This is a genomic window from Vibrio sp. T11.5 (assembly GCF_027587155.1).
GTDB classification, from domain to species: Bacteria; Pseudomonadota; Gammaproteobacteria; order Enterobacterales; family Vibrionaceae; genus Vibrio; species Vibrio neptunius.
In genome coordinates this window covers 173014-230684 of sequence record NZ_JAPPTP010000004.1, presented here as the reverse complement: position 1 = coordinate 230684, position 57671 = coordinate 173014, and the positions used below count along the sequence as shown (strand labels likewise).

46 protein-coding genes (2 of these 46 only partly in view) are annotated in these 57671 nt (G+C 46.0%); 16 read left to right on the top strand and 30 right to left on the bottom strand.

Annotation, left to right across the window (positions count from 1 at the left end):
• The 5 genes from OH455_RS06785 to OH455_RS06765 form a co-directional block, all read right to left on the bottom strand.
• Positions 1 to 298, bottom strand: partial view of a non-ribosomal peptide synthetase gene (locus tag OH455_RS06785; RefSeq protein ID WP_269980834.1) — the beginning only. The gene continues 3788 nt to the left of window position 1, outside the view; 298 of the gene's 4086 nt are visible here — the first part of the coding sequence; the start codon lies at positions 296 to 298; the stop codon falls past the left edge of the window.
• A gap of 90 nt (positions 299 to 388) precedes the next feature.
• The gene (locus OH455_RS06780) at positions 389 to 5917 is read right to left on the bottom strand and encodes a type I polyketide synthase (protein WP_269980833.1); all 5529 of its coding nucleotides are present in this window, start codon (positions 5915 to 5917) and stop codon (positions 389 to 391) included.
• 139 nt (positions 5918 to 6056) lie between these two features.
• Positions 6057 to 6332, bottom strand: a complete 276-nt coding sequence (locus OH455_RS06775; protein ID WP_019276642.1) for an acyl carrier protein — start codon at positions 6330 to 6332, stop codon at positions 6057 to 6059.
• Positions 6333 to 6350: 18 nt separating this feature from the next.
• Positions 6351 to 7835 carry a non-ribosomal peptide synthetase gene (locus OH455_RS06770; protein WP_269980832.1) on the bottom strand — a complete coding sequence of 495 codons (1485 nt, stop codon included), beginning with the start codon at positions 7833 to 7835 and terminating at the stop codon, positions 6351 to 6353.
• Positions 7836 to 7902: 67 nt separating this feature from the next.
• Positions 7903 to 10953: a non-ribosomal peptide synthetase gene (locus OH455_RS06765; protein ID WP_269980831.1), complete on the bottom strand. Its 3051-nt coding sequence runs from the start codon at positions 10951 to 10953 to the stop codon at positions 7903 to 7905.
• 452 nt (positions 10954 to 11405) lie between these two features.
• On the opposite strand from OH455_RS06765, the gene OH455_RS06760 reads away from it, so the two are divergent.
• The 4 genes from OH455_RS06760 (at position 11406) to OH455_RS06745 (ending at position 17417) form a co-directional block, all read left to right on the top strand.
• On the top strand, positions 11406 to 12419 hold the full coding sequence (locus OH455_RS06760) for a methyltransferase (protein ID WP_269980830.1): 1014 nt from the start codon (positions 11406 to 11408) through the stop codon (positions 12417 to 12419).
• A gap of 523 nt (positions 12420 to 12942) precedes the next feature.
• The gene (locus tag OH455_RS06755) at positions 12943 to 14733 is read left to right on the top strand and encodes a M28 family metallopeptidase (protein WP_045975758.1); all 1791 of its coding nucleotides are present in this window, start codon (positions 12943 to 12945) and stop codon (positions 14731 to 14733) included.
• Positions 14734 to 14904: 171 nt separating this feature from the next.
• The gene (locus tag OH455_RS06750) at positions 14905 to 16707 is read left to right on the top strand and encodes an alpha-amylase family protein (RefSeq protein WP_269980829.1); all 1803 of its coding nucleotides are present in this window, start codon (positions 14905 to 14907) and stop codon (positions 16705 to 16707) included.
• Between the two features lie 260 nt (positions 16708 to 16967).
• On the top strand, positions 16968 to 17417 hold the full coding sequence (locus tag OH455_RS06745; protein WP_269980828.1) for a hypothetical protein: 450 nt from the start codon (positions 16968 to 16970) through the stop codon (positions 17415 to 17417).
• Here the strand turns inward: OH455_RS06745 and OH455_RS06740 are convergent.
• Positions 17414 to 18028: a DsbA family protein gene (locus tag OH455_RS06740; protein ID WP_269980827.1), complete on the bottom strand. Its 615-nt coding sequence runs from the start codon at positions 18026 to 18028 to the stop codon at positions 17414 to 17416. The two genes, OH455_RS06745 and OH455_RS06740, sit on opposite strands and share 4 nt — an antisense overlap.
• Before the next feature lie 170 nt (positions 18029 to 18198).
• Here OH455_RS06740 and OH455_RS06735 point away from each other — a divergent pair, with 170 nt between their 5' ends.
• On the top strand, positions 18199 to 18381 hold the full coding sequence (locus tag OH455_RS06735; RefSeq protein WP_269980826.1) for a hypothetical protein: 183 nt from the start codon (positions 18199 to 18201) through the stop codon (positions 18379 to 18381).
• 47 nt (positions 18382 to 18428) lie between these two features.
• Here OH455_RS06735 and OH455_RS06730 read toward each other — a convergent pair whose 3' ends face one another.
• From OH455_RS06730 to OH455_RS06695, 9 genes are all read right to left on the bottom strand, one after another.
• A complete protein-coding gene (locus tag OH455_RS06730) occupies positions 18429 to 19055 on the bottom strand; it encodes a LysE family translocator (protein WP_269980825.1) in 627 nt (208 codons plus the stop codon).
• An 82-nt stretch (positions 19056 to 19137) separates the two neighbouring features.
• Positions 19138 to 19203 (bottom strand): hypothetical protein, encoded by a 66-nt coding sequence (locus OH455_RS23365; RefSeq protein WP_333482722.1) that lies wholly within the window; start codon positions 19201 to 19203, stop codon positions 19138 to 19140.
• 29 nt (positions 19204 to 19232) lie between these two features.
• A complete protein-coding gene (locus OH455_RS06725; protein ID WP_269980824.1) occupies positions 19233 to 20018 on the bottom strand; it encodes a LytR/AlgR family response regulator transcription factor in 786 nt (261 codons plus the stop codon).
• Positions 20008 to 21066: a sensor histidine kinase gene (locus tag OH455_RS06720; protein WP_269980823.1), complete on the bottom strand. Its 1059-nt coding sequence runs from the start codon at positions 21064 to 21066 to the stop codon at positions 20008 to 20010. Before OH455_RS06720 ends, OH455_RS06725 begins: the two co-directional genes overlap by 11 nt.
• The gene (locus OH455_RS06715; RefSeq protein ID WP_269980882.1) at positions 21066 to 22298 is read right to left on the bottom strand and encodes a hypothetical protein; all 1233 of its coding nucleotides are present in this window, start codon (positions 22296 to 22298) and stop codon (positions 21066 to 21068) included. The genes OH455_RS06720 and OH455_RS06715 overlap by 1 nt, the downstream gene beginning before the upstream one ends.
• Positions 22299 to 22332: 34 nt before the next feature.
• On the bottom strand, positions 22333 to 23082 hold the full coding sequence (locus OH455_RS06710; protein WP_269980822.1) for an outer membrane lipoprotein-sorting protein: 750 nt from the start codon (positions 23080 to 23082) through the stop codon (positions 22333 to 22335).
• Positions 23075 to 24334, bottom strand: coding sequence for an ABC transporter permease (locus OH455_RS06705; RefSeq protein WP_269980821.1), 1260 nt, complete (start codon positions 24332 to 24334; stop codon positions 23075 to 23077). The genes OH455_RS06710 and OH455_RS06705 overlap by 8 nt, the downstream gene beginning before the upstream one ends.
• Positions 24322 to 25005, bottom strand: coding sequence for an ABC transporter ATP-binding protein (locus OH455_RS06700; RefSeq protein ID WP_269980820.1), 684 nt, complete (start codon positions 25003 to 25005; stop codon positions 24322 to 24324). Before OH455_RS06700 ends, OH455_RS06705 begins: the two co-directional genes overlap by 13 nt.
• 9 nt (positions 25006 to 25014) lie before the next feature.
• Positions 25015 to 25647: a hypothetical protein gene (locus OH455_RS06695; protein WP_269980819.1), complete on the bottom strand. Its 633-nt coding sequence runs from the start codon at positions 25645 to 25647 to the stop codon at positions 25015 to 25017.
• 231 nt (positions 25648 to 25878) lie between these two features.
• Between OH455_RS06695 and OH455_RS06690 the strand changes: the two genes are divergently transcribed.
• Positions 25879 to 26127: a hypothetical protein gene (locus OH455_RS06690; protein ID WP_269980881.1), complete on the top strand. Its 249-nt coding sequence runs from the start codon at positions 25879 to 25881 to the stop codon at positions 26125 to 26127.
• 41 nt (positions 26128 to 26168) lie between these two features.
• Here OH455_RS06690 and OH455_RS06685 read toward each other — a convergent pair whose 3' ends face one another.
• Both OH455_RS06685 and OH455_RS06680 read right to left on the bottom strand, forming a co-directional pair.
• Positions 26169 to 27599 (bottom strand): NAD-dependent succinate-semialdehyde dehydrogenase, encoded by a 1431-nt coding sequence (locus OH455_RS06685; protein ID WP_269980818.1) that lies wholly within the window; start codon positions 27597 to 27599, stop codon positions 26169 to 26171.
• A gap of 51 nt (positions 27600 to 27650) precedes the next feature.
• The gene (locus OH455_RS06680; protein ID WP_269980817.1) at positions 27651 to 28337 is read right to left on the bottom strand and encodes a DJ-1/PfpI family protein; all 687 of its coding nucleotides are present in this window, start codon (positions 28335 to 28337) and stop codon (positions 27651 to 27653) included.
• 123 nt (positions 28338 to 28460) lie between these two features.
• Between OH455_RS06680 and OH455_RS06675 the strand changes: the two genes are divergently transcribed.
• Positions 28461 to 29408 carry a LysR family transcriptional regulator gene (locus OH455_RS06675; RefSeq protein WP_269980816.1) on the top strand — a complete coding sequence of 316 codons (948 nt, stop codon included), beginning with the start codon at positions 28461 to 28463 and terminating at the stop codon, positions 29406 to 29408.
• Positions 29409 to 29421: 13 nt separating this feature from the next.
• Here the strand turns inward: OH455_RS06675 and OH455_RS06670 are convergent, their stop codons facing one another.
• The 3 genes from OH455_RS06670 to OH455_RS06660 form a co-directional block, all read right to left on the bottom strand.
• Positions 29422 to 30297 (bottom strand): SDR family oxidoreductase, encoded by an 876-nt coding sequence (locus OH455_RS06670; RefSeq protein ID WP_269980815.1) that lies wholly within the window; start codon positions 30295 to 30297, stop codon positions 29422 to 29424.
• A 159-nt stretch (positions 30298 to 30456) separates the two neighbouring features.
• Positions 30457 to 30906: a GNAT family N-acetyltransferase gene (locus tag OH455_RS06665; protein WP_269980814.1), complete on the bottom strand. Its 450-nt coding sequence runs from the start codon at positions 30904 to 30906 to the stop codon at positions 30457 to 30459.
• A 129-nt stretch (positions 30907 to 31035) separates the two neighbouring features.
• Complete coding sequence (locus OH455_RS06660) at positions 31036 to 32211, bottom strand: aminotransferase-like domain-containing protein (RefSeq protein ID WP_269980813.1); 1176 nt, start codon at positions 32209 to 32211, stop codon at positions 31036 to 31038.
• Between the two features lie 127 nt (positions 32212 to 32338).
• On the opposite strand from OH455_RS06660, the gene OH455_RS06655 reads away from it, so the two are divergent.
• Positions 32339 to 33208, top strand: coding sequence for an AraC family transcriptional regulator (locus OH455_RS06655; protein WP_269980812.1), 870 nt, complete (start codon positions 32339 to 32341; stop codon positions 33206 to 33208).
• Positions 33209 to 33293: 85 nt separating this feature from the next.
• The gene (locus OH455_RS06650; protein WP_269980811.1) at positions 33294 to 34094 is read left to right on the top strand and encodes an arylamine N-acetyltransferase family protein; all 801 of its coding nucleotides are present in this window, start codon (positions 33294 to 33296) and stop codon (positions 34092 to 34094) included.
• Positions 34095 to 34206: 112 nt separating this feature from the next.
• Here the strand turns inward: OH455_RS06650 and queF are convergent, their stop codons facing one another.
• The 3 genes from queF to OH455_RS06635 form a co-directional block, all read right to left on the bottom strand.
• Complete coding sequence (queF, locus tag OH455_RS06645) at positions 34207 to 35025, bottom strand: NADPH-dependent 7-cyano-7-deazaguanine reductase QueF (RefSeq protein WP_269980810.1); 819 nt, start codon at positions 35023 to 35025, stop codon at positions 34207 to 34209.
• A 583-nt stretch (positions 35026 to 35608) separates the two neighbouring features.
• Entirely contained in the window at positions 35609 to 41533 is a 5925-nt protein-coding gene (pulA, locus tag OH455_RS06640; protein ID WP_269980809.1) for a pullulanase-type alpha-1,6-glucosidase, read from the bottom strand.
• 408 nt (positions 41534 to 41941) lie between these two features.
• Positions 41942 to 42421 carry a MarR family winged helix-turn-helix transcriptional regulator gene (locus tag OH455_RS06635; protein WP_045977211.1) on the bottom strand — a complete coding sequence of 160 codons (480 nt, stop codon included), beginning with the start codon at positions 42419 to 42421 and terminating at the stop codon, positions 41942 to 41944.
• A gap of 132 nt (positions 42422 to 42553) precedes the next feature.
• On the opposite strand from OH455_RS06635, the gene OH455_RS06630 reads away from it, so the two are divergent.
• Positions 42554 to 43468, top strand: coding sequence for an EamA family transporter (locus tag OH455_RS06630; protein ID WP_045977210.1), 915 nt, complete (start codon positions 42554 to 42556; stop codon positions 43466 to 43468).
• The gene (locus OH455_RS06625) at positions 43465 to 44058 is read left to right on the top strand and encodes an NADPH-dependent FMN reductase (RefSeq protein WP_269980808.1); all 594 of its coding nucleotides are present in this window, start codon (positions 43465 to 43467) and stop codon (positions 44056 to 44058) included. The genes OH455_RS06630 and OH455_RS06625 overlap by 4 nt, the downstream gene beginning before the upstream one ends.
• A 57-nt stretch (positions 44059 to 44115) precedes the next feature.
• Here the strand turns inward: OH455_RS06625 and OH455_RS06620 are convergent, their stop codons facing one another.
• The 3 genes from OH455_RS06620 to OH455_RS06610 form a co-directional block, all read right to left on the bottom strand.
• Positions 44116 to 44682, bottom strand: a complete 567-nt coding sequence (locus tag OH455_RS06620; RefSeq protein ID WP_269980807.1) for a hypothetical protein — start codon at positions 44680 to 44682, stop codon at positions 44116 to 44118.
• A 174-nt stretch (positions 44683 to 44856) separates the two neighbouring features.
• Entirely contained in the window at positions 44857 to 45546 is a 690-nt protein-coding gene (locus OH455_RS06615; protein WP_269980806.1) for a flavin reductase family protein, read from the bottom strand.
• 174 nt (positions 45547 to 45720) lie between these two features.
• A complete protein-coding gene (locus OH455_RS06610) occupies positions 45721 to 47184 on the bottom strand; it encodes a cryptochrome/deoxyribodipyrimidine photo-lyase family protein (protein WP_269980805.1) in 1464 nt (487 codons plus the stop codon).
• 79 nt (positions 47185 to 47263) lie between these two features.
• On the opposite strand from OH455_RS06610, the gene OH455_RS06605 reads away from it, so the two are divergent.
• Positions 47264 to 47569 carry a DUF6482 family protein gene (locus OH455_RS06605; RefSeq protein WP_206370386.1) on the top strand — a complete coding sequence of 102 codons (306 nt, stop codon included), beginning with the start codon at positions 47264 to 47266 and terminating at the stop codon, positions 47567 to 47569.
• 358 nt (positions 47570 to 47927) lie between these two features.
• A complete protein-coding gene (locus OH455_RS06600; protein ID WP_269980804.1) occupies positions 47928 to 48806 on the top strand; it encodes an AEC family transporter in 879 nt (292 codons plus the stop codon).
• On the opposite strand, the gene soxR is transcribed toward OH455_RS06600, so the two are convergent.
• Positions 48780 to 49244: a redox-sensitive transcriptional activator SoxR gene (gene soxR / locus OH455_RS06595; protein ID WP_045977204.1), complete on the bottom strand. Its 465-nt coding sequence runs from the start codon at positions 49242 to 49244 to the stop codon at positions 48780 to 48782. The genes OH455_RS06600 and soxR overlap by 27 nt on opposite strands.
• A 113-nt stretch (positions 49245 to 49357) precedes the next feature.
• On the opposite strand from soxR, the gene OH455_RS06590 reads away from it, so the two are divergent.
• Entirely contained in the window at positions 49358 to 50569 is a 1212-nt protein-coding gene (locus tag OH455_RS06590) for an MFS transporter (protein WP_269980803.1), read from the top strand.
• A 139-nt stretch (positions 50570 to 50708) separates the two neighbouring features.
• The gene (locus OH455_RS06585; RefSeq protein WP_269980802.1) at positions 50709 to 52301 is read left to right on the top strand and encodes a bacteriohemerythrin; all 1593 of its coding nucleotides are present in this window, start codon (positions 50709 to 50711) and stop codon (positions 52299 to 52301) included.
• A gap of 194 nt (positions 52302 to 52495) precedes the next feature.
• On the opposite strand, the gene OH455_RS06580 is transcribed toward OH455_RS06585, so the two are convergent.
• The gene (locus OH455_RS06580) at positions 52496 to 54406 is read right to left on the bottom strand and encodes a methyl-accepting chemotaxis protein (RefSeq protein ID WP_269980801.1); all 1911 of its coding nucleotides are present in this window, start codon (positions 54404 to 54406) and stop codon (positions 52496 to 52498) included.
• Positions 54407 to 54778: 372 nt separating this feature from the next.
• Here OH455_RS06580 and OH455_RS06575 point away from each other — a divergent pair, with 372 nt between their 5' ends.
• On the top strand, positions 54779 to 56398 hold the full coding sequence (locus tag OH455_RS06575) for a methyl-accepting chemotaxis protein (RefSeq protein WP_269980800.1): 1620 nt from the start codon (positions 54779 to 54781) through the stop codon (positions 56396 to 56398).
• 64 nt (positions 56399 to 56462) lie between these two features.
• Here the strand turns inward: OH455_RS06575 and OH455_RS06570 are convergent, their stop codons facing one another.
• Together OH455_RS06570 and lamB are read right to left on the bottom strand one after the other, a co-directional pair.
• Positions 56463 to 57302: a MalM family protein gene (locus OH455_RS06570; protein WP_269980799.1), complete on the bottom strand. Its 840-nt coding sequence runs from the start codon at positions 57300 to 57302 to the stop codon at positions 56463 to 56465.
• A 115-nt stretch (positions 57303 to 57417) separates the two neighbouring features.
• On the bottom strand, positions 57418 to 57671 hold the 3' end of the coding sequence (gene lamB / locus OH455_RS06565; protein WP_269980798.1) for a maltoporin LamB. Its footprint extends 976 nt past the window's final position; the window shows 254 of its 1230 coding nt (coding positions 977–1230); the start codon falls outside the window, past its right edge — the gene reads right to left on this strand; it ends in the stop codon at positions 57418 to 57420.

Genomic DNA, 57671 nt, shown 5'->3' with positions numbered 1-57671 from the left:
CGTGATTATTGACCATTTTCGTCAGAGCGCGTTCGACTCTGTCTTGTTCGAACTCGTGATCAATGTGACAGGTGATCGCCAATGGGTTGTTATAGGCTTTATTGTCTTCGAGGAATTGATCCAGTGTCCAAATGCTCTTTTGCGCATTGGTGAGAGGGAATATTTTGCGTTTTGGTTCCATTGTTGAACAACGGTTCTCTTCCATGAGCTGCGCTTTTTTCTGTTTTTTCTCTCTGGCGAGCCTTTTCAGCTCTTCAAGTCCCATAGAGTTCAAAATCTGATTCGTTTTAGTTGTCATAGCCGTGCCCTTTACTGTTTGGAAGATTTGGCTGTCGTGCGGCAGCCTGAAGGTGATAAACTTCCCGGGCTAATGCCCGGGAAATGGGCGCTATTCACTCTGAAGAACAGATTCAAACGCTTCGATGATCAGGCCGGACAGCCCTCTTACGGTTTGATCCTGATAGAAGAGATCCACTCGAATATCGACTTCAAACTTGGCTGATACTTTTGACACAATTTGCACCGCCAGCAGCGAGTTACCGCCAAGCTCGACAAAATTGTCATCAACACCAATACCTGAAATGCCTAGAATCGACTGCCAGACTGCAATGATCTCTTTTTCGATATCATTTTCAGGTGCCACATACTCGACTGAGAGTTCTGGACGGGCGTGCCCTTGGCTGACTTCCGCTTCCAGCTCTGCCAACTGCTCATCTTCCTGTTCAGGAATCGCTTCGTAGATAAGCTGGCCTAGATCACTGGTCACCACGACGAGTTGCTCAAACTCTAGGTGTGCAAGCTGTCGTTTCAGTGCGTCCAGACCTTCATAGAACAGAATATCCTTGTCAGAGACATCGACAGCAACCTGAGTTACAGCAGACGCTGGCGCAGAAGCGGCAACCTGATTCTCAGCTTTCATACGTACTAGCGTGTAGTTCTCCAAAATCATCAACGGCTTGCTATCAGCGGATAGGAAGACCACATCCAAGATGATGGTGCTGTCTTCCGCCTGGTACGGCTGTTTGAGTTTGATGTGCGCGTAGCAATCTCCGTCAAGCGGTGCTAGATAGCTTATCTTGCCGTAGCTGATTGGCAGGTAGTTGTCTGTCGTGATCAGGTTGATACAGCGAATGGAGACCGAGTCAATTAGCGCAGGGTGATACGGATACTGCTCAAAATCACTCTGGAACTGAGCATCGAGGTCTTTATGAATCAGCCATTCACCCTCACCTTGCCATGCACACTTAGGGCCATTCCAACGCTCACTGAGCGATAGGAAGGTTTCACCCGTTACGGCATTGACGTAATCCTTGCCGGTTAAGTCATCGGGCAATTTGTTAATGCAGCGAGACTGAATCGCTTCAAGTGAATCTACAGCAGCAAGGCTCTCTTCACTCTCGACACCACGACCGAGGTTGCCCAACGCATGTTCGTCCCACTCGATGTCACGGACGCCACGGCTACGAAGGCTGAAGCTGTAGCCCGCTCCTTCACTGCGTACATATAGACGCATTTCACGTGGCCATGCGTTGTGATAAATCGCTGGTTTGGTCAACAGCAAGTTCTTAACCTGAAGCGCTTCCTGAGGTTTGAAGTGATTCATCAGGGTATGTAGCATCGACAGTATGGTGGTACCAACCAAGGTCGGTTGATTCGACAAGCTATGCTCGTTGAGTACCCAGTCATTCTGCACATCCAGATTGACTCGATATTCTTCTTCCATACCTTTACGGCCGAGCAACGTAAGCAGCCCTGTTGGTTCTAGAAGCGCTTCGTTGGCTTTGTTTTTCTCATCCAACTCACGAGCCCATTGAACGGCCATGCCGACATCACCCCATTTGCCCCAGTTGATTGCAATGGTTCGACCGTTTCGATTCTGATTACGGTAGCTGGCAAACACATCCATAAAGGCATTGCCAGAACAGTAGTCAATTCGAGCTTCGTCACCGACAATCGAGCTGATGGATGAGAACAACACCATGAAATCAGGCTGGCTATCTATAGTCAGGTCATCGAGAATCAGGCTACCGAGGATTTTCGGTTCCAAAACACTGGCACAATCTTCATCCGACTTAAGCGGAATGATGCCGCCACCCGCAATACCAGCCGTATGGAAAATGCCATCAAAGCGGTCATAGCGTTCAAACACTTCCGACATAGCCACATAATCACAGACGTCCACATTGACTAGGTCAATGGTGTTACCTTGCTCTTCAAGACGCAGGATGCCCGCCAGTTTTTCACTCATTGGGTCATCGACTGGGTGATTCTGAATCCAGTCATGCCATTGCTCGCGTTCAGGCAGTCGACTGCGATAGGTCAGAACAAGCGTCGCATTGCTCATTTCCGAGATGTGGCCGGCCACCAGCATACCAAGGCCGCCCAATCCACCAGTGATGAGATAAACGCCATCATCTTTGAATTGCGCCGGTAAGCCTGGTTCTTGCTCTTTTAAGTTAACCGCCTGATAGTCTTCCTCCCAACGGCATCCACCTCGATACGCTACCAGTTGGCCGTCGGTGTTAATATTGCTCTCTGCAATAAGACAACGAGCTGCCTGCTCTACCGTCCAATGGCCCGAATCATTCGCTAAGTCCGTAGGCCAGTCGATATCGACCAAATGGCACTGAACATCTGGGTACTCGTGGTAGAACACACGAGCAGGTCCCACCAACAGTGCTTTCTCAGGCGCGTAAACGCGTTCCCCAGAGACACTGAAGATATTATTGGTCACCAATAAAAGGTGAAGGTTATCCAACAAGTTCTCATTCACCAGCGCCTGTTGCAGATACAACGGACTGTAGAAAGAGTCCAGCTGGTGTTCACGGCATAGTTCAAGGTCGACGTCACCTTGCTCAGGAGAGAGGTTCCACAGATCAACAATGCGGATTGGATTCATCTCTTGAGCTTTGACGGCTTTAAGTACTCGGATGTAATCTTCACGAGAGGTTGGGTCAATAACAAAGCTCTTCGTGCTGTCGCCAGTGACGACATTTTCCTGATAACAGACGCCTTTGAATACAGTCACCACTTGTTGGCCTGATGCCAGAAGCTGAGAATGCAACTGATCAGCGATACCATACTCGTCAGCTAAAACTACCCAACAATCATTTTCAGCTTGAGTTTGTTTGCTCGGCATGAAGTCAGCAGGAATGGTTCGCTTCCACGCAGGCATATAGAACCAGTCACCGACATCGGTTTTCTTGCGTTTCAAACCAGCTTCCACACTGCTACTTGATAGGCTTTCAGCATTACCTGTTTTCAGCTCAGGCAGTTTGAATTCATTTCGTTCGAACGGGTAGCCAGGCAGAGGCAGGCGACGTCGGCGCTCATCACCATAGTAAGCTGTCCAGTCAATCTCGATGCCATTCGCCCATAAAGCGCCAAGCATTGAGACAAAATACTCTCCGGAAATCTCGACTTCTTTCGCCGTAGGCAAAGAAGAGAAGATATCAGCATTCGACCCATCTTCTTCACGGAAGTGTTGCTTAGCCGCAGACTCCAAAGAACGGCCCGGCCCCACTTCTAAAGCCACAAAACCATCCTGATGATCGGCCATCAAGGTTTTGAATGCATGCGAGAACAACACAGGGTTTCTGACATGGCGCACCCAGTAGTCGCTATCTTGTGCTAACTCATCACTGATCCATTCGCCATTTACCGACGAGACGAACGGAATCTGTGGCGCATTCAGCTCAATGCCATCGATCACGTCTTTGAACGCTGGCAACATAGGATCCATCATGCTTGAGTGGAAGCCGTGTGACGTATCCAAGTGCTTGCAGAAGATGCCTTCTTCTTCCAGCTCATATTGGAATGCTTTTATCGCTTCAAGCTCACCCGCCACCACACAGAGCTCTGGGTAGTTGACTGCCGCGATGTCCAGTTCACTGTTTGATAAGCGCTCTGTGAGCTCAGCTTCTTCCATCAAAACGGCTAACATTGCACCCGCCGGCAGAGCCTGAACCAACTTGCCACGAATCGCGACAGCTTTGAGCGCATCTTCCAACGAGAACACGCCTGACAAACATGCTGCCACGTACTCACCGACACTGTGACCAATCATCACATCGGGCTGAATGCCCCATGACATCCAAAGCTGTGCAAGGCTGTACTCAACAACGAACAACGCAGGCTGAGTGAATTGAGTTTCGTTGATACGAGCCGCGGTTTGATCATCTTTTGGGAAGATAATCTCACGCAGATCCTGTTCAAGAATTGGCATCAGATACTCGCAGCACTGATCCATCGCTTGTTTAAACACCGGATACGTCTGGTAAAGGTCACGAGACATGTTCGGATATTGGTTACCCTGCCCCGGGAACATAAACACCATTGGTCGCTTTGATTTGCTTCCAGATACAATCTGAGAAGGCTTAGCCAGCGCTTCAATGATAGCGTGACGATCATTGCCAACCACCGAGGTGGAAAATTCGAACTGTTTGCGGCCTACCTGCATGGTATACGCCACGTCCGCAACGTCTGCATCTGGGTTATCTGTCAGGTAACTTGCTAGACGCTGTTTCATCTCATTCAATGCGTTACGACTGCGGGCTGAGAATGGGATCATGAGTGGCGAGTTATGCGCATCACCCGGTTGAGTCTCTGGCGCCGTTTCGAGGATCACACACGCATTGGTACCTCCGACACCAAAGGAGTTGACCAACGCATTATTTGGCTTGCCCTGCTGTTTAAACGCTGTCAGTTCGGTGTTCATCACGAACGGACTGGTTTCAAACTCAATGTTTGGATTCGGCTCAGCATAATGCAGCGAAGCTGGAAGCTGTCCGGATTCTAATGCCATTGAGGCTTTAATCAGGCTGGCAACACCCGAAGCGGCATCAGTATGTCCGATGTTAGTTTTAACCGAGCCTAGACGGCAGAACTGCTCTTTATCCGTGAAATGGCGGAAGGTTTGCGACAAAGACGAAAATTCAATCGGGTCGCCCAACGCTGTCGCCGTACCATGCGCTTCAACAAAGCGGATGTTTTCTACATCAATATCCGCCTTGGAAATCGCCTGCTTCGCGACTTCGACCTGTCCTTCAATGCCTGGCGCCGTGAATCCCGCTTTGAGGCTGCCATCATTGTTGATTGCCCCACCTTTGATCACTGCGTAGATGTGGTCGCCATCTTTGACTGCGTCTTTAACACGTTTGAGCAGCACAGCGCCGACACCGCGACTAAACACCGTACCATTGGCACGAGAATCGAACGCGTAACAGCGTCCATCCGCTGACTCCATACCGCCTTGCATGTATTTGTAGCCGCGGCGCTCCGGTGTATCGATGGATACACCACCAGCAACGACAAGGTCACTTTCACGGCTTAACAAGCTGTTAATTCCCATCACCACCGCCACCATTGCGGTTGAACAGGCCGTCTGCACATTCACACTTGGCCCTTTTAAGTCCAGCTTGTAGGAGACTCGCGTTGTGACATAGTCTTTATCGTTATTGGTCACAACAGACGCGCCGCTGGCAAACTGGCTGACACCCGGATGGGAATGGACTTTGTTTAAATGCCACGCTGTACCTGTGCCACCAAATACACCCACTTTGCCCGGATAACTCGAAGGCACGTACCCCGCATCTTCAAAAGCATGCCAGCTGCTTTCCAGAAACGCACGGTGTTGAGGATCCATGATTTCCGCGTCACGAGGAGTAATATCAAAGAAGTGCGCATCGAAATGTTGCGCGTTGCCGAGAATACCTCGGCGAGGAATGTAGTTGGGTGAGGCAATCAATTCTTCATCGACACCCGACTCGCGAAGTTCTTGTTCGCTAAATGTTGTGATGGTTTCCAGCCCTTCAGCGAGGTTCTTCCAGAACGTCGTGATGTCTTCTGCACCAGGGAATCGGCCTGACATGCCAATAATAGCTATATCTTTATCGCGCAGTGTTGCTTGGTCTTTCATATGCTACCTCACGGGTTGTATGTCGTATATATTTGTACTTATTTCGGCAAAAACGGCCCCTCTCCTTTGAAAAGAAAGGAGTGTTTCAATCAGCGAATAAAATGAATTTGTCTTCTAGGTAAAACTATTTAGCGAAGTTTTAATTCGATTTTTCTAATAACACCTGAGGGTATTTTTTAGATATATTCTTACTTAGCGAATCCACTGTAGGACATTGAAATAACTCGATAATATTAATCGGAATTCCAAGCTGTCTTTTTATTTCCCTGTGTACTTTGCTCATTAATAATGAGTTTCCTCCTGCATCAAAGAAGTTCTCATCTCGGGCAATTTTTTTAACGTCTAAAACCGATTGCCAGATTGAGAGAACACGGTTTTCAATTTCAGGTGTCATATTGGGTTTGTTATTCGACATAGTGCTAGAACCTTTTTGTTAGTGAGCGTTTAACGCTGACTTGCTGACTTTCCCATTAGGGAGCGTGGGTAAGCTATCAACGGAGTAATATCGGGAGGGTTGCATGTAATAAGGCAATACTTTTGCCAATTGTTCTTTGATCACTTGCACATCAACGTTGGACTGCTGAGAAGGCACATAGAAGGCTGTCAGATATGACGCCTTACCGTCATCACTGCTATCCACAATCACTGCAGCGTGAGAAATGCTGGGCATCGCTTGTAGCTGAGCTTCAATTTCAGCCAACTCGATTCGGTGACCTCGCAGTTTGATTTGTGAATCGGTTCGGCCGTGGAACAGTAACGCACCGTCTTCTCTGCTACTCACCAAATCGCCTGTGCGGTACATTTTTCCACTCAGGGGATGATCTACAAAGCGCTCTTGAGTAAGGTCGGCACGTTTTAGGTAACCTTTCGCCAGAATATCTCCGGCTAAATACAGTTCACCGCACAGCCCTTGCTTTACAGGCTGTAGGGCTTCATCAAGGACAAGCACTTCTGCGTGAGGAATCGGGCGACCAATGGGCACGACTTTTTCTACGCACTGTGGCTGACAGTACCAGTGACAGGCAAAAATGGTGGCCTCTGTCGGCCCGTAGAGGTTGTGGATATGACCCGGATACTGAGCAGACAGGTCATCCACCAAGCGTTGCGGCAGCGCTTCTCCACCAGAGAAGATATGCTCTAACGACGTACATTGTTGCAGTACATCCGCATCGACAATGATACGCAATGCAGTTGGCACAAACTGCGCGACAGTGACCTGATGCTGCTCAACGAAATCAGCCAGTAGTACGGGATCATACTTAGCATCTTCAGCAATCAGTGCGCAGCTTGCCCCAGTCATCAGAGGCCAGAACATTTCCCAGACTGAAATATCAAAGCTGAATGTGGTCTGGTTCAGTACCCGGCTGTTTGTCGTCAGTTGAAAAGCATCTTGCATCCAGTTGAGGTAATTCACCACCGTATGATGCGCGATCATCACGCCCTTAGGCTTACCGGTTGAGCCTGAAGTGTACATGATGTAACACAAGCTCTGTTCGTCTACCTGTGGTAAGTCTGGGGTTGTTGCGCTGGAAAAATCTATGCTATTCATATCCAACGTTGGAAGATCATTGCTCAGCCAATCCATGCCATTCAAATTGTCAGTGATCACTAGCTTGGCTTCCGAGTGCTCTGCCATATAAGCGAGGCGATCGTTTGGGTAATAAGGATCAAGCGGTAAGTAACAAGCCCCTGATTTCAATATTCCCAATATGGTCGCAACAAGGTTATTGCAGCGGTTCATGTAGATGCCCACAACATCGCCTGATGTAATGCCAGAGTGGATTAATGACTGAGCAATATTATTGGAACGCAGTTCCAGTTGGCGGTATGTAATGTTTTCGCTGTCACTTCGCAGTGCGATATTATCCGGTGTTTTGGCGCACTGATGAGCAAACTGACGGTGGATCAATTTTGACATTGTATTCATCTCTCCATATTTAATCGTTATTCATCTCCGACTCCCTGCGAGCCGGAGACACTCCGCATTACAGAGATAATGTGTCTGAAATCAGAGCCAAGTATTGTTCTGCCAGTAAGGTGACCTGCTGCTTGGTAAACGCCGTAGTTTCATAATCAAAATTGAGGGTCAACTGCTCGCCGTCGTCGACGGTTAAGGTCAAATCGCATCGAGCAGATTGCTCAGCGATGTGTTGAACTTTCATGCGGCAGCCTTGCACCTCTTTAGCTTCCGGCATTGCAGACAGATAATTGAACGTGACAGGGAAACGCAGTTTCTCAAGCCAGCCTTTGCTTCGCATTTCATCAGCAAGTTCTAGGTAGGACACGGACTGATTTTCTATCAGCGAGTAGATCGCTTTGCTGCTGGCTTCAATCAAGCTCACAACACTATCTACCTGATCAACCTGCTCATGGTAGGTGACCATGTTGACGAAACAGCCGAGCTGACCATCATGCTGGCAAAGAGCTCGATTGGAGACAGGCAAGCCAATCGTTAGGTTGTGATAACGAGTTTCGTGGTTTAACACGAGATTAAACAGCGTGAGTAACACGACATAAGCCGTTGTATTGTGTGCGTGGGCAAAGTCTTTTATCGCTTGGCTGAAAGGCTGGGAGAGTTCCACAGCGTAGCCTTGTGGTGACGGGCAATCCGCTCTTGGGTACAACGAACTGTCCGCACCTTTTGTCAGGTAACGATTCAATATCGACAACCAAAATTGCATCTGGCCCTCTTGATCCACCATCGCACCGCGATGCTGTTTCAAGCTCAAATGGTGTCGATGATGCTGCGCAAAACCATAATCTCCTGCTATGTAAGCGCGATAAGCCTGAACAAATTGCTCAAAGAATATGCCAATGGAATCATGGTCAAACACAGCGTGGTGGACACGTACAACGACCACATGTTCATCGTCATTTTTGCTCAATAATGCCAGGCGAATCGGTGGTTCTCTGTCAATATCGATGTCCGGCATATCTGCCATATCCAGCAAATCACAATGCGACATTTCACTGAGTTTGCCCGACACATGCTCAACCTTGCGGTGCGGAATCTCTACTTTTCCCGCACCATAACCACCTTCTTTAGCGGTAAAGTTATCGAGATCGAATTGAGTAGTCAGGATTGGATTACTGGCCAACACCCGATTGAGGCACCATTCCACGCTCTCCGAACTTGCCTTTCCTTCAAGGTAAATACAAAACGCAGGCTGGTAGGCTTTCGGGTTAGCGCTGGTTTGTTCTAACGTCAGGAAGTAAGCCTGTTGCGATGTGAGCGGTTCGAATTGCGTTTCTTGATTCTTCTCATTCGGAGCGGATGTCGCGTCATCCAAGTCATCCGCCAGGTAATAAGGCACGACCGCAGCCAATTTACGCGGCGTCGCATTGCTGAAGAAGAGCTTGAAATCTATCTCGCTGTAGAGGCGACGTCGAATCAGGGTTCTTGCACGCATCGCCTGCAAAGAGTTCCCGCCTAAATCAAAGAAGTCATCATCAACCCCGAGGCCACTAAAACCGAGCACTTCTTGCCAGATGTCAACCAGGTCCCGTTCAAGGTCGTTAGCGGGTGCGCTGCAATCATAATTCAGTTCTGGTCTTACTGGCGCTGGCTCGGGTAGACGAGCGCTATCGAGTTTTCCATTCGGTAGTTTCGGAAAGCTTTCAAGGTAAACGAATTGAGCGGGCATCATCGCACTCGGACAGCGCTCGCTAAGGAAAGCACGCAGATCCCAAGCACTTGGTTTTTTGTCCGTCAGCAAGTAAGCCACCAGCCCACCATTGACCATTTTCACCGCAGCGTCGGCTACTTCACCATGCTGACGAAGATTGGCTTCTATTTCGCCCAACTCAACTCGCACTCCGTGAATTTTCACCTGACGATCTTTGCGGCCAAGGCACACCATGTCTCCGTTTGCGTTGAACTGACCTAAATCTCCGGTGCGATGCGCGCTATGGCCGCGATGAGAAAAGAAACGCTCTGCGCTCAATTCAGGTCGGTGGCTGTATCCACGAGCCACACCCGGACCACAGATACAGATTTCGCCCACACTGTCGCCTGCCACTAATGCGCCCTTTTCATCGAGCAGAAACAACTCACTTCCCGCCAATGCTTTGCCTATGGTCACGGGCTGGTCTGGCTCTAACTCAGTAAACGCACAGTTTGCTACGGTTTCAGTCGGGCCATATAGGTTAAACATACGCACATTCTCGATGCTGTCGAACGTACGTTGCTTAATGTCTTCACCGACAGGTTCACCGGAAAGAAAAACGGTTTCAGGCAGTGACAGCTCACTATCGACTGAGCAGCGGTAATTCAGTAATTCATTCCATATTGTAGGAACACAGTAGATCGCCGTGTTGGTTCGGTTCTGGTACCAATCAAAGAGTCGTTGCGGGTTGTTCAAAGTACCTTCGGGAAGAATATGAAGGGTGTCACCACGTAGCAAAGGAGCAAACAATTGAGTCACCGCAGCCGCAAAGCTTAGAGAGGAGGTGAGCGGAAGAGTTGCCTGAGTTTCAGGCCATAAATCGTGATTAAACCAATCGAGATAATACGCCATGCTGCCATGTTCAACTTCCACCCCTTTTGGTACACCCGTCGAGCCTGATGTGTAAAGGGTATAAGCCAAGTCACAATGGCTTACCTTCGGCAGTGACTCACAGTGTAGAGAGCCAGCTAGATCAAGCGCTGCGACATTCAGTCTCTCTGTCTCGCACTCAGCCATGCTCGGTTTTTTGCTCAGTAGCCCATCGGTGACAATGAGGAATGCACCGGAATCATCCAAAATTTGTTGAATGCGTTTTGTCGGCTGAAACGAAGAGAGAGGTACATAACTGAACCCAGCTTTCATTACCCCCAGAATTACCACAGGCAGCATCAGGCTAGGTTCGAGGTACACCGCCACTTTACCTTTGTCGCCATCAGGATATTGATTGACTAAGTAGCTTGCTAGTTGGCTTGATTGCAACTCAAGCTCAGAATAGGTCAGCAATTTATCTTTGTAGGTAACCGCTATTGCCTCAGGGGAAATCGACGATTGCATTGAAATAGTTTCAAATACAGGATTGTTATTTTTCACAATATTTACCTCGCTGGTTAAGGTATTCCTGAAGTCGAGCGAGAATATTTTCTTGCTGACCGTTTGCTACAAATAAAAGTTAGACGTGAAAACTTAGGATTTAATTAAGGAAACAAATTGGTTTTAATCACCAAGGTTTCAGGGGTATTGCAAAGGAGGGTATAAACTATAAATAACAGCAACTTAAGATAACATTCCTCTTTTAAAGTTAATTTAATCAGCTATAAAATGACTTTAAATTGACCATAAACAAACATAGCGAACACTTTGCAATTAAATTTATCTATCTTTATTCATTATAAAAATAACCATCACAATATAATGAAAGCTTCTACTTTTAGATAACCAAATCAGAGGTAATATGCTGAACTCATGCAATCTTAATTAAATATTAAGTTTTCTCGACTAGCTTGCTAATTAAGCACTGAACAATAGTTTAATGAGGTTGTTTTATGAGTAATGTAGAATCCACTAAAAAGATATCTGAAATCATGATGCTGCCTCTGGCAGCCAAAGCACTCAATGTGGCGGCAGAACTGGGGGTTGCAGACTTGTTAAAAGAAGGCGCGATCGACATCGACGCACTCGCTTTGGCTTGCAATGCAGACAAGACGGTTCTGCTAAGTATGCTGAAGGTCGTTGAACTATTTGGATTCTTTCACATCGAGTGTGATCGAATGATCAGCAATAATACGCACTCCATGTTGCTCCTTTCCGACCACCCTCAATCTATGCGACATTTCTGCCGACTGTTTGGCGAAGAGTATTATCGCGGCTATGAGGGGCTACTACATACCTGTAAGACCGGAGACTCCGGATTCAAACACATCTCTGATCAGACGCTTTATCAGTATTTGGAATCGACTCCTTCTCGTTCCTCCGTGTATGATCTCGCTATGCGTGACTTTTCAAGACCGGTCGGTGCAGAGCTCGCCAGAGTCTTCCCTGATATGTTCAGCTTTGCTGGTAGCTTGATTGATATTGGCGGTGGAAGCGGCGTGATTACCGCAGAATTACTCCATCGCTACGAACATTTGTCTGGGTGTATCTTTGACCGAGAAGAGGTATGCGAGCAAAGTTGGCAGTACCTGCCTAGTGATATTCACGACAGAGTCGAGGTTTGCTGCGGTGATTTCTTTGATTCTATCCCCTCTGGCTACGATATTTATCTGTTGAAAAATGTCCTGCACAACTGGAATGCCCTGTCTTGTAAAAAAATACTCGACACTATTGCTCGGTCATTAGAAGACAATCGTCTGCTGGTGATTGAACCTCTGGTTGAAAACGGGGAGCGCTCTCCACGACTGCTGTTCAACGCGCTGTTCCAATCGGTTATCTGTGAGGACGGAACCCATCAACGCAGCTTAACCGATATGGAGGAGTTGCTCGCCAAATCAAACCTACGCGTCGCCCGCAGCGCAAAACTCGCCACGGGACAGACTGTAATGGAAGTGATGAAAGGCTAACCGGATATTCAGTGAAACGGGCTGCGATACTACTGGCATCAGTGTTGCAGTCCATGTAGATTAACTTTAAGTAGCACAGACCTTTCACCAACATTACGAAAGTCTACCAAAGAATTTACCAACTTTTCTTACCCCACCTGTATGCGCTGGGTATCCTCAGAGCGCATTACAGCGACAGTAAATTGCAAAGCAACCAGCCCCAACTGATTCCTATACACACTCTACTTCTATGCTCGCCTTATTATTCACAGTGCAAATTAGTAATCAACAAAATGCATATTAACTCATCACGTGTCACGAAATTGCTGAAAAGTTAATTATCAATAAAAAGACCACAAAGATCATATAACTAATTGAAAGTGTTGATTTTGAGATCTAGAACATTAGCTCTATCCATGAATTACATGTATCTCATTGTTATTATTTGATATGCATTCATTTTTATAAAAAATGTTAATTTTAACATTTTTATAACTTAATCTTTTGTGAAGAATGGAAAGGATTGTTTAACAAGGAGTCACACATGCAAGTAAGCATAACAACAAAAAAATCCATTCTCGCGACTGTTATCAGTACCACCATGCTATCAGGGTGTTTCTGGGACGATCCACGTGAGGTGGCAAAATACGTCAGTGAAAACATCGATAGAGATGAAGTCGTCAGCCACCTAGTAACGCTAGAAGGTTTGGCTTCTGCCACTACAGATGGCAATTCCATTACTCGTGCAGCTGGCACCAAGGGTTACGCCAACTCGGTTGAGTTCATTGTCGAAACAATGAAAGAACATGGTTACATCGTTACTACACAAGAGTTTGACTTCCGTGCTTGGGAAGAGCTAGCTGGTACGAAAGCCAACGTCGATGGCAAAGATCTTATCAGTGTACGTGAAGCCAGTGACGGCGTTGAAGCAGACTTTGCTGTCATGTCTTACTCAGGTAATTCCAACGGCCAGATTAGTGGCGAGCTCGCGTTCGTGACACCAGACTTCCGCTTTGATGCCCCCGATTACGACAGTACTGATGGCTGTGAAGCATCCGACTTCACAGGCAAAGACGTCACAGGCAAGATTGCCGTTATCCAACGAGGTGGTTGTGCGTTTGACGCCAAAGTTGTAAACGCACAGAATGCTGGGGCGAAAGCGGTTATCGTCTTCAACCAAGGCAACGATGAAGGCAGAAAGTCTGTCGTTAGCGGCACGCTAGGCAGTGACACGAAAGCGACCATCGCCGCTTTGGGCGCGCGCTTCGATCTTGGTCAAGAGTGGTACAACAAAGCACAATCTGAAACAGTATTGGCCAACCTTACGGTCAATGTGAAAGACGAAGATGTCGTAACGCAAAACATTCTTGCTGAAACCCCTCGCGGTAACGACGATCAAGTCGTCATGCTTGGTGCTCACCTTGACTCTGTTCCAGAAGGTCCAGGTATCAATGATAACGGCACAGGTACAGCAGGCCTACTTGAATATGCGGTGACCCTATCTGAGCTTGAAGTACCTGTGAAGAACAAAGTTCGCTTCGCATGGTGGGCGGCTGAAGAAGCAGGTCTAGTGGGATCTGAGTACTACACCAATGACTTGTTCCAACCAATCTACAATGATGCACAAGCTCAAATTCTTGAAGAACTAGGTTTGAAAGATCCAAGTGAGCTAACGCCTGAGCAAGTAGAACTGGTCGAAGCCCGTTACACTGAGCTCAATAAAGTGAAGTTGTACCTGAACTTCGACATGATCGGTTCACCTAACTACATCTATGGTGTGATGGACGGTGACTTGTCCGATACTAAAGACAGCCCAGATAATGCTTACACTGGCGATTTCAAACCTCCATACGGCACATCTGACATCGAATCTATCTTCCAAGAGTTCTTTACTGATAAAGAAGAAGCAACCATTCCTCAAGCTCTATCGAAACGCTCTGACTACGCAGGTTTTGCTGATTGGGGTGTTGCATTTGGTGGCCTGTTCACTGGTGCTGAGAAAGTGAAAACCGCTGAAGAAGTTGAGAAATTCGGCGGTGACATCGATGTGTCTTATGATAAGTGTTACCATCAGGCGTGTGATGACGTGAACAACGTTAACCAGAACGCGCTTTATACCAATACTCAGTCACTTGCTTACGTAACAACTTACTACGCAATGAGCAAACAGTTGTTCCCAGAGCAGCCAGCAGAGCCAGAAGTGAAAGCGCAACGTGCCTTCTCTACTGCTGAAGCGCCAAAAGAGAAACTACGCATTGGCGAAAGACTCAAAGCAGCAGACAGCGTCTCTGATCACGATCACTTCCACGGTGACTTTGATCAAGACCTGAAATAATCACCTTCCGTGATACAAGCGCCGTGCCTCGCACGGCGTTTTTCGTTCTATCTCACGTTTTCATCACTGAGCCGCTTTCTACGCCCCACACTCTCGCCAAAAGGAGGAGTCAAACCCCATCAACTTCCACTAGCCTTAAATCAACCTCAATAAGAATGGTTAGATTGCTGAATGAAGAAGTACAATATTTATCAGGTCTTTACCCGTCTTTTTGGCAACACGAATACCACCAATCATCCATGGGGCAATATAGATACCAATGGGGTTGGCAAGTTCAGTCACTTTACTGAAAAGGCTTTAAATGAAATTCGTGATTTGGGCATCACACACATCTGGTTTACTGGCGTACCACACCATGCCCTAGTCAATGATTACACGCATGTAGGAATCGATAATGACCACCCTTCGGTTGTCAAAGGTCGTGCAGGCTCTCCTTACGCGGTAAAGGACTACTACTCGGTCAACCCAGATCTAGCTGATAACCCCAGTCGACGAAACCAGGAATTCGAAGATTTAATCAGTCGCACCCACAATGCAGGCCTCAAAGTTATCATCGACATTGTGCCTAATCATGTAGCTCGGGTTTATAAAGGATTAAACAATCCTTCGGGGGTGGAAGATTTTGGGGCTCACGATGAAACCAATGTCTGCTATCACAGAGACAACAACTTCTACTACATTCCAGATACTCCTTTTGAACTACCAAGCGAATTATCGCCTGAAAATATCCTAGGAGGTGAGGGACATCCTCATTTAAAAACGCCTTATCAGGAGTTTCCGGCAAAATGGACAGGCAACGGTTCAAGGAAAGCTCAACCGTCCATTGATGATTGGTACGAAACAGTAAAAATTAATTATGGTGTTCGCCCTGACGGCAGCAAAGACTTTCCTATACTACCGGAAGAATACCGTTTCAAACCTCACTCAGATCACCATCAATTCTGGCAGGATAAATCCGTTCCGGATTCATGGCAAAAGATTCGGGATATCGCACTTTACTGGCTTGAAAAAGGCGTCGATGGCTTTCGTTACGACATGGCCGAAATGGTGCCTGTCGAGTTTTGGAGCTATCTCAACTGTTCGATAAAAATGGCTAACCAAGATGCCTTTCTGATGGCTGAGGTCTATCAGCCAGAACTTTATCGCGACTATATCCAGCTCGGAAAAATGGATTACCTCTACGACAAGGTTGATCTCTATGACCAGTTGAAGTCAATTATACAAGGTCACGGTTCTACGCGAGAGATTGGCCACATTGAGTATCAGCTACGCGATATTGAGCACCATATGCTGCACTTTCTCGACAACCATGATGAACAGAGACTTGCTTCGCCTGAATTTTCGGGGTGTGCTCAAAAAGGCAAACCCGCCATATTGGTGTCTACTTGCCTATCAAGTTCCCCTAGCATGATCTATTTTGGTCAGGAAGTCGGTGAACCTGGGGCGGAGCTTGGCGGATTTGGCACACCCAGCCGCACGTCGATATTCGACTATGTGGGCGTCCCTCACCATCAACGTTGGATGAACCATGGTGCTTTTGACGGAGGCCAACTGAGTGAGGAAGAAAAAGCGCTAAGACTCTTCTACCAAAAGCTGCTTAACCTAACATTAAAGAGCTCTGCGCTATTGGGAGACTATCATGACCTTTACGCAGCGAACTTTGACAATTTCGGCGAAATGCAAGATCAGTTGTTCGCTTTCGCCAGATCCAGTGAACAACAAAAGCTGATTGTTATTGCCAATTTCAGCGCGCAACAAGGTAAGCAAGTCGAACTGATTATCCCTTACTCAATCATTATTGAGTGGCAGCTGCTTCCCGGACAATATCGTTGGATAGATAGGATCAGTGACTCAGAGTACACTCTCAATGTGACTCAAACATCAGCTTCTATTTCTATGTTGCTTTCCCCACTGGCAAGCCTGTTTCTGGAGCTTGCCGCCCCTAATTCGGAACAAAAAGGTGGCGAGCAGTAACAGCGAAATCTCGATTCAGCTTGGGCCCGCGTCTCTTCAATTCTTATCGAAAGCGAACGCTAATACACGTCTTATAGAACTCGATTGCCCAGATATCTCTGGGCAATACTATTTCGTTTCAAATTTAATCTTTCTAATAATCAATCCATTACCTTTCACATTTGCTATTTTTAATTAATTTGCAAAAACAATATTTGCAATAGCAACTATTGTTTTGTAAATTTAAATCATCCCATACAGATAAAGCAAAGGTAATTAAGATGAAAAACTGGATTCGAACAACACATAAAGCAGCCGCCTTAAGTGGCTTTATGATGATTCTAAGCTTCTTTACTAGCACGCTTTATGTGGAACTTTTTGGCAGTTTTGCTCAGATCGCAAGCGTTAAGACATACATCTTCTACGCAATATGGTTTTTGATTCCAACCATGGCATTGGCGGGTATTACGGGGGCGAAAATGGCACCGAAGGTCACAAGAGGGCCGATTGCAGCAAAGAAAAAGCGCATGCCCTTTATCGCGTTGAATGGTTTGCTAGTTCTGACGCCAGCAGCCATCTTTCTTCACTATCTTGCAAGCGCAGAGCAGTTTACCAGCACGTTTTACATCATTCAGATTATTGAATTAATTGCGGGCTTCACCAACTTGATACTAATGAGCATGAGTATCCGAGACGTTATGCAGCAGAAAAAACCCGCGCAATTAGCCTAAGCCACTAAACGATGGATCTGCTCAATGGTATCTTGGGCAGATTCATAATCAACGGGCAGCTCGACCACACCATTGGCCGTCTCTACAAACAAGGATGGGAAACTATTCCCACCGATAGAACGAGCGAAACCCAGTTCCTCCATAAATTGTTGGTTTAGAGCTTCAGACTGAAAATCTTGCAAGAACTGCGCTTCATCAAGACCAATCTCCGCAGCTATCGCAATCAATACTTCACTGTCACTCGGGTTTCGTGCTTGAAGGTAATAAGCATGCTGAATGGCGCGTAGCATCTCTTTCTCCGCTCCCTGCTTGCGTGCCGCTAACACTGCTCGACAAGAAGGATAAGTTGAGCGCTTAGGGGTGTTTTTCGTCCAGAAGTCATAGTTGAACTCAGTGCCCAGATAGTTTTCGATCTTTTTCCAATACGAGGCAATTTGTTCACGCATGGCGATGGGCATAGGCTCCATAGAGTCTGGTGCCAATCCACCCACCACATACTGCACTGTCACCTCATCAGCTAACGCAGTCTGGATCTTTTCCCAAGTGGGCTTGTAACCCCAACACCAAGAACACATAGGGTCGTAAACGTAGTAGAGTTTGGCTGCTTGCATGAGTTCATCCTTATAATGAGTAGCGAATCAGGGTCTACATCACCAATTCGTCTATTTCCTTTAACCCCATAGAGGTAATTGTCACCTCTACTTGATCGAGATCATTTTAACAAAGTCATTACATCATTTATGTTGACATAATGTTACAGAGATTAACAAGAGGGATGCCCATGGAACTGAAAAAAGACCCAAGATGTTACACTGACGTGTGTGTAGATGGTAAATGGTTTCACCATGATCACTGTACCAGTAAAGCGTATATGCTCAAGGGCGGTGCGGATGTGAGTGTGGAATTTAACAAAATACCTGAAACAGAAGACGAACTTATTGAGCTGTTAGTTCAGAGTGTTTAAATAACAAGCGCTTAGCCCCCACATTGCTAAGCGCTTGTTTTTATCTTTCATTTGTTGATTGCGAGGTAAGTACCGGCAGCAATCATCACGCCACCAGCCCCTTGATTCAGCTTGCGTTGAGCACTTGGTGTTTTCAACACTTTAACCAGTCGCCCTGCGCCAATCGCGATCATCATTAACCCTGTCATTAGAGCAACAACGCTTAATACCGCAGCTAGAGCAATATCCTGACTATTAAGAACGGTTAAGTCCATAAACGTTGGCAGGAATGAAATATAGAATAGGATCACTTTAGGGTTTGAAGCCGAGATCAGAAAGCCCTGTACAAATCCGGCGATATGAGACGGTGCTTTTGGTGTTTGATCTTGTTGAATCGCTTCACTGGCCTGAGGCAGTGCTTTAATCATCTTATAACCGAGATAGATGAGGTAAGCCGCACCGACGTAGCGAATCACCACAAACAGAGTTGCCCAGTTTTCAGCTATTGCGGCCAAACCCAAGCAAGCTAAAAGGAGATAGATAACATCGCTGGCAACCATTCCAGCAGAAAGAGAAATACAGTGTTTTGCACCTGAAACCATCGCACGAGCAACAATGGCAAATACGCCCGGCCCAGGTGTAATGCTAAAGATCAACATAGCAATAAAAAAGGTGATCGCGCTTTCAACGGTCATGGCTGTGCCTCAATACATAGTGGGTTACTGAAAAGTAACATTATTGTATAAAAATACAATCGCCTTGCAGCATTCAAACTCACTATAATTTCAGCCAACTGGCATACTCAGGATCCGTATCTTTCAGATCCATGTAAATCCAAACCATGCGGTCGACAAACCATGCTTTGAATACCATTACCACATACTGGTAAATTTGCTTTGCATCGCTCTGCTGATGGGAATACTGTCGTCACCCATTACCGCCACCATTTTGCCGGTAAAGTCCTTCTTCACTTTATCTATCATCGAGACATTAACCACACTCGAGCGATGTACTTGCCAAAACAACTCCGGATCAAGCTGAGCCAGCAGTTCCTTAAGTGACGTTCGCAGAACATACTCGACTTTGTTGCCCTGCTCTCGCTTGTACAGAGAGACGTATTTATCTTCCGCTTTGAAGTAGAGTACTTCAGACAAAGCAATGAGGTGGATCTCTTCACCTTTGCTCGCTCTAATCCAACTTAAATATTTCGGCTGAGCGGGCGCGTTGAGCTGCTGAATCTGATTCAGCAAAGTGCCAAGCTCTGTCGCGGGTTCAGCGCTATATAACCTCGCTTTCAGTTTTTTAACGCATTGAGTAAGACGAGAATCAGAGACGGGTTTAAGCAGATAATCCACCGCATTAGTTTCAAAAGCTTGGACAGCGTATTCGTCATACGCCGTCACAAACACAATATGAGGTTGGCAATCACGCTTAGATAGCTTCTTCGCCAGTGACATACCATCCAGCCCAGGCATTTTTATATCCAGAAATACCACTTGAGGCTGATGTTGCTCGATCATTTCAAGGGCTTGCTCACCATTCGCAGCCTGCCCGACAATATCGAGTTCTGGCCAATACTCAGCGAGCGCCTGATTAAGATGACGACGCAGCAACGGCTCATCGTCGGCAATGACTGCGGTAAGAAGATCAGTTTGCATCCATGTTTTCCTCAAGTTTCTCCAATGAGCTACGTTGTACAGACAACTGAGCAATCACACCACCCGATGCATTCTCTTTCAGGTTCAGTGACGCATGTTGACCAAACAAAGTGGTGAGCCGATGACGAATATTGTCCAGCCCAATCCCCTGACCAGCATGACTAGGCGTATCGCTAAAACCAATCCCATTGTCAATAACAGAAATGGTCACACTATCCTGATTTTCAGCAACCTCTACTGTTATTTTTCCACCGACAGAGCTGGGTTCAATGCCATGTTGTACTGCGTTCTCCACTAGCGGTTGAACCAACAGAGGCGGTATATTGAGGTCACCCAAATAATGGTCGGAGATTTCATAATTCAAGCGTTCTCCGAGCCGTATTTTTTGAATGGCAAGGTAAGCATCCACCAGCTCTAATTCGCCTCTTAAGGTCGTATTGTACTGACGACTGCGTTGTAACGTCCCGCGTAAAAGCTCAGTCAGTTTCTCCAGCATCCGCTTGGCATTTGTCGCGTCGCAATCTATCAATACGCTAATGTTAGCCAGTGTATTAAACAAGAAGTGAGGTTCAATCTGGCTTTGCAGCTGTTTCAGTTGGCTTAGTAACAGTGCTTTCTCTTGCTCCGTTTGAATACGGCGAGCCCGTTCCAGCTCCTTTTGAGTCTGCAGCTTTTGCTCATGCGTATAGAAATACAGCAAACAAGCCGCTGAGAAAATAAACCCAAGAATGATGACCGGCTTCATCTGGCTGAAGTCGGCAAACTTGTCGTATTTGCTTAACCAATAGTAGGCATTGGTCGTACCAAACACCATTGAAGCGCCAATAGACAACATGCTCAGCTGACGCCGAGTCCAATGCTCACTCGTCCACTGCAATAAATGAGAACTCAATACTGCGCTGTATCCGTAGCCGAAACTGATAAGAATATGCTCCCAAAACGGGCTCGGCCAGATGGCATGTGTTGCGAATGCGATGATGAGGCAAAAAACTGAGGTGAACACCAAACTCTTCAATACGTCTGTCAAACGAGTAGCAAAGTCAGTCATCAAAATTTCCCTTTTAGATTTATAAAAATCATACGCTTATCTGATAGATTTGCATATACGGAGTCATGGCTTCCCGTCATAAAACGGGCTGCAAGTTCAACGTCGACCGAAGTCTGTCCTGAGTCATACGCACTGTAGTGAATCCACTGTGTTGCAATGACACCGCCGTCTTGTGGCGATAATAAGAGATCAAAAGTAGGCTCTACATTCTCCAGCCATAAGGCATTTTTACTCCATTGCCACTGACTCCAGCTAGTAGGATTCAAACTCCAATGAAACATGACATTATGCTGTACCAGATTGATATGGTTGAGCCCCTGAGCGTACGAATGCGGCAGTCCAGCGGTGCTGACACTTTCTGATAAAGCAGCCGCTCTTTCCAGCCCCTGACGCCAATCCTCTTTGCTCCATGCCCGATTGTCATACCAATATTCGACAATGATTTGATTGCCGGCTTGGCTAGCCCAATTAAGCCCAACCAAACCTTGAAAGCCACTACTTTTGTTATCCAGAATCACTGGTGAGTAGAGGACTTGCTGCTCAAACCCTAGGTAGTCTCTCTGGTACACAAAAGAAGCGTGGTACGCCCATGACTCATCATAAACAGACACCATGGAGCCGCCAATTAAGCCTTGTCTTACATCGTCATAGTAAGCAATGCCCTGCCATTCCGTCTCATCTGTCAGCCAGTAACGACGCAGACCAATGCCCTGTTGCTCATTTCTTTGTTCAAGCTCGCTACACTCTTGCTTTGTCCAGCTGGAATCGCTGTAAAGCAAACTCCACTCTCCCGAAAGATCAAAGTATGACGCCATTGCGACACCTGCCCCCTCCTCTACCTGAATTCCCACTGGGTTACGCCGATAAGGTTTGAACAAGTCTAAGGGGCGATATCCATACCCTACTCCCCAATCGAGGCGGATTTTTCCCAGCGTCATATCAAGCGGTAGTACGCCTGTCTCCCAGACTCCTTGCCAAAAAAGCTCCTGAACAATCAACTCATTATCAGCTGAGTCGGATGAGTCGCTCGACGCTAGTTGACTACTCTTTGCTGCTAGCAGGCCGCTCCAATTTTGCCACTCTGCCTGCACACGAAGCAACGCGTCTAGCTGCTCAGTGTGCGACGCCGTATGTGGTTCAAACCAGACGGAGTCTCTGTGCTGATTCTGGCTACCACTGACCGTCCAGTCCCAGTTGAAACGTGGCTGAGCAAGGCTAATGCCTGAAACCATTGCCGCCAACGCAAAAATCAAACGGTAACTCACGTTACAGCTCCGACAGTGCGTTACGCGTCAAAAATGCCGGAATATAGTACTTATCTTCAAGTAGATGAGCCGTCACTTGCCGATATTCAATCACCGTTTTCTTCGCTGGCTGAATCTTGTCAATCAAGGTCATGCTCACGACTCTTGACTGGCCATCGCGCTCACCCTGTTCAAACAATGCCTGCTTAGCCAGCTTGCCAGATTTTAAGTACAAATCGGCTTTGATCGGGAAGTCGCTCTCCGATTCCAACCATAATTCGATGCGATCATAACTCGCCCCTTGCGTTACAGACTGCAGAGAAAGCTGGTTTGCCAACACCGCACGCTCATTGATGGTCAAGGTTTCCTGTGCCGTCAGCGTCGCTCGGTAGTCCTGACTCCAAGTGAGAGTAGTTACATCGCCAACGGAGGCTTCACCGAGTAGCTTTTGCATTGGTGTTATACGGATCGGGCGACGACTTTTAGGCATCACTAGCCAATAGTCGTCTCCCAACATCAGCATCTTTTGCCCCGCTTCAACCGGTGACTTAAACACAACCAAAGACTCGCGTTCAGGGCGTGTATAAACATTGTATTGGCGTGTTTTATCCAGCTCTCCGTTTTTATACAAGGTAACGAGAGACACAACTTTGGCGGACGCTGTATCAAGGCGGTAGGCGTCTGCATTTTTGACCATGGTTTCCGTGTCATTAGCAAGCACGCCAACACTCAACAGACTCAATCCGATGGCAATAGAAAGTGATTTAAACATAGGTCAACGCCTCCGTTATCGGCTTATTGACACCCTTTCGGGCGGAAAGAAACGCAGCGAGAATGCAAATCGCCATGACACCCAACGCGCTGTAACTCAGTAGCTCGGGTGAAAAATAGATATTGAGTGGATAGCCGTCGGTTCGACCGGGTGGTGGTGGCATTTGCACATCCACCACCATCAGGGCAATACTAGTGAAGGCTGTTAGAAGCCCACCTAAGAGTGTGCCGATGCCAGCTAACAGTGCTGCTTCGCGCACAAAGCCCGCCACGATTTCCGCAGGATATGTGCCTAACGCGGACAAGGTTCCGATTTCTCGCGTTCTTTCCGTCACCGACATCGTCATGGTATTAAACAGAGCAACGAACACCACCAGCGACATCACCGCCCCCATAATGCCGAAGATTCGATCGTATAAGTCTTTCACTTTGGTGTAGAAAAAGGCTCTTTGCTGCCACGGCGTGACTTCCAGTGCTTGGCGGTGTGGCAAAGAAGCGAGTTGTTCTTCCACCCAACTCTGAAGCTTCAACGTGTTTTGTGTTCCGTAAAGGAAAACCGACAAAGTACTCACTTTGTCACTCACCAATAGTTCCTGTACCGATTCAATATGCAGGTATAGCTGGCGCTTATCGAAGTCCGGTACACCCGTTGAATAGATACCATGAACTTTAAAATCGAGTGCATTTAGCGCGCCGTCGCTCGTCGTTGCAAGCACGGTGATCCAGTCACCAATTGATACGTTGAGATTACGTGCCAAATCGACGCCAAGCATCACCTCAGGCTCCGAGGGTTGAAATCGCGAAGAGCGAATATCAGACAAGGTTTTGCCCTGACGCACGTCGAGAAACGGCCCCTTCATATCGAACTCACGTTCATTCACGCCAGTACCGACAAAAATGGTCGATTTATTACCATTTGAGACCAGCCCTGTGAACTCAATCCTAGGCTGAATGCCTCGTATATCCGGATTCGATATCAGTTGTTTGTAGATCGCAGCGCTGTCTTCCAGACCATTCGCAAATGGCATGTCTTCATCTTTCTCGAAAAATCCGGGAAGGCTGATTGTCAGATGGCCCGTATCCCGCGCCGTTGATTCTTGGAGTGATTCATAGGTGTAAAGCCCAAACCCACCCGCTGACGTCAAAGCAAAAACGGCAATCGTGATAATAAGAGCGGACAACACATTGCGACGACGATTTCGCAGCAAATTCAGATACGCTATGCGCACTGATTGAGGAACTAACTGGCCCATTTCATCGCCTCCTCGCTTATTCTGCCATCCACCAACGAGAGTGTGCGGTCACATTGATTCGCCATTCTTTGGTCATGAGTGGCAACAATGAAGGTTGTCCCGAGCTCATGACCAAGGGTTTTCATCAGTTCAATCACACGCTGCGCGGTATGGCTATCCAGACTGGCGGTTGGCTCATCGGCAATAACTAGCTTGGGTTGATGAACCAGCGCCCGTGCAATGGCGACACGCTGTTGTTGACCACCCGAGAGATGATCAGGTCGATGGTGAGCAAACTCTTCCAACCCCACTTTGCCAAGCATTTCCATGGCGAGCCGTTGCTGCTGTTTGGCAGAGTATCCGTTCAACATTAATGGGTACGCCACGTTTTCCCATGCATTCATTACGGGAACCAAGTTAAAGCGCTGGAATACAAAGCCCATGCTGGTCCGCCTCAATTGCGCTGATTGTTGTGGCTCTTTCGGGTATGCCGAACCATCGAACGTAACCTGACCTTCATACTCACTATCAAGCAAACCAAGAATATTCAGTAGTGTGCTTTTGCCAGAGCCTGATGGGCCACAAAGAGCGACCATTTCACCATTACTAATTTCGCCAGTGACGTTGCTGAGTGCCTCCACTCGCTGCTGACCGAGTTGGTACTGCTTGGCTAGATTTTGAAACTGCAACATGCTCTCTCCTTAGGCGTTATTGGCCATCGCTATCGCTTGTAACGTCATCGGATGTTGGGCATTGAGCGTTGACATTTCCTGTGCCCATTTTTGTGCCTGTAAGCTGTCTTCTGCGCGAATGGCGGCCTGAATGGCGTAGATGTAAACCCAGGCAATCGCATCAAAGGATTGAGACGTAAAAGCCTGTTCAGAGAGAAGCCCTGAATACAGTTCATAACCGCGTTCGAAATGATTAAACATGTCGGGTAGTGACGTATAAGTCGCCGCCGCGACCGCTCTTGCCAAGAGTGACTCAGGTAGCCCCTGACGAATCTCTTGCAACGGAACGGGGGTTGTACCATCCGATAGCATATCCAACCCTTTAGCAATCGTACCGAGCCCTTGCTCGACGTATTTCATCTTGTTCCAAGGAAGAAAAGCATCGCGTCCCTTCAAGGTTTGTGTGCTACCGAGATAGACCAATGTCAGAGCATCACCGCCTTGTCTTTCGATCTGACCTTGCAGCTGCTGATAAACGGATTCAACCTTATCTTCATCGCCTTGAGCGGCTTGATTATATTGCTCTATTAACTTGTCACTTGGCGCCGCGACCGCTTGAGCGCTAACCAGTAAACACAGACCTAATTGATGCGTCAATTTCATTTTGTCGTTCCTTCTTCTTAGCTGATGTTCAAAGGTTAATCAGCGATGGGCAAGGCTGCTTGGGTATGCGACGAATGGTGGTTAGAAGACGTGAATGGTAAAAATGGAGCGTGAATGGTGAGATTTTGTTCAGCCTTTGCAGCTTATCTGGAAATCAACGGCTATGATCGTTAAAGTAGCGCCATGATTATTTATCGCATTGAAATTCAATGTGACGAGAGAGAAGAAATTATGTTTAGCGATGATCGCATCATTGATAATCTGGAAGAGCTTGAAGCTTTTCTCCTCGCTGTAGAAAGCGGCAGTTTTGGTTTGGAAGGCGTTGCAGGGATCGCACTTGCGACAAACAACGCTGATGGCCGCCACTTTGTGGCAGTACTGGATGATAATCATCAACTGCTGCTAGCTCGCTGGGTGACCGACGAAATTTTCAAAACAGGCCAGGATTTAGTCCGCAACGGACCGAAGAAAAGCCATTAAAAAAGCCCGCAATTGCGGGCTATTTTATTGCTTAATCACAGTTAGCTCAGGCCACCGAAGCAAAGGTATTTAACATCCATATACTCATCAATACCTTGCTTGGCCCCTTCGCGGCCAATACCGGATTGTTTAACGCCACCAAAAGGCGCGACTTCTGATGAGATAATCCCATCATTAATCCCAACCATGCCATATTCAAGTGCTTCAGCCACCTTCCAGATACGACGAATGTTATCACTATAGAAGTAAGCGGCCAGACCGTAGATAGTGTCATTGGCCATCTCAATCAACTCTTCGTCGCTCTCGAACGCCAAGACTGGTGCCACAGGGCCAAAAATCTCTTGGGAGACAATATCCATTTCTTGAGTCACGTTCTTTAGGATAACCGGAGCAATAAACTGTCCAGCTTGAGGCACTATGGGTGAAACAGGCTGCGCCCCTTGTTCAATCGCCCCTTGAATTAAACACTCAATGCCCTCTTTGGCGACTTGGCTAATCACAGGTCCAATATTGACGCATTCTTCCAAGCCGTTCCCAAGTTTGAGCTGTTTTACCGCTTCATCAAATTTAGCCACAAATTCGTCGTATACATTGTGATGAACATAGAAGCGATTAGCACACACGCACGTCTGGCCTGCATTGCGGAATTTAGAAGCCACAGCTCCAACTACGGCAGCGTCTATGTCCGCGTCGTCAAATACGATGAACGGGGCGTTACCGCCCAACTCCATTGAAGTGCGTTTAATATCATGGGCACTCTGCTGCATCAAGAGACTGCCGACGCGAGTTGACCCCGTAAAAGACAGCTTGCGAATCAGTGGGTGAGAGGTAAACAGCGCCCCAACTTCTGGCGCACTCTCACCTAGAACCACTTGCAATACATCGCGAGGAATACCCGCCTGATAGGCAAGTTCTACAACCGCAAACGCAGACAGCGGCGTCAGTTCAGCCGGTTTCACCACAAAGCTACAACCTGCAGCAAGCGCAGGAGCGGCTTTGCGAGTAATCATCGCTATCGGAAAGTTCCACGGCGTAATCGCACTCGCGACACCGACTGGCTGCTTAATAGTCACCATACGCTTGTCGGGCGTTGGCGCCGGAATGGTTTCACCATAAGTGCGTTTTGCTTCTTCAGCGAACCACTCAACAAAGCTCGCACCATAGAGCACTTCACCTTTCGCTTCCGCTAGTGGCTTACCTTGTTCTAGGGTCATCAAACGACTGAGGTCATCTTGGTTTTCAACCAGTAATCGAAACCAACCTTGGAGGATAACAGCTCGCTGTTTACCAGTCAGCTTGGCCCACTCTTTCTGAGCATTATGAGCCCGAACAATTCCCTGTTCGATTTCCTCCTGAGTGGAAATCGGAGCATAACCCAGCAGCTCTTGTGTCGCGGGGTTATAAACCGCAACACTTCTGTCCTGATCCGACACCATAAAAGACACTAAACTCTGATTACCTATTTGCTGCATTGTGATTACCTTGTTCTTCGTCGATTGTGGTTTTTAAACCACACGGCACTCCTAAAAAGTCTGATTTGAGAAGCGTGAGTATTGTAGGGTATCCGCAACCTCTTGCGCTTTAGATTGGGAACTCATTAAATGTAGAAGCTTTAACGCAGCCTGATAACTAACCAGGCTGCCATTGGATGTAAGTACGTTACCATCGACAACATAGTTTTTGTCTGTCAGTACCTTAACTTTCGGGTAGTCACGTTGAAAATCACGCTCACCTCCTGCCCATGTCGTCGCTTGTTTACCATTTAACACACCTGCTTCAGCTAATAGATAAGCACCTGAACAATTGCTTGCCATCCACTCTGCAGTTTTGGCTGTTGAGGAAATATAGCGGATCAAAGCTTTGTTATTGACCAATGGATCCATATCGTAACTGGACGTAAGTATTAAAGCATCAAGCTTAGGGGAATCACCAATCCAGGTATCCACTCCCAACTGTAATCCTTCTTCTGTCGTCACAGTCATTGTATCCGTGACTGAAATGGTCACCACTTCATAATCACTGAACCATGTTAATCGGTTCGCAACGCCAAATACTTCTAGAGGTGCGGTAACATCTGATGTCAATACACCATCATAGACTAATACGCCGATAGTCTTATCCGCTGCCGATACGGTTGGCCCAAATACCATTGAGAGCAAAAGAAGCGTAGATAGCATCGTCATACGGATGTTTAATTTATCAATTTTCATTATTTATCCCCATTATGTGAATCAAATTAGTCATCACTATCTTAGCGAGCATCTTTAATGATTGAAGTGGCATGTTAACCTATCTATAGTGAATTATATTCATGAATAAATGATGGAGTTGAAGTGGATAAACTACGCGCATTGCGCTTTTTCATCACGACTTTAGACACAGGCAGTTTCGCGGCAACGGCGAAAAAATATGGCACAGACCCATCGACCGTGAGTAAAGCTGTGAACAGGTTAGAGTCTGACCTTGGAATACAGTTGTTTCTTCGCTCTACACGCCAACTCAACTTAACCCTCGCGGGACAGCAGTACGAACAAACCGCAAGGCACGTGCTCAATGAACTCATCACATGCGAAAAAGATCTAAAACAGGCTAACAGCTCACCATCAGGTACATTGAAACTCAATTTACCCGTCTCTTATGGCCGCCGTTATATTCAGCCGTTGTTAAAAGAGTTTCGTTACCAATATCCAAAGATTGACTTGGACATCTGCTACGATGACTCCTATATCGACATGGTTGATCAGGGTGTCGATGTGTCAATTAGGTCGGGTGTTGTGCAAGACCGGCAGTTGATCGCTCGCCAACTGAGTCCTATCGATTACTTGATTTGTGCAAGCAAAGAATACCTCAAACAGCACGGGGCGCCAAAAGGACCTCAGGACTTTCACCATCATACCTGGATACGCTTTCGCTTTAGACAAACAGGAAGATTACTCGGGCTAAAACTCGCTTCCACTGAACATATTCATTCAGTCGAATCAGCCCAAAACATTGTCGTCAATGATGGTGAATCAATGGCAGAGCTCTGTGCTCAGGGACTAGGGCTAACACAGATTCCTCACTTCATCGCTCGGGACTGGCTTAAAAGCGAACAATTAATCCCTATTTTCCCCAGCTTTCGTCCACCAAACGAAGGCGTTTATATTCTTTACCATCAACGTGAATACATGCCGTTGCGAGTGAAGCTCTTCGTCGACTTTGTGGTGAAATCAATACAATCCCAAGGTGAGACTCCACGGCATACTTGGGCCAAGCACCTAGATATTAAACTGCCCAGATAATATAAGCGCCTTGTCATTTTGGCTTATGTGCCGCTGTAAACAATTCTGAATAATAATCCCTAATTTTATGCCGTCCATAAACTGGAGCAATTGAGTCCTTGCCCATAACCGTCAAGAAAAATTCAGCCGCTCCCCCCCATTTTTCGGGTAGGTTTTGCATTACAAGTAAGGTTAAACGCCTCAGGTAGTCCGGCAATCGGACAATGTTCACATCTTTATACTGTGCGTCAAAAGCAAACTGTGCGATCTGAATAGTGGTTAATACTTCAGGGCCTCCTACGTCCAGTTCTTTCACATTAGACTGGATGGCTTCAATACAAAATGTCGCGAGATCTTCACCATGAATTGGGTTTAATTTCTTTGCTGAAGAACCAAACAGGTACACACTACCTTTAGTTGCCATGTGGTAGATTTCGGCCAAATCTGAGAAGAAGCCATTTGGTCGAATAACGCATGGCTTTAACCTCTCTGAGCTGAGTAAACGAGAAGCAAACCTTTCCTTAGCACTGAGCAGACGAACACTAGAATACTTTGCTGCATTAAACGCTGAAATATAGATAAATTTCTCTACACCTGCGTTTTCCGCCTCAAGCAAGACGTTGAGATTGGCTTGATAGTCGATATCCTCATACTTCAAACCATCTTTTTGACGAGTAATACCCAAGCAAGAAATCACAACGTCAACGCGGTCACAAATACCTTTAAGCTGATGCTGGTCGGTCACTTCTGCCTCAATAATCTGAGATTCACTAACGCCGATCTCTAGCAGCTTCTGTGTATTGCGAGCCAACGCAACAAAGTCTTGACCACATTCTTGCAGTTGCTTGACGACATACAGGCCTAAGTATCCCGTCGAACCCACTACTAAAACCTTACTCGGTGTAGTCATGATAGTTTCCTTACCTTTAAAGCTTCATACTCAGCTAGTATTCCGTAATGCGGCTATTCTCTCACGCCATGAGAGAGACCTCGCTCATCTTAAAAGTGGGCGCTATCCACTCAAGACCAACTGGAGAAAAACAAGCAGAACAAGAGTATTAACGCTCTTTTAGCAACAATCATGTTGTTTATTCACACCTAGAGGAAACGTCATTTCAACCAACCCATTGACTTCAGATGATCGAATAAAGCCTTTGGACTGATACAAATTGATCGCAGGATTCTCACTAAACACACGTAAAACGAGCTTAGTCGATTGAATGTTAAGTGCGTGTACAGCCGCTAGGTCAAGGCACTTGGCTCCAATTCCTTTTCCTTGATACTCAGGTAAAAGTTGCAGATCTCGCAGGAAAGTGATGCCATCAGCATAGCTAAAACGCAGCACTCCGACACGGGTATTATCTAAGTGAACCTCATAATTGTCTAACTCTTGCCAACTGTTGAGAAATTGATTGTGATCCCAAATGATCCCACGAGTTTGATAATAAGGTGCCATATTTGTCTTAGTTAAGTATTCTGCAAATAAGGCATCATTACCGACTTTAAGCTGCACATTCATACCTTCTCCTTACTTTAAACATGTGTTTTCTTACAAAGAATGGATAAAATAAAAGACCTAATAAATAGGTCTTTTATATATTATCTTCCACTCATCGTCACTCAGTGAGCGGCGACTTATTTGTTTACATTACACGTTTTCGAGTTCAGGTCCACGGATCGACGTTCTTAATCCTTTAACCAAACGCTCAACGGCTACCGTCAGCTCCTCTGGCGAGGCATTGGTGTAGTTAAGTCTTAGCGCAGGCTTTGCCTCATCTGCATTTGGATAGAATACAGGGCTCGGCACAACTGCCACACCATTTGCTAGTAAAGCTTTTGCCAGTGCAAACGTGTCGCATGATGGTAACGTCACCCAGATAAACATGCCACCTTCAACAGGCTTCACTTCACAACCGACCGGTAGTTGCTTTTGTAGCTCTGCAAACAACTTCTCATAGCGGGATTGGTACAGGTCTCTGACCATACCAATATGCGCTTCAAAGCCTTGATGTTGTAATAAGCCCAGCAGCAATGCCTGCATAGGGACACTTGAATGTAAGTCCGCTCCTTGCTTGATTTTGATAAGCGGTTCAAGATATTCACTATTGCCACTGACAATGCCAACGCGAAGACCTGGAGAAGCAATCTTTGAGAAAGAACGCAACACAATAGAATGTTGTGGGCAGAAATCTGAGACCAGTGGAATCGCCTGACCTGAGAATCTCAACTCACGGTAAGGGGCATCTTCAATCAGCACAACATTGTATTGCTCACACAATGCACCAACCTGCTGACGCGTTTCCAACGTCCAACAAACACCGGTTGGGTTGTGGAAGTCTGGCACAGCGTAGAACATCTTAGGTGACTGTTCAGCGAAACTCTTCTCAAGCGCATTTAAATCAGGGCCCGTTTCAGTCTGAGGTACGGTGACAATATCCGCCTGCACCAAACCAAATACCTGCATCGCGCCAAGATAGCTCGGCGCTTCCATAACCACTTTATCACCCGGGTTGACATAGGCACGAGCAATCAGATCTAGCCCTTGCTGAGATCCTGTACACGCCATTGCGGTGTGTGTCTCTGGCAGGTCAAAGTATTCTGCCAAGAACTCTAGAAGTGGCGCGTAGCCTGCGGTTGCTCCGTACTGGAAAACTTCCGGCATCGATGAAAGGCTTTCTAGTGTCGGCTTCATTAATTCAATTGGAAATGTGCTTTCGTCTGGTAAGCCACCCGCGAGCGAGATAACATTTTTATCCGATGCGGCAGCGAGAATTTCACGAATATATGACGACGAGATTTGTTGCAGGGAGCGAGCGATTTCCATAACAGTTCCTGAGTGTAATTTTAGAATTTTTATCGTCCAAAAGACGTTAATGAAGTGTATAACCCATTGATGAAAATAGGATGTCCGTTTATGCTGTTCAACATGTCCGTTTATGCTATTTTTCTTTATGAGTCGACAACACATATTCCGTATCAATGACGTGCTTTATCATATTCATAAAGATATCAGCAAACCACTGCCAGCCAAGGAATTAGCGGATATTGCCGCCTATTCTGAGCAACACTTTCATCGCATTTTTAAACAGGTGGTCGGAGAATCTATCCACCAATATATCCGCCGAACACGAATGGAGTATGCCGCCAACCAATTGATGTTTGAACCGCATTCTTCGGTATTGGACATCGCCAACAAATGCGGCTTTCACTCTGTTTCTTCTTTCAGCCGAGCATTTAAATCCACTTTCAGCGTCTCTCCCGGAGAGTGGCGAAAGCACGAGCAACAAAACATCGATAAACCCTATCTCAAAGATCCTGAAATCGCCGCAGGCTATCACCGCGTCGCCAAAAAATCCCTTCCCGAACCTAAAATAATCGAAACCCCCGATCGTCTAGCCGCCTATATTCGCCATGTAGGTTATAGCCGAACGGTAAAAAATGCTTGGCGAGTCTTAACTTCGTGGGCAGGCAGCGAGGGGCGTGATACATCACGTCAATACGGTTTGCATCACTCAAACCCCGCGTTGGTTGAACTAGATAACTGTCGCTACGTAGCCTGTATCGAGATAGATACACAGATCAAGGTTCGCGGTATCGTTAATCAGTTAGTGATACCGGGTGGACTACATGCGGTATTTCGCCTCACCGGAGTTTATGGAGAGCTGCTTCCTCAAATCAGCAAGGTCCATGAACAATGGTTGCCTGAATCCGGCTTTAAGCTGGGTCCAACGCCAGCCTATGTTCACTATCACAGGAATCACTTCCTGCATGAAGATGAACACTTTGAACTCGATTTTTACCTGCCTATCAGTTTTTATTAGGCAATCCTAATCATCAAGGCTCAGATTGAATTGTTTAAACCACTTCTGTTACCGTGTCATTCCTCATTAACAACGGAGCTGTTTAATGGACTCAAGTAGGCTAAACCAATATCTGGCTAAGATCGGGCTCTCATACATACCCCAAACCACCATCGAAGACCTTACTGTCCTCCACCGAGCGCAACATCGCAGAATTCCTTTTGAAAACTTTGATGTAGCGCTTCGTCGTACTATCAATTTGTCTGACGATGCTTTGTTCGAGAAATTGGTTCTACGTGAACGGGGTGGTTATTGTTTTGAAGTCAATGCCTTGCTACTAAATGCTCTGAAAAGTTTAGGCTTTGACGCAACACCCTTGCTTGGTCGAGTCCACCTTGGACCAGAACCTTCAGGCCGGAGCCATCTGGTATCACTGGTCGTGCTTGACGGACAGGAGTGGATTGTGGACGTTGGATTTGGGTCCCATACTCCACGAACACCGATACCTGTTGTTTTTGACAGGGAAATCCCCACCGATTTACAAACCTTGCGCTTCGAACAACACTCCCTATACGGCGCTATGCTTCAGGCAAAAATAGACGATGAATGGATTGATCTTTATAGCCTTGATTTTACTCATGTCTGCGCTAGCGATATTGCTTATGGTAATTTCTATATGTCAACTTGCCCTGACTCAAGCTTTTTGCAGAAACGGCTCGCAACAATCCCCACAGACGACGGTATTATCACGCTGCTTAATAGCACGCTAAAGATTAAGGCGAACGGACATATTGAGGAAAAAGAGATCGCTGAAGATGAGAGTTATCTGATGGTTTTAAAACAAATGTTTGGCATTGAGCTGGACGCAAACTTTGACGATTTCATACCACTCAACAAGGATATGTAACAGAGTCGGCAGAGCAGATATAAACAAGGCATCTGCTCTGGACAGCGAACCTAAGAGTTAGGCTGAATTGGGCTCCCCCCTTTCAGCCTAACTTGTTGTGTGACGTATTTGGTTACTGTCTCGGGTTTCGACCAGAGCAAATTTCATCTTCAAAGTCACTACGATAAGGGTTGATATCAAGGCCGCCACGTCGCGTATATCGAGCAAAAACTGTCAATTTTTCAGGAGCACAGCATCGTTTAATATCAGAATAGATGCGTTCGACACATTGCTCATGAAACTCATTGTGTTCGCGAAATGAGATGAGATACTTAAGAAGACTTTCGTGATTGATTTTGGCTCCAGTATAACGAATGTATACGCTTCCCCAGTCTGGCTGATTCGTCACCAAACAGTTCGATTTCAAGAGATGAGAACATAAAGATTCAGAGACGTATTCATCCACTGTGCTTGCGCATAGCGCATCCGCATCATACTCAAACGAGTCTACGGTGATATCCAAACCATCAATACAATCAAATTGCTTATTTATAGACGTTTGTTGTGGTTCATCTACTTCCATAAACGATACCGTCACTTCAGCGCCAGCAGCATTAGTTAAGTCGGACTGCATTGTCTCAATAACTATATCTTGCGATTCAAAACAGGTTTGATTGAAGCTATTTAAATACAATTTGAATGACTTCGATTCAATCAAGTTGTTGGACGTATGAGGAATAATAAACTCTGCGATTGCGACAATGGGCTTTCCTTTATTGTTCAACCATGACACTTCAAAGGCCGTCCATAAGTCAAACCCAGCATGAGTGGCGACCTTAAGATCTTTAATCTCGTTTCTGCCTCTTTGTCTTGGGATAGGATCAAGTAATTCAGGTCGATACTGAGAGATATACTCGCTTTTTTTACCTAGGTTCTTATCATAAGTGGTCATTATTATTTAATTCCTTGACGTTGATGAAGCGGGAAAACAGTTTCCTTGCGAAATAAATGGGGCTGACACTACATATTGCCTAACAGATCTTGAGACAGTCTAACTGAGAAAAACAGCGGAAAGCCGGTTACTTGGTGGTGTATAAAAGAATGCAACAATGGAACGCATCATACTGATTTCGTCTTCTATCGGGAAAAACACTATGTTGCCTCTAAAGTGTGTCCAGTTACTCATTATTGCTCTTCACCTTTGTGCGGGCCATAAAACCAAACCAACACCAAAAATACAATGCCACCTGTAGAATATCAATGCACTCAAATATACACACGCACCCTATCTGATGCATCTGTTTTTATGTTTGAACTGTGATTATCAGTAACGAAGGTATCGCGTCTTGACTTCAAGAAACCACCTATTGGCAGCGGTTAGTTCACGCAGCGTGTTGCCAATGAAAAAGCGTTTGACTCGCTCATGACTCAAACACCAACTGACAATATGCTTACCTGCAGTTGCAACACAAAAGCAAAAGGCCCTCAACATAGGAGAGCCTTTTTCGTTTCAGCCGACCTGTTGTAACAAACGACTATTTGATTAAAAGAAGTCGCCCTGTCAGAGCTGGAACCGAAACGGCACCAGATGTTGCCTGAACATTAATCAACTCACCACTCATCAAGTCTTCAAATTCGCCTGTCGATTTGACTCTTGCTAAGTCAACATTGAGTGTTTGTTCCGTAGTTGATGTGTTGAGTACGTAAATGATCTGCTCGTCGCCATTCACTTTCAGGTCAGCATACAAGTTGTCATCCAACCATAAGTTGCGTCGTTCACCCGCATAAAGTGCCGGATGTTCACTACGAACCTGCATAATTTGAGTCAGATAGTTTTTTACATCTTGTTGCTCAGCAGTTAGCGTCACCCCAGTCACGCCTTGCACTTTCGCGCTTGAGCGAGCGACATGATCATCACACAGCCCCTGAGAAGCACAATCTGATGTGACCTTGTCCGAGAAGTTAGCGACTTCGTCACCAATCTCTTCACCGTAGTAAAGTGTTATTGGTCCAGAGTAAGCCGCTAGAAAGCTAAACGCGGCTTTATGTCGTTTGACTGCTTCACCAAGATTGCCACGCTGAATCAGGTCACCGAAGCGCACCAAGTCATGGTTACCAAGCATTAAGTTTGGCATAGCATGGTAAGGCGATTTGGCACGGCTGTTCCACTCTGCATCCAAAACACGGGCATTGCTGCTCGCCCCCGATTCTTCAACCGCCAGAGCTTGAACTAAACCGTAACGTAACGGGAAGTTGAACGCCGACGAAAGGCCCGGTTGCGAGTCACTGCCATAGGTTGTTGCTGTAATCTCATCGGCACCTTTCCAGACTTCACCGACCATGTAGCCCAATGTTCCCCATTGCTTACCCGCACTCTTATTATGCAATGAGGCTTGCTCTACTGCAGCTCGAATGTTGCGCCATGCCTCAAGTGGAAGCTGATAAGATTGGTCGAGACGCCAGCCGTCAATACCAAACTCTTTCACCCAATAAGTTGCCACCTCTGTGAAGAAGGCTTCACTCGCTGCATCTGGGTAATTAACATACATACCCGGATAACCCTCTTCCCCTCTCAGACTTGGTAGCTTACCCGTTGGGGAAGGTTTCACACCAGTAAGGTTAGTATGACCGAACACCCCATCTAAAAGCACGTATAGACCTTTAGCATGAGCAGTATCAACCAGTTCTTTCAACTTTTCGTTGGTGCCAAATTTAGGGTCGACATTGAAGTAGTCACAAGCAAAATAGCCGGTGGCGTCAAGGCGATCATCACCAGCCTGACCCGCGCAAGAATCAAATACAGGTGTGAGCCACAATGCGTTCACGTTTAAGCTCGCAATGTAGTCAAGACTATCAATAACACCCTGAAGGTCTCCATTGTGGTGAGAATTGCCGTAACCCACACCGTAGTTATGGTCTGAGTCTCCATCCACAAATGACTCCACCATCACCTGATAGATCCTCAGGTCGCAGGCTTTGCTGTCATCCTGATAGCAGGCATAGTCAAGGTTTGTATCTATGACAGACACTACCAACGCAGATTGCTCTGAAGCGTCTAACGAAAACTTGTATACGCCTTGCTCGGTCACTGTCAGCTTGATATTGCCATTTCCTGCATTTTCAAGCGTTACAGAACCGTTGCCAGTTGAAAAGCCACCAAAACCAAGATTGATCGTACTCCAGTCCGAAGATGCCAGTTTGAACTCATACTCTCCCGGAGTGAGGTAGCCTTCAAAGGCGTACACGCCGTCACCCTGATAGGCCATTTCATCACTGGTACTCCAGCCATTCATTGAGCCACGAACGTATAATTTGGCAGAACCGTAAGGCGCGACATCAACTGGCTTACTATCAATATTCAGCCCTTCTCCTTGCGCACCATTTTGTGTCTGGACAAAGACAGTCGCAGTTAATGGTGGAATAGTGAAAGCGCCGTCTTCAAACTTCGCCTGCTTAACGACTGAATCAGACGAGGTTTTCAACACCGGATGCAACTCAAAGCTTTGTGCTCCAGCAATCTGAATGGTTTGTGCTGAAGTATTGGCATTAATCGCAACAACAATTGAGTCGAAATTGCTATCAAGGTCTGCGCCTGCACTCACCCCATCATTTACCGACATCACAATCATGCCCGGTAATGTCGACGGCCCAGTATTATGGAAACGTACACGCTTCAAGACTTGCTCTTCACTCACTAAACGAAGCAATGGTGTGCCGGAACGAATCTTCAGCAGTTCCTTGAAGACCTTGTCTGTCCAAGCAATATGCTCTGGAGTTGCCACGGTATTCGGGTTGCTAATGATTGATTGGATAGCACTCCAGTTAGCCTGATCTTTGTCAGCACGTGGCAGACCAATGTTCCAGTTATTCGTCTGCTTACTGAAATCGACTTTGTTGTACCAATCACCACTGTCGTAGCTATCGCGTTCCATGGATTTAGAGCGTAGCAATTCAGACCCCATGTGCAAGAATGGTACACCTTGTCCGAGCATTACAGTTGATAGACCTACGATCTGCATGCGAGCACGCTCTGCTGGCGTAGCGCTAGCATCGGCTTTGTACTGGTTGAAATCCCACAACGTTTGGTTGTCATGCTTTGAAACGTAGTTAATGGATTCTTGAGGATCGAGTGTATAGGCCGCACCCTGCCCTCCGTACTGGAAATCACGTCCGTACACAGTAGCGCCACTATACGTTTCTAACGGGTAGTTTTGCAGATTACCTGTCATACCGTAACGGATAAGATCCATCTTCGACTTCAGATCATCATTGAATCGACTGCCCGCATTAGCAAAACCCGGATTTTCAAGCAAGGCATCACCACTATCGAATGGACCACCACCGCGTACGCCATCACGTAGACGATCGTTGTAAGTCCCTATGCCTGTGCCCGCCATCGGCCATTGGGTTGCGTTTTCACCACGTTGACCATCAGCAACTTCACCAAAGTTCCAACCTTCACCATAGAACCAAGTATCTTCATCTACTAGCTTGGTTTTCTCATACACGTGCAGCATGCTCGACTTCATCAGGTGTCCCATCAAATCGAAGCGGAAGCCATCAATCTTATAGTCCTGAGCCCACATCACTACACTGTCCGCCACCAGTTTCTCAAACATGCGGTTCTCAGATGCAGTGTTATCACAACAGGTTGAGTTCTCGACAGCACCTGTGATCGGGTTCAGGCGATGGTAGTAGCCCGGTACAGCTTTATCGAGCACAGATTTGTCATACAAACCCGAGGAGTAGGTGTGGTTGTAGACAACATCCTGTACCACTCTGAAGCCCATATCATGAAGCTTCTGCACCATCTGACGGTACTCACGAATACGCGCAATGCCATCGGTTGAAACAGCGTAGCTGCCTTCTGGTGCGTTGTAGTGGAATGGGTCATAACCCCAGTTGAATCCATCCAGTGGACGAACATCTGCGAGCAATGCCTGCGCTTCGCCGCTGTTAGGATCCGTTTTTTCTAGCAAAGACAGAATGGTTGCACCGCGTGAAGTACCATCGCTACACAGCTTGGCATCAGGATTAATGCCGCAAAGTTTTTCTACGGTATCGGTCAGATTCACCGTCTTCGCTGGATCTTCAGGGATGGAAGCCAAATCGTAAGTCGGTAGAAGATGGATCGTTGTCAGGCCAGCTTCTTTTAACGACTTCAACTGCTTAACACTGTCGCGTTCATCTTCTAAGAAGGCCAGATACTTACCGTTGTTTGCTGGTGTACCCTGCGTATCGCTGACACTAAAGTCACGTACATGGAGCTCGTAGATGATGTGATCTTCTGGATTCTCCAGCTCTGGAATCGATTGACTGTCCCAACCTGCCGGTTTGGTTTCATCATCCGTGAGATCAACCAGTTGAGAGTGCAAACTGGACGTGCTCAGAGAGAGAGAATAAGGGTCAGTGGTCATCATCCATTCAACGTGGTCGGTGTTTGGATGGTAAGCTTTCACACGGTAACGATAGAACACATTCTTCAGTGAAGCATCGCCTTGGTAACGCCAGATGCCAGTCGCTGAGTCGAGAGTCAAACTGAATGGCGACTGTGCGATTAGTGCTTTATCCTGATCGTACAAATACAGTTCAACATCTTGAGCTGTTGGCGCCCAAAGTGCAAAGTTCGCACTATCGCCTTCCATCCAGCTACCCAATTTAGCTTCATCCGCATCATTTGGTCCTGCGGTGTAAAGCGTGTCGACAACGCCTGGAATCTGGACACGAGTTGCGACCAACGGTTTGCCTACATCATCGAGTGCCACTGCAATTAGCTGTGTCTTCAACAGCGCTTTAGCCGTCTCAGTATCAATATCCAAATAGAAACCAACACGATCTTTCAGGTGTGGGAAGTCAGGATTATCAACGTTGCCAGCAAATGAAATGTCGTACTTGATAAACTGTTCTGGCTGATTGATATCACCGTTACCCGCAGAACGACTCCAGATTTGGTAACTGGCTGCTTCACCATGATCAAACCAAGCAATGGAATTAACATCGAGCCAGTGAGCCGCTGCACCATCAAGTTTCACCACAATTTGCTCATCTGGTGAGTATTTAACGACTGAGCTGCCGTGTGTCGTATAAAGTGTATTACCTTTAGCAAATTCAGCCTTCAGATCATCACCGCCCAGCGCTTTTGCGTCACCTTTGTGTACGATGAAGTTCATACATGCACCGTGCTCGGATTTCAGTGGTACAACATACTTAGCACCATATTGCGGGTCGATTTCTCCCCAAGCGTATGGATTGCCCCAATCTAGACCGTTTAAGGCGTCAGCCGACACTGCGTCACAAGATGCGTTATTCCACAGGTGAAGTCCCCAGTCCGCGTAATTACCATCATCTCGTTTGTAGTAAATGACCGATTCAGAATAAATCGGGGCAGGCTCAGATGAACTGTTATCTGGGCTGGTTGGGTTTGGATCGATGCTGTCTGGGATCCCATCTCCATCATCGTCGCTAGAGGCAAAGTCTCCTAGCCCGTCGCCATTGGTGTCTTTACTTTCAAATCTATCTTCAGGGAATGCGTCCACGCCATTATCGGCACCGTCACCGTCGATATCCGAATCATGCGCATCTGGAATTTTGTCGCCATCAAGATCGGCGGGAAAGCTCGCCGATGAGTAAGGATCGCTAGCGAGTTCTAACTCGACAACATCGCTGAAACCATCATTATCATCGTCCGTATCCGCATGATCGCCAATTCCGTCACTATCAGCATCTGCTGACTCTTTAATATCGGATGGGAAAAGATCAATCGCATCGGCTACGCCGTCACTATCACTATCCTGCGCGATGACTGGCAAACCTCGACCATCCAGCATTAACGTCTTATTAAGCAGTTGATTGCGACCACGTTTAAGCTCTTTTCCCAATGCTTTGCTGCCCAGCTCCAACGTATCCGCCAGCGCTTCCATATCTTGGTCTTCAATGGTTTCTGGCAGTAATTGCGTTAACGCCTTTGCGCTTCTTGCGACGACTACCTCTTGCTGAGCAATATAATCGCTTTCAATATCTAGGTGTGGCTGTTTGAGTTGTCGACGCAGTTTACGCAGTGCTTTGCGTTCGCTGACACCTTGCTGCATTTGCGCAGCAATGTAAGTCGAGAATGGCGTCACCAGAGTGTAATGACTCGGTGCCATCAAGGTATAGTCTCTTGTCACAGTAACACCCGGAATATCAGCGTCAATCGATACGCCTCGCTGGGTTTTAGCAACAAGATAAACGTCTTGGTCTTCGATATTCAGACCTTCAAGGTCAATGGCAGCATATCCGTCTTTATCAGTGACGGCTGACGGCTCATAACGATCTTGTCGACCATTTCCGTTGACGTCCAGCCAGACAGATGCTTTTTCGATGTAGCCATCCATCACGTTGACTTCTAGCGGGTCATTACAACCTGCCAGCAACCCAAGCGACGCCATAGCTAGGCTCAGTTTTGTTAGCTTGATGTTCATTTTTTTATCCATTTATATTCACGTTCCACGAGCGATAAACTTTTTGGTTTAATTACATCGCCTCAAGCTAACGTTATATTTTTAAAACAGTTAACTACCTCATCCTATAAAACTGATTGAGTAGGCGTAGATCGGGGGGAGGAGAAAAAATTTTAGCATCAGGCTCACAATTACAGCCTTTAAAACGATCGAAAAATTACTCTGATGATGTGCAATCAGTGAGAAATCTGACACTTTGTAGTAACGAATGGATCAACGGCTGTAGGATTACAACAAGTCGTTTCAATGTTAAGAAATTGGATCTTTGACTCAATCTGCTACTGCTTTAAAAGAAAGTAGTTTTGATTGAAACAAAAAACGAAAACTGGTGGCTAAGTAACGGCTAGCCTGCCACCACAGTCTTATCAATCATTGATTGGCGAGTAAGATTTTTCTCATCATATCTGCAAGTTGGGCTTTTTCTTGTTCATTAAATATGCTCAGCATTCCGTTCATATTTGATAAGTGTGATGCTAAAGCCTCATCGACTAATTGAGCACCCAGCTGGGTAAGCGTTACTTTACAACTGCGTCTATCATCGCCACTTGCTAGTCGCTTAACCAAGCCTCGTTGGACCAACTTTTCAATCCGAGTACTCATAGCGCCTGAGGAGATCATCAAGGTTTTGTACATTTCAGTCGGGGTCAGTGGTTGCTTATTTCGCATCAATGTCGCGAGAATATCAAACTCCAACATACTCAGTTGATGCTGCTTAAACACATGTTCCAATTGACTGTGCCACAGTCCCTGAACACGCATTAGTCTACCGACAATTCCCATGTCAGAACAATCCAACCCAGGCTTCACATCGCCCCACTGCTTCAAGATTTGGTCGACAGGATCTTGCATATCTCATCCCTCTACTGATTTATCTTTTTAAAAAGATACTTGATTAAAAGATAAATCACCATTACTTTATAAAAAGTATCTTTTTGGAAAGATACTTTTTATAAAGACAGGTTGTGACAAAAGGAGGTACCAATGACACGCACACAACGAATAGCGACATTAGCCATTACGGCATTAGCGCCAATGGTCTGGGGAAGTACTTACATCGTCACCACTGAACTTCTGCCTGCCAACAGTCCCTTATTAGCATCGATGCTGCGCGCTTTACCTGCAGGGATAGTATTGGTGTTGTTTTCTCGCACGATCCCAAGTGGAAGTTGGTGGGCGAAACTGGCCGTACTTGGCCTACTCAACATCGGATTTTTTTTCTACTGCCTATTTTATGCTGCCACTTACTTACCCGGCGGTATGGCGGCTCTGATTATGTCCATTCAGCCCATTCTGATTATGGGGCTGAGCGTGGTTTTGTTGAGAAGCACATTAACGTTCACGCAAATAGCTGCTAGTGGTTTGGGAATAGGTGGAATCGCTATGCTTGTGGTCAATAACCCAGGTCAACTCAATACCTCGGGAGTTGTCATGGGGTTACTCGGTACCGTAAGCATGGCTCTAGGCGTAGTGTTAACAAAAAGGTGGGGACGACCTAAAAATATGTCCCTGCTGAGCTTCACTGGCTGGCAGTTGTTGTTTGGTGGGCTGATGCTAATCCCTATCGCCATCAGTGCAGAGGGGTTACCTCAACAAATCACGTTAAAGAATGTTGTCGGTTACAGCTATCTGGCAATTGTTGGCGCCATGCTCGCCTACTCACTTTGGTTCCGTGGAATTGAAAAGCTCAGCACGGTGTCGGTCTCATTCCTTGGCTTTCTTAGCAGTGTATCCGCTGTGCTTCTTGGTTACCTAATTCTTGGTCAGACTCTGACCTGGATTCAGCTTATCGGTGCTCTAAGCGTATTAATTTCAATTTTGCTGGCGGCATCAACCCCGACAGATTCAACAATTAAAACAAACACATCATCTATTAGTAGTAAAAAGGAACTCGCATGAAACTTACCATTATCTCAGGCAGCCAGCGTGCTGACTCCCAAAGCCTAAAAGCAGCTCATTATTTATCAACACAGGCAGAGGCTGATTTTACGGATATCGATGTTCTCGATCTCCATCAGTTGAATTTACCACTATGGAATGAAGGCATGTGGTCGGGTAGTGATGAATGGACCCCTTGGCGAAAGATTGCTACTCAGCTACAAACCAGTGATGCATTTGTTTTCATCACCCCTGAGTGGCACGGTATGGCAACACCAGCTCTAAAAAATTTTTTAATGCTATCGACTGTGAAGGAAATGGCGCACAAACCTGCTTTAGCTGTCAGTGTTTCGGCAAGTGTTAATGGCGTTTACCCTATTAGTGAACTTCGTTTAACCGGCAGTAAGAATAACCACGTGTGCTTGATTCCGGATCACTTAATCTTTCGCAACGCGGAAACTCTGTTCAATTCAGACGGGAGCGTAAATGATGTGAACTTTCATCACCGTAGTGAGTACACGATGAAGCTGTTATCCGCTTATGCACATGCACTAAAACCCGTCCATCGGGATATGGTTGAGGCAGGAAAGCCATTTCAGTATGGGATGTAAAAAGAAATGAAACAGTCTTGAGCACATTCAACCGTGCTCAAGAACTTAAGCTATTTATCAGCCTTTAACATTCGGCTGATAATGATACCTTTCGATGTTTTGACCAGTAATTACCTGGATTTCAAAAGGTTCACTAGTATCTAAACCATTGGTCGCAAGTTTGGAATCGTTACGCCATAGGCGTGATGGGTAGTCCATATTTGGAACATCACCTACAGCATCAAATACACCGCGCTGTACAACTTTTCCATCTTGCACTAATTCAACTTTGTACAAATCTCGGCTAACCGAGTTAATCGTTTCTCCGTATACTCGCACAATAAATGCACCATTCGAATAAAGAGAATCTAACAGCTGAGTTTGATACTTCACTTTCTCTTGCGACCACAGACCACTCATCGCCTTTTTAGCGTATATCCCTTTTGACTGTTCACGAGAAACATATTCAACAGACGTCACCATAGATTGAGACTGATCGAAGTCCAAGTTGTACGTCGTATTATTAACATCGATCTCAAACTGCGTATTTAGGTTGTTCACATCTTTTTGTTCAGATGTGTTTGTGCTCTGACAACCCGTTAGTGCGACTAGTACCATCGCACTAACTATAGAGCTTCTAAACATTGTTACTCCAACAACTGACAATTTAGTTATAAAACGAGATGATTATACATATTAATAACTTACATAAAAGTCATTTATGGGAGCTGAGTTATAATTATTAATTAATTAGTTGACAAGGTGAATATAATTTAAACCCTATCTTGATAGAAGGATTAATAAAGCCCTAGCGTTCGTTCATTCTGTTTCCGATTTCAATGCTGCCCAAGAAGAGGGATCGCCTTCTAGCGTCAGCGGATGCAAAGTCATATTAGGCTTTGCATAGCTCAACCGATACAACCTTTGGGTTACATGATAGCTATCCAGTCCTGAGATTGTCACCGCTTCCATGGATTCAATATCCACATATCCGTCAGGTTGGATAAATTGGTCTGATATCAAGATCTCTTCGACTTCTCCAATAACCAAACAGGTGTTGTTAGCAGCGATATCAATACATTCACGGAGCTTTAAGCCAGTTTTTAAGTTACTTTCCAACACGTAAGGAGCAAAAAACTGCTCAGAAAAATAGGGGGTCAAGCCCGTCTCATCGAACTCTGACTGCACTCTCGAGTAGCGAGCAGATGTTTGATGTGCTGCTCTTGCGATGTCTGATTCGACGGAATTGATAGAGAAAAAGCCAGTCTGTTTGACATTTTCAAGTGTGTGCCTGTCGACACTATTGGGTCTACTTACGAAGCTCAACAGAGGGGGAGAGGAACCAATATGGACAACCGAGCTGACAATGGCGAGGTTGTTGTTACCAGTTCCGTCTTGCGTGCCAATCAAGTTGGCGCTTTTAAATCCCGACAAACTGTTTATTAACCTAGCTCTCTTGCGCTCGTCCATGGCCTCGAGTTGAGTTTTGGTAAAATTCTTATCTTTCATTGGACGTTATTCACACCGTTTTTGGCATCAGTATTAACAGGTGCATAGTTAAGCCGCCAAGTAGGAAAAGAGTAAAAACAATATTGCAGTTACTATTAAGGTTGGCCTGAACATGACGTGCTCCCCAAACTACACAAAATTAAAACTGTTTTACGTCTTATTTATATTATTCGATCAATCGCTTCTCACATGAATGGAGAGGATTCTTTTGGCTTCCAAAGCCACGTCTTTTCTCTTTTTCCAGGACCAAAGCCTGTCTCTCGCTTCTCTACTGGCTGTATCGAGGTTAATAATGGGGTTTAAGTATATGCTGTTTGGTTCGATACTATACATCAGTGCTTCCATTGCGCTCATCTTCCAAGGTTCAAAAACCAGTGGGGTCGGAACGCTGTTAAGTTCTGGTACCCATTTTTTAATGAAAAACCCATCGGGGTCATGATCCATCGCTTGTTTGGTCGGGTTATAGATTCTTATTGTATTAATGCCTGTCACGCCTGCTTGCATTTGAAATTGTGCGTAATGAATACCAGGGTCGAAGTCCAAAAATAAACAGGCAAGATGAGCGACACCGTTTCGCCAATCTTGGGCCAAATGATGGGTTAAGAAACTGACTAGCATCGCTCTCATCCGAAAGTTTAGATAACCTGTATGTGCAAGGCATCTCATACAAGCATCGACAAGGGGGTAGCCCGTTTGCCCCTCTTTCCAAGCATGTAGATGAATGCTGTTTTGCTTTGATGAGTGTCTAATTAGTGACTCATAGCCACGATTGATACACCTGAATTCCATCTGATGCTCTGACTCGAATTTTTGGATAAAGTGGCAATGCCAATGCAGCCTAGAAGACAATGCAATTAAACTTCTTCTCATTCCTCTGTCGTTCCAGTGGGTCAGTAGACATTGGTATACCTCACGCAATGATAAATTGCCCCAAGCCAAATAAGGAGACAAACGTGAACAAGCCTCACGAGAAGCAGTGGGGCTAGAAATAGAACAGTAATAGTCCTTACCTCTCCGAGAAAAAAAGTCATCTAATGTTGCCCAGCCCACCTTTGCTCCCCCTGTCTGAATACCTGGCACCTTAGTTAGCCATGCTCTAGGCGGTGTAAAAGAAATGCCAAAGTTGTCGTTGAGGTTGGGCACAAGAACGTCGGAAGTCAACTCAACCGTTTGCAGCGGAGCTCGCATCACACTATGCCAATGCTTATCCCAATTTATTCTTTTTTTACAGCCTCTGATTACAGCACCACTGGCAAACTCATGCCAGCGAATTTGATGCTCTTTACACCACTGCATTACCCGTCTGTCACGTCGAAAGGTTACGTCTAATCCAATTTCTTGATGCGAGTAGAGAGCGTTTATATGAAACTGCTCAGAAAGGGTGTCAAGAAAGCTTATTACATCACATTTTCCTACCAACACCTTGGCTTTGAAAGGCTCTAAGTGGGAGTCAAGATCCCCAAGTGACTGCCAAACGAAACGCCAGTGTCTTTCTGAATAATGGACATTGGTGAGTAAATCGGGTTCAAACACATAAAAAATAAGCGTCGGAGTGCCAGAGCGAAGCGCCGCATTAAGCGGTGCATGATCGGTAAGCCTAAGATCGCGTTTGAGCCAGACTAGGTTAATCTTTTTCATAGTATTCCTCGTATCATTCTTTGATACGAACAATCTGTAAAACAATATCAATGACATTGAGTAGTGACGGGTAAGTACTATGAAAATGAGTCTGAGTAAGCTAGAAAAATTTTTCTTTATCGATAGGTTGATTATTCATTCACTCGACTTATCACTTTACCAAGCATCTGTCGTGATAGAAGGCCAAGAGTTTCATGTGTTGGATGAGCAAGGGCAAATGCTAAGAGCCTTGTCAGTAGTTGAAATGCAGAAGAAATGTGCAAAGCTAAATGTCAAGCATCAATACTTGCGACACACCAGTGCCTATGACGAAATGGTGGGTTGCCCGACAAAAGAATCCAGTAATACCCTGGAAGTGCCATTAGTTGACAATCAATATTACTGATTAGGGTCGACAATTACTGGGGGCAACCATCCCGTGAGTTCGGTGTAACCATATCACTTCAGTGTTACCATCAACGCTGTTGTCACGTATTTCTACCGCAGATCGAGCATACTTTCCATCATCAACGACTTCATTCGCACGCAAGCAGCAAAACTTAATACCAAGCCTGAACATCGCAAACCACTCATCATGGGCTTTGTCGGTTTATCCATAAGGAACTCTATGGCTAAACCGACGATGAAAAAACCATTGATGAATCGTGGGCCCCCTTCCAACACATTTTTTTCACCTCATCGTATTAAATTGTCTGTTTATCCGGTACTTTGCTAAAAGTACTCAATCGGATTCAAGGACGAATATGTTGGAGCAGGTTATAGGGATTCTATTCCCGGTCTTCGCCTTGGTTTTAGTCGGTTTTTCTGTTGGACGCTGGCTCAAACCTGACTTTCGCCCAATCAATCGCATCAATATGGATGCGTTTACACCAGCATTAGTGTTTTCGTCATTAGTTTCAATGCCGTTGGACACCGCACAAGTCCCGCTGCTGAGCGCCTCATTGATCGCGGTACTCTTGCCGGGGGTTTTAATGATCCCCACCTGTAAACTTGCAGGCCTGCGTTATAAAGCATGGGCTCCCCCTCACATGTTTCGTAACAGTGGTAATCTGGCGATTCCACTATTTACTTATACCTTTGGTGATACAGCTTTGGCATCCGCAGTGCTATTGTTCATTGTTTCAGCCTGTATCCACGTGAGTCTCGGACTCGCGCTGCTAAGTGAAGGAAACCCTTTTAAGCAAGTCATTCGTATGCCAGTCTTCCTCGCTGCATTTACCGCCATGGTGCTTAACCTAAGTGGGCTCGGTGTGTGGGAACCACTTTATGAAGCGACGGCGTTGCTCGGCCAAGCGGCAGTACCAGTAATGCTACTCTCACTGGGTGCACAGATGTGTAATATGCGATTGAGCGGGCTTAGAGTGGGGATTTTCTGCACTATTCAGTCTCTGGCAACGGGTGCGGCCGCTTTCTGGATAATTTATACCTTTATCCCTCTGCCACCCATGCAGTTACAAATGATGGTGCTGTTTGCTATGCTCCCGCCCGCCGTCATGAATTATATGTTTGCAGAACGATTTAACATCGAGCCGAATCGTGTGGCATCCATGGTACTGTTTGGCAACTTCTTCAGTATTCTAACCTTACCACTACTATTAACTTTCGCTCTGTCCCTCAATTGACCATTCTTCGGGATTAGTGAGCATTGTTTTCCCTTTGAATGTTTCAGCACGAACGTCCTGTGGGTTGTAAATGGCACAAGATTCCATCGATAAACAGCCACAACCGATGCAGCCTCCGAGGTCATCCTGCAATGCTTTGAGCTGTTGAATTCGATGATCCAGCAAGTCATGCCACCCTGAGGCCATCCGCTCCCATTGTTGACGATTAGGTGCTTGATGTTTAGGTAAGTGAGACAGAGAGCGGGCAATCTCTTCCAATGTTAGTCCGACTTCCTGCGCGGCTTTGATTACAGCGATTCGGCGTAACACACTGCGGTGATAGCGACGTTGATTGCCTTGATTTCGCCAACTGAAGATAAGCCCCTTGTTCTCGTAAAAGTGCAGCGCAGAGACTTTTACCCCAGCACGCTTTGCAACCTCCCCAACCGTCATTTCCATATAATTCTCCTTCCTCTCTGGCTATCTCAGTTAAATAAACACAAAAACGCTTTACCTTAAGTTAACTTGAGGTTTTAGATTAACACTAAGTTGGCTTGAAGTGGAAAATAACAATGCAATTGATTATGAAAAATAGAACTATGCCCTACTTAAGTGGCCGTTTCTTTGATGGAATTTCTTCCGGTTTATTTATGATGGCTTTACCTTGGGTCATGCTGGAAACGCCAGGCATGGGCCCTTTTGTGGCTATGGTTGCCTTAGCTTGTACAGCGATTTCCTTTTTTCTTACACCTTTGTTTTCCACTCTTATCGACAGGTATTCAAGAAAGTCGATTCTGGTAATAGTGCAAATATTGCAATCCTCTACTGCTGCTATCGTCATGTCGGCCTATGGCCTGGGATTGGACTCAAACTGGCTACTCGCTGCTGCGCAATTACTCTTCTGGGTTTCAAGCAACCTTGCTTGGACTACAAACAACGCTTTTACGCAGGAAAACTATGATCCGCATGAGTACGCGGCAATTTCGGGCAAGCAGGAAATCATTCTACAGGGTACGACTTTGGGGGCTGGCGCGTTAGGTATTGTTTTACTGCAAATCTGGGGAATGCTTGAATTTGCAGCGTTTGCTGCAGTAGCGTCTGGCTTGTCAACGTTAAGCTATCTAGTGACTCCATATCGTCACAAGTTACGTCAGAGCAAAACCACCTCCTTTATTGGCCAAATGAGAGAGAGTAAGGATATATTAACCGCTCAGCCTCGCTTTTACGCATTCTTATTACTCTCAGCCTTGAGTTATCCGATTCTGACCTTCTTAAGCAAGCTGGTGCCGATCTGGTTTTCTGAAGTCGGGATCTCGGGAGACTGGTATGCAGGCTACAATATCGCCTTTGGCTTAGGGTCTTTAGTGACAGGTTTGTTTGTCACCAAATTACTCAATCTGGCATCTCACCAGTCCACCATGCTGTACTCAATGACCATAGCGTCCACAATGCTGATTGGCATGAGCTTCTCTAATCACCCAGCATACTTATTGATATTCACGCTGTTTTTCGGTTCATTTAACGCTCTCAATCGCATTGCTCGAACCAATTGGATGCACCTTACCATTAGGGTTGACCAGAGAGGTCGAGCTGATGGTGGATTGCAGATGTTTGCAACCATGGCGCAGAGCGTCAGCTATACAATAATCGCTTTATTGAGCCATTATAAGCTTACTCAATATGGCTTCATACTGGCGGCAGTCATTATGATAGGCGCAGCGTTAACGATGCATAAGCTCAACAAACACAATGATATTGAGCCAGAGGTCGTTATTCAGAACTAAAACACCATAATGTAGCTCGATAAATTAGGGCTGGATCGACAGAAAACCAGAAAATACGCACCGACTGGGTAGGGATATCTGAATCTTTGACCTAAATTTATTAGGTAGTACTTTAGATATTCCACCAAGGAGTTGGTGCATGTTTGACACTCTTGCCGAAAAATTCAGTCAGTTCAATCCCATCCAGTGGATCGTCGTGTTATCCATTTTGGTTTTGCCAGCAGCCCTCTATTTGATGCTCGCACAAGCGTGGTTCGGAATATTCGCTCTGGTACTGTACCATTGCCTAATGTTGGCTATGTTTTATGCCTTAAGTCAGACGCTAAACCAAGTACGAAAGGCGGCCAAACAGCTGTCTGAGGGGGATCTCACCGTTCGTATCCCACTCCAAGATCCAGAAGCGCGATCATTGTCCCGCACAGTCAATCGCATCGGTGAAGATATCTCGCGCACCGTGCATACCCTTGGTAAGTCCACAGCAAGGCTACTGGACGTCGCAGATACCGTGCAAAAAGATTCCGAAGTATCGCAAGCGGGTGCCATTGGCCAAAAACAAGATGTCGACAGCGCTAAGGCTATCATTAATCAGCTGTCAGATATCACTCAGCAAGTCTCTGAACATTGCGAATCCACCTCTAGATTAGCAAACGAAGCCAAACACAAAGCGGATCAGGGCTCGCGTGATATGGTAGCACTAGAAGAAGCTCTCAATAGTGCCAACCAACATATCGATAATTCCAATGAACATTTCCAATCTCTGATGGCAGAAACCTCTCAAATTAGCCAAGTAATGGAAACCATCAGCAGCATCGCCGACCAAACCAATTTGCTGGCACTGAATGCAGCCATTGAAAGTGCCCGTGCTGGTGAACAAGGGCGAGGCTTCGCGGTCGTTGCTGATGAAGTTCGCACTCTGGCAATGCGAACTCAGGAAGCGACGGAAGAGATCCGAGATAAGATCAACAACCTACAAACCAAAACCGATGACGTTTTGGAAACGATGAAAGAAAATAAAATCAGTATGGATAAATCGTTGGCCTTAGCGTCAACCGCTGAACAGTCATTTAAGGCACTAAATCTACAAATTGAAGAAGTCCGCTCTTATGGACAGCAGATCGCTCGTTCCTCAGAAGCGCAATTGAGTCAAACTCACGATCTTGACAATTGCTTACAACAAATAACACAGGAATCTGACAACAATGTTCAGTCAACACGTGAAACACTGCGCGCCAGTATCACAGTACGAAACCTGTCGGGAGAAATTGATTCGTTGCTTCACCGATTCGCAACCAACCCAACTCAGATTCAGCAGGAAGAATCAAAACGTGACAAGCTGATGGAGTGGAATGAACAGCTGGATATCGGTCTGGATGAGATTAACCGCCAACACCAAACTTTGTTGCATTTGGTTAATGAATTATATTACTTACTCAAACATAACTATGGCCTTTCTTCAGTCAAACGAGTAGTACAAGGCTTAATCGATTACACAGCGAATCATTTTAAATATGAAGAAACCCTGTTCGCTCAGATTGGCTATGGGCAGACACAGGAACATATTGCTAAACATGCTCAGTTGGTCGACGAGGTATTGGCGTTTCAAAAACGGGTTGAACGTGGAGAAGACATAGGTGAAGAGCTAATGAGCTTCCTTAAAAACTGGTTAAGTCAGCACATTATGCGAGAAGATAAAGCTTACACAGATGTTTTCAAACAGAACGGTTTAAGCTGAGTCGTTTTTGCCATCTTCAAGCGAGCTAGAGGTACATCGTCTTCCTAGATCGCAAGCCAATAGAGGGGCTGCCGCCTTTTTATTCAATCATGGCAAACAAACATAGCGCCCCAAATTGGCAGTGTCTCTGTGGGCTCTAGATAGAAACAAAAAAGCCCTGCTATAAGCAAGGCTCTTCATTGGATGCTCTTAAATCACGACAGCTTGAATCGACTCACGATGCTAGCTAAATGGGTGTTAATGTCCGCAATACTATGCGCGTCTTCGAGCGCCTGCTGGCCGTTACTATCTAGCTCGCCGACAATATCGTTAATCGCACTCATATTACGACTCAGCTCTTGGGTTACACTGCTTTGCTCTTCCGCCGCTGTAGCGATTTGCGTACTCAAGTCATTAATTTCAGTGACAAAATCCGTCATCACATCGAGACTTTGAGCCACTTCACCCGCTCCTTCTGCCGTCTGCCCACATTTGTCTTTAGTCGAGTCCATTGAATCCACCACCGACTGACTGCCTCGCTGCAAGCTTGCCAACGCCGATTCAATCTCTTCCGTACTATCCTTTGTGCGACTTGCCAGTTTACGAACCTCATCGGCAACTACAGCAAAACCTCGGCCCTGTTCGCCTGCGCGAGCCGCCTCAATAGCAGCATTCAGAGCCAGTAAGTTGGTTTGCTCAGCGATGTCACCAATAACACCCAAAATCGTGTTAATACCATCCGTCTCTGCAGCCATCTTATTGACATTTTCAGAGGCAACGCTCACATCATCCACTAACTCCTGAACATTACTTTGCGCCTGAGTGACGGTCACTTTTGAAGCAGAGCCCGCTTCGTTGGCTTTGTGCGTCAGCTGCGCGGTATTGGCCGCATCTGTTGCCATCGCTTCAGCAGTAGAGTTCATTTCTTCTATCGCGGTCACCACCTGTTCCGTTTCCTGAACATGGCTTTGAAGAATAGACGAGTTGCGTTGACTCTGATCTCGCATACGATCAACGCTTCCATTAAGCTGACTGGTTGCTTGACTGATTTCCAGCATCATTGTCTGTAAGCTGGCAATGAACTTGTTCACACCTTCAGAAATCTGACCTAAATCATCGTTGGTGGTGACCGTAATACGTTGCGTCAAATCCCCATTTCCTTCACTCAGGCCTGCAATGGTCTCTTTAAGCACTAAGATTGGACGATAGAGTACTTGCATGACAAACAAAGCAACAATAATACTGATGAGGGTTGCTATCACCGCGGTCAGGATGGCAGCTTGCTTAGCAGAAGCTAGGTCGGCAAAAGCAATATCTTTGTCCAAACCTACGACAAAGTACCATTTCTTACCCGCAATATTGATTTCATGGGAAAAGAACAGTTTTTCATCATCACCTTGGTAGCCGTCATAAACGACAGCCTGTTGACCGATGGTTTTTTGGGCTACGGTATTTAGCCATGAATACTTGTCGGTTTTGTTGCCCGCCTCAACATTGTCCATCGAAGAAGCCAAAATCGTGGTATCACTATTCAATATTACCGCTACGGCACCGGGAATGTTATTCGCACTTTTAGCAATTTCGTTCAAAAAGCCGAGTTGCATGTCAACGGAAATCATACCACTCAAGGTCTTACGTACAATTGATACCCAGTATTCACCACCTTCGCTTCCTTGATAAGGTTCCGTCATTGATGTCGTTGAGCTTTGTCGCCCTGCCTGATACCAGCCTCGGGTAGTCACATCTCCGTTAAACTTGTGGTTGGGCCAAGTGCTTGCTTCTTGGTTCCAATATGCATCGCCGTTAGTAAACGCTACCACGGAACTACCTAAGTTAGTTGCATTGGCGATAACATGAGTGAGTTCAATAAAATCATCAGGTGTCCCTGTAATTTCCTTATTATCAAAGTGCTTTCCTAACTTCTCTAAACCACCCACTTTTTCTCCCAGTTGGCCTTCAATCTTTTGGGCTTGTCCCTTAACATAGCTCTGGTTAGAAGCGGTAATTAAGTCGACCAGTGTCTCTTCCTGCTTCACATAAGCTACGTAACTAGAAACAGACACCGATAAGACCACCAGCGCAATAATGGAAATGAGCAATAATTTTTTAAAACCCAGGTTTCTCATCTCTTTTCGTCCCTATGCATATTAATTTGACTATTCATAACCTTGCGATACACCATTCCATCGGGGCATATACGCGAATTAATAAACAAGTTTATTAATAGATTGTGGTAGGAATATGACCAAACACCAAATTTGGCACCTAATTGAAACAGTTTGAAGGTATTCAAGATAGCAATACATCCAAATATTTGAACCAGCACATCAAACAAAACCAACACCTAGCCTCTCAATTTGAACAAGCGCACCCTATAATCATGTAACAAAATGAATACAAAGCATTCATGACAGATATCAATTTTCAACACCTAAACATTGAATAGCCTTTCTACTCACCTTCAAAATCAAAACACAAACTATAAGAATGGCTTAACGATGAAACTCAGCGACCTCAACGTCAAATATAAACTGGCGACCATAGTTACCTTGGCAATAATTTTTATTGCTATGGCCTGTATCTATAATTTGATCCAGCAACGGAATAGCTCCATGAGTGAACGAGAGGACAAGCTCAGTGCACAAGTGGAATCTACCGTGACTCTGGTCCGGCACTACTACGATCAGAGGCAGACTTTAGGGGAAGAAGTAGCGAAGCAGCAAGCGTTAAGCGCCATTCAAGCACTTCGCTATGACGAGGCTAATTATTTTTGGATTCTTAATCAGGAAATGCAGGTTGTCATGCATCCTATTAAGCCCATGCTCAATGGACAAAATGCCGAAGGCTTTCAAGATGGTGCGGGTAAATTTCACTGGCGCGAAATGGTCGCTATTTCTCAGACCAGCGCACAAAAAGGCTTCCTTGACTATCAGTGGAAGAGTCCACAAGGGGAACTTGAAGATAAGATTTCCTACGTTCAACTCTTCCCGGAATGGGGTTGGATTATTGGCTCCGGTCTTCTCGTCGCTGACATTCAAGAAGCTTTTTATGATCTTGCCATACAAGAGGCGTTTGTTGCTTCTATTTTGTCAGCCATCCTACTCGCCATGGGTTACACAATTTCAAACAACATCATCACCCCCTTACACCGGTTGATCGACAACACTCATAAGATTGCTGATGGGGATCTTAGAGTACGCATGAATATGTCGAGAAAAGATGAGCTAGGAGAAATGAGCCAACAGATCGACAAGATGCTTAGCAAACTTCAGGACACTCTGCGCACTGCGCATCAGTCTGCGGAACAATCCAGTGCAATGGCATGCAATATCGCCCAAGCCAGCGAAGAGGCCGCAACCAGCGTCAATTCGCAGCATACCCAATTAGAGCTTCTTTCTACCGCAATGACAGAAATGAGTGCCACCATCAATGATGTTGCAACTAACGCTGAAAATACTTCTGTGAGTACAAACAAAGTCGTCGATCATGCTCATCGCAATGATCAAACAATGAAAACGACGTCAAACACGATTGCAGAGGTTTCTCGAAATATTTCAACGGCTCACGATTTGGTAACGGAACTCCAAACTGGCGTCAATGACATCAGTAACGTGGTGAGCGTGATTCGAGATGTTTCTGAGCAAACCAATTTACTCGCCTTAAATGCAGCTATTGAAGCAGCCCGGGCAGGAGAACAAGGGCGCGGTTTTGCGGTGGTCGCCGATGAAGTACGAAATCTAGCAAGTCGCACACAGAACTCCACCAATGAAGTTCAGCTGACGATTGAAAAACTGATTGAACAAGCAGACAAAACCTTCTCTGCCATGCAAAGCAGCAATGAAAGAGTCGACGAAAGTGTCTCTGCATCTAAGAAAACCCGTGAGCAGTTGGATGCGATCGTCAATGAAATGCAAAACGCGAATGATATGGTCGCTCAAATCGCAGCCGCTTCAGAACAACAAAGTACAGTGGCAACAGAAATGAACGAAAATGTTTCAGGTATCCACATGGCAGCCAATGAGGTTTTGCAAGCATCCCAATCACTCGCTGAAGATAGCCAGTTGATGGCCAATACCGCCGAGCAATTAACGGGGCAACTCAGATATTTTAAGGTTTAACCCTATCAACAAAAAAGCCGCTGCTAAATGAATGTGGCAGCGGCTTTTTATTGTTAGCTATTTCTTACTTTTTAGCGTTCACTGCTTTTACGAAGATTTCCTGTGCACCTTCAACATTCAGTGCCTTCGCCTCTTCCAATAGACTGATTGCCTTGTTTAAATCATTCGACTCAACTGCAGCGGAGATCGCCCGATGGTAGTATTTTTGAGTTTCAGGCTGTACAACTTCAACACTCTTGGCCATCACTGGTTTGGTGTTAGTTTCTGCTGAGCTTGAAGACCCCAATTGCTTGAAGAAACCTAATCGATCAATTGAGACTTCAACTTTGCCATACTCAGAATTTGGAATCGCAATGTCTTTAACTTCCGGTAGATAGTTGCCACGCCCCTCCGCATCTAATCTTGCAGGATGTGCAACCATGGTAGCTTTGCCCAAGTCACTTTTATCGGTGTAAACAATCAGATAAACAGACTCAGTATGAGTTGGGGGGAAGAAATCAACCTCTGCAACTAAACGGTTACCAAGATTTAAGCGCGGCTTGGTATACTCAAATTTGTCGCTTCCATAGCTCTCTAGCTCACGACCGTTCTTATCAACAATTATCGCTCTAGGCACAAATGCCGTGTCTTCAATCATACTGGTGATGGTAATTGAGTACTCACCGCGATCTGCGGGTAGCTCAAACATAGCAACATGACTATTGATGTTCTGATATTTCAGCGCTTGAGACTGCGGGGTGATTTCAATAATAGTGCTACTAGGTAGCTTCATTGTCACTGCTTGCAACGCAGAGATAGACTCTACTTGCTCAGCTTGAGCCGTTTGCACTTGCTGGATGATTTCCGGGGATTGGCAGCCTGCTAGCGCAACGCAGCCACTAAGAACGAGGGCACGAAAATACATAGGGTTTTCCTTATTTTATTTTTTTAAATACTTAGGGGAAAAGTGTTTAAAAAAATAGCCGACAATTGTCGGCTATCATAATCGGACTTAGACAATTAGGACAGTCATTTGTCTGTTACCACCAAGCTTCTACCTGAACACCAACAACGTATTCAGAGTCTTCGCCAGTACCAAATGCGTTATCGTTTTCAGTATCAGTGATGTAAGAACCGTAGACACGCAGTTCTGGACGTGCCCAGAAGCTGTCACCCATCGCCCAACCTTGAGCCACAGTCAGTTTAGTATTACCGAAATCTTCAGTCGCAGTACCTGCAGAGTTGATCTTCTCACCTGAGTTTACACCCGCCTCAAAGATAGTACGCATTGTGT

Bases quoted from the DNA above. Each gene is read 5' to 3' on its own strand.
- OH455_RS06715 (WP_269980882.1), bottom strand. From the start codon at position 22,298: ATGGTTTCAGGCATTAGCCTTGCTCAGCCACGTTTCAACTGGGACTGG.
- OH455_RS06680 (WP_269980817.1), bottom strand. From the start codon at position 28,337: ATGAAAATTGATAAATTAAACATCCGTATGACGATGCTATCTACGCTT.
- OH455_RS06580 (WP_269980801.1), bottom strand. From the start codon at position 54,406: ATGAGAAACCTGGGTTTTAAAAAATTATTGCTCATTTCCATTATTGCG.
- OH455_RS06730 (WP_269980825.1), bottom strand. From the start codon at position 19,055: ATGACCGTTGAAAGCGCGATCACCTTTTTTATTGCTATGTTGATCTTT.
- OH455_RS06685 (WP_269980818.1), bottom strand. From the start codon at position 27,599: ATGCAGCAAATAGGTAATCAGAGTTTAGTGTCTTTTATGGTGTCGGAT.
- OH455_RS06740 (WP_269980827.1), bottom strand. From the start codon at position 18,028: ATGCAAGCAGCCAAACTCTACTACGTTTACGACCCTATGTGTTCTTGG.
- OH455_RS06710 (WP_269980822.1), bottom strand. From the start codon at position 23,082: ATGTTTAAATCACTTTCTATTGCCATCGGATTGAGTCTGTTGAGTGTT.
- OH455_RS06605 (WP_206370386.1), top strand. From the start codon at position 47,264: ATGAAAATGAGTCTGAGTAAGCTAGAAAAATTTTTCTTTATCGATAGG.
- OH455_RS06770 (WP_269980832.1), bottom strand. From the start codon at position 7,835: ATGTCAAAATTGATCCACCGTCAGTTTGCTCATCAGTGCGCCAAAACA.
- OH455_RS06700 (WP_269980820.1), bottom strand. From the start codon at position 25,005: ATGTTGCAGTTTCAAAATCTAGCCAAGCAGTACCAACTCGGTCAGCAG.
- OH455_RS06760 (WP_269980830.1), top strand. From the start codon at position 11,406: ATGAGTAATGTAGAATCCACTAAAAAGATATCTGAAATCATGATGCTG.
- OH455_RS06780 (WP_269980833.1), bottom strand. From the start codon at position 5,917: ATGAAAGACCAAGCAACACTGCGCGATAAAGATATAGCTATTATTGGC.
- OH455_RS06725 (WP_269980824.1), bottom strand. From the start codon at position 20,018: ATGCAAACTGATCTTCTTACCGCAGTCATTGCCGACGATGAGCCGTTG.
- OH455_RS06620 (WP_269980807.1), bottom strand. From the start codon at position 44,682: ATGTTTAGAAGCTCTATAGTTAGTGCGATGGTACTAGTCGCACTAACG.
- OH455_RS06735 (WP_269980826.1), top strand. From the start codon at position 18,199: ATGGAACTGAAAAAAGACCCAAGATGTTACACTGACGTGTGTGTAGAT.
- OH455_RS06755 (WP_045975758.1), top strand. From the start codon at position 12,943: ATGCAAGTAAGCATAACAACAAAAAAATCCATTCTCGCGACTGTTATC.
- OH455_RS06590 (WP_269980803.1), top strand. From the start codon at position 49,358: ATGCAATTGATTATGAAAAATAGAACTATGCCCTACTTAAGTGGCCGT.
- OH455_RS06745 (WP_269980828.1), top strand. From the start codon at position 16,968: ATGAAAAACTGGATTCGAACAACACATAAAGCAGCCGCCTTAAGTGGC.
- OH455_RS06660 (WP_269980813.1), bottom strand. From the start codon at position 32,211: ATGGAAATCGCTCGCTCCCTGCAACAAATCTCGTCGTCATATATTCGT.
- OH455_RS06625 (WP_269980808.1), top strand. From the start codon at position 43,465: ATGAAACTTACCATTATCTCAGGCAGCCAGCGTGCTGACTCCCAAAGC.
- OH455_RS06615 (WP_269980806.1), bottom strand. From the start codon at position 45,546: ATGAAAGATAAGAATTTTACCAAAACTCAACTCGAGGCCATGGACGAG.
- OH455_RS06655 (WP_269980812.1), top strand. From the start codon at position 32,339: ATGAGTCGACAACACATATTCCGTATCAATGACGTGCTTTATCATATT.
- OH455_RS06750 (WP_269980829.1), top strand. From the start codon at position 14,905: ATGAAGAAGTACAATATTTATCAGGTCTTTACCCGTCTTTTTGGCAAC.
- OH455_RS06695 (WP_269980819.1), bottom strand. From the start codon at position 25,647: ATGAAATTGACGCATCAATTAGGTCTGTGTTTACTGGTTAGCGCTCAA.
- OH455_RS06720 (WP_269980823.1), bottom strand. From the start codon at position 21,066: ATGACTGACTTTGCTACTCGTTTGACAGACGTATTGAAGAGTTTGGTG.
- OH455_RS06585 (WP_269980802.1), top strand. From the start codon at position 50,709: ATGTTTGACACTCTTGCCGAAAAATTCAGTCAGTTCAATCCCATCCAG.
- OH455_RS06575 (WP_269980800.1), top strand. From the start codon at position 54,779: ATGAAACTCAGCGACCTCAACGTCAAATATAAACTGGCGACCATAGTT.
- OH455_RS06610 (WP_269980805.1), bottom strand. From the start codon at position 47,184: ATGAAAAAGATTAACCTAGTCTGGCTCAAACGCGATCTTAGGCTTACC.
- pulA (WP_269980809.1), bottom strand. From the start codon at position 41,533: ATGAACATCAAGCTAACAAAACTGAGCCTAGCTATGGCGTCGCTTGGG.
- OH455_RS06600 (WP_269980804.1), top strand. From the start codon at position 47,928: ATGTTGGAGCAGGTTATAGGGATTCTATTCCCGGTCTTCGCCTTGGTT.
- OH455_RS06665 (WP_269980814.1), bottom strand. From the start codon at position 30,906: ATGAATGTGCAGCTTAAAGTCGGTAATGATGCCTTATTTGCAGAATAC.
- OH455_RS06570 (WP_269980799.1), bottom strand. From the start codon at position 57,302: ATGTATTTTCGTGCCCTCGTTCTTAGTGGCTGCGTTGCGCTAGCAGGC.
- OH455_RS06630 (WP_045977210.1), top strand. From the start codon at position 42,554: ATGACACGCACACAACGAATAGCGACATTAGCCATTACGGCATTAGCG.
- OH455_RS06705 (WP_269980821.1), bottom strand. From the start codon at position 24,334: ATGGGCCAGTTAGTTCCTCAATCAGTGCGCATAGCGTATCTGAATTTG.
- OH455_RS06690 (WP_269980881.1), top strand. From the start codon at position 25,879: ATGTTTAGCGATGATCGCATCATTGATAATCTGGAAGAGCTTGAAGCT.
- queF (WP_269980810.1), bottom strand. From the start codon at position 35,025: ATGACCACTTATGATAAGAACCTAGGTAAAAAAAGCGAGTATATCTCT.
- OH455_RS06650 (WP_269980811.1), top strand. From the start codon at position 33,294: ATGGACTCAAGTAGGCTAAACCAATATCTGGCTAAGATCGGGCTCTCA.
- OH455_RS06775 (WP_019276642.1), bottom strand. From the start codon at position 6,332: ATGTCGAATAACAAACCCAATATGACACCTGAAATTGAAAACCGTGTT.
- OH455_RS06670 (WP_269980815.1), bottom strand. From the start codon at position 30,297: ATGACTACACCGAGTAAGGTTTTAGTAGTGGGTTCGACGGGATACTTA.
- soxR (WP_045977204.1), bottom strand. From the start codon at position 49,244: ATGGAAATGACGGTTGGGGAGGTTGCAAAGCGTGCTGGGGTAAAAGTC.
- OH455_RS06635 (WP_045977211.1), bottom strand. From the start codon at position 42,421: ATGCAAGATCCTGTCGACCAAATCTTGAAGCAGTGGGGCGATGTGAAG.